Annotated in this window: 48 protein-coding genes (1 of these 48 running past the window's edge); 36 read left to right on the top strand and 12 right to left on the bottom strand. The window is 46.1% G+C overall.

From position 1 onward, the window contains the following. The first annotated feature begins 51 nt into the window (after positions 1-51). Positions 52-1353, top strand: a complete 1302-nt coding sequence (locus A6049_RS06750) for a pyrimidine-nucleoside phosphorylase (protein ID WP_063563893.1) — start codon at positions 52-54, stop codon at positions 1351-1353. Between the two features lie 84 nt (positions 1354-1437). On the opposite strand, the gene A6049_RS06745 is transcribed toward A6049_RS06750, so the two are convergent. Further along, a complete protein-coding gene (locus A6049_RS06745) occupies positions 1438-2421 on the bottom strand; it encodes a TIGR03943 family putative permease subunit (RefSeq protein WP_095205994.1) in 984 nt (327 codons plus the stop codon). Between the two features lie 45 nt (positions 2422-2466). Further along, positions 2467-3501 (bottom strand): permease, encoded by a 1035-nt coding sequence (locus tag A6049_RS06740; RefSeq protein WP_063563892.1) that lies wholly within the window; start codon positions 3499-3501, stop codon positions 2467-2469. A gap of 281 nt (positions 3502-3782) precedes the next feature. Between A6049_RS06740 and A6049_RS06735 the strand changes: the two genes are divergently transcribed. The 7 genes from A6049_RS06735 (at position 3783) to A6049_RS06705 (ending at position 9311) form a co-directional block, all read left to right on the top strand. Beyond that, positions 3783-4985, top strand: a complete 1203-nt coding sequence (locus tag A6049_RS06735; protein ID WP_063563891.1) for a GTP-binding protein — start codon at positions 3783-3785, stop codon at positions 4983-4985. Positions 4986-5059: 74 nt separating this feature from the next. Further along, a complete protein-coding gene (gene rpmG, locus A6049_RS06730) occupies positions 5060-5209 on the top strand; it encodes a 50S ribosomal protein L33 (RefSeq protein ID WP_024631975.1) in 150 nt (49 codons plus the stop codon). Positions 5210-5258: 49 nt separating this feature from the next. Then, positions 5259-5966, top strand: coding sequence for a metal ABC transporter ATP-binding protein (locus tag A6049_RS06725; RefSeq protein ID WP_063563890.1), 708 nt, complete (start codon positions 5259-5261; stop codon positions 5964-5966). Then, positions 5912-6805: a metal ABC transporter permease gene (locus A6049_RS06720; RefSeq protein WP_063563889.1), complete on the top strand. Its 894-nt coding sequence runs from the start codon at positions 5912-5914 to the stop codon at positions 6803-6805. Before A6049_RS06725 ends, A6049_RS06720 begins: the two co-directional genes overlap by 55 nt. After that, the gene (locus A6049_RS06715; protein ID WP_063563888.1) at positions 6792-7877 is read left to right on the top strand and encodes a metal ABC transporter substrate-binding protein; all 1086 of its coding nucleotides are present in this window, start codon (positions 6792-6794) and stop codon (positions 7875-7877) included. Before A6049_RS06720 ends, A6049_RS06715 begins: the two co-directional genes overlap by 14 nt. A gap of 202 nt (positions 7878-8079) precedes the next feature. Further along, positions 8080-8556, top strand: a complete 477-nt coding sequence (locus tag A6049_RS06710; protein WP_063563887.1) for a hypothetical protein — start codon at positions 8080-8082, stop codon at positions 8554-8556. A gap of 47 nt (positions 8557-8603) precedes the next feature. After that, positions 8604-9311, top strand: a complete 708-nt coding sequence (locus A6049_RS06705; protein ID WP_063563886.1) for a M50 family metallopeptidase — start codon at positions 8604-8606, stop codon at positions 9309-9311. Between the two features lie 60 nt (positions 9312-9371). On the opposite strand, the gene A6049_RS06700 is transcribed toward A6049_RS06705, so the two are convergent. The 5 genes from A6049_RS06700 to A6049_RS06680 form a co-directional block, all read right to left on the bottom strand. Next, complete coding sequence (locus A6049_RS06700; protein WP_063563885.1) at positions 9372-9743, bottom strand: DUF4363 family protein; 372 nt, start codon at positions 9741-9743, stop codon at positions 9372-9374. 23 nt (positions 9744-9766) lie between these two features. Further along, positions 9767-10495, bottom strand: a complete 729-nt coding sequence (locus A6049_RS06695) for a DUF421 domain-containing protein (RefSeq protein ID WP_079695960.1) — start codon at positions 10493-10495, stop codon at positions 9767-9769. A 232-nt stretch (positions 10496-10727) separates the two neighbouring features. Then, positions 10728-11591, bottom strand: coding sequence for an SDR family oxidoreductase (locus tag A6049_RS06690; protein ID WP_063563884.1), 864 nt, complete (start codon positions 11589-11591; stop codon positions 10728-10730). After that, complete coding sequence (uxuA, locus tag A6049_RS06685; RefSeq protein WP_063563883.1) at positions 11588-12655, bottom strand: mannonate dehydratase; 1068 nt, start codon at positions 12653-12655, stop codon at positions 11588-11590. The genes A6049_RS06690 and uxuA overlap by 4 nt, the downstream gene beginning before the upstream one ends. A 47-nt stretch (positions 12656-12702) precedes the next feature. Next, the gene (locus A6049_RS06680; protein ID WP_082935071.1) at positions 12703-13434 is read right to left on the bottom strand and encodes a GntR family transcriptional regulator; all 732 of its coding nucleotides are present in this window, start codon (positions 13432-13434) and stop codon (positions 12703-12705) included. Positions 13435-13632: 198 nt separating this feature from the next. Here A6049_RS06680 and A6049_RS06675 point away from each other — a divergent pair, with 198 nt between their 5' ends. Together A6049_RS06675 and A6049_RS06670 are read left to right on the top strand one after the other, a co-directional pair. Next, on the top strand, positions 13633-13935 hold the full coding sequence (locus A6049_RS06675) for an ArsR/SmtB family transcription factor (protein WP_063563882.1): 303 nt from the start codon (positions 13633-13635) through the stop codon (positions 13933-13935). Positions 13936-14032: 97 nt separating this feature from the next. Continuing rightward, entirely contained in the window at positions 14033-15424 is a 1392-nt protein-coding gene (locus A6049_RS06670) for an aldehyde dehydrogenase (RefSeq protein ID WP_063563976.1), read from the top strand. 65 nt (positions 15425-15489) lie between these two features. Here the strand turns inward: A6049_RS06670 and A6049_RS06665 are convergent, their stop codons facing one another. Continuing rightward, positions 15490-16401, bottom strand: a complete 912-nt coding sequence (locus tag A6049_RS06665; RefSeq protein ID WP_063563881.1) for a helix-turn-helix domain-containing protein — start codon at positions 16399-16401, stop codon at positions 15490-15492. 176 nt (positions 16402-16577) lie between these two features. Here A6049_RS06665 and A6049_RS06660 point away from each other — a divergent pair, with 176 nt between their 5' ends. From A6049_RS06660 to A6049_RS06620, 9 genes are all read left to right on the top strand, one after another. Next, positions 16578-18803 carry a glycoside hydrolase family 52 protein gene (locus A6049_RS06660; RefSeq protein WP_063563880.1) on the top strand — a complete coding sequence of 742 codons (2226 nt, stop codon included), beginning with the start codon at positions 16578-16580 and terminating at the stop codon, positions 18801-18803. Further along, complete coding sequence (locus A6049_RS06655; RefSeq protein WP_063563879.1) at positions 18800-20950, top strand: alpha-glucuronidase family glycosyl hydrolase; 2151 nt, start codon at positions 18800-18802, stop codon at positions 20948-20950. Before A6049_RS06660 ends, A6049_RS06655 begins: the two co-directional genes overlap by 4 nt. Positions 20951-21029: 79 nt before the next feature. Further along, a complete protein-coding gene (locus A6049_RS06650; protein ID WP_063563878.1) occupies positions 21030-22097 on the top strand; it encodes an NAD(P)-dependent alcohol dehydrogenase in 1068 nt (355 codons plus the stop codon). Between the two features lie 167 nt (positions 22098-22264). After that, positions 22265-22531: an HPr family phosphocarrier protein gene (locus A6049_RS06645; RefSeq protein ID WP_063563877.1), complete on the top strand. Its 267-nt coding sequence runs from the start codon at positions 22265-22267 to the stop codon at positions 22529-22531. Between the two features lie 144 nt (positions 22532-22675). Further along, on the top strand, positions 22676-22924 hold the full coding sequence (locus A6049_RS06640; RefSeq protein WP_063563876.1) for a type B 50S ribosomal protein L31: 249 nt from the start codon (positions 22676-22678) through the stop codon (positions 22922-22924). 216 nt (positions 22925-23140) lie between these two features. Further along, positions 23141-23446: a Dabb family protein gene (locus A6049_RS06635; RefSeq protein ID WP_063563875.1), complete on the top strand. Its 306-nt coding sequence runs from the start codon at positions 23141-23143 to the stop codon at positions 23444-23446. 155 nt (positions 23447-23601) lie between these two features. Then, complete coding sequence (locus A6049_RS06630; protein ID WP_063563874.1) at positions 23602-24363, top strand: SDR family NAD(P)-dependent oxidoreductase; 762 nt, start codon at positions 23602-23604, stop codon at positions 24361-24363. 225 nt (positions 24364-24588) lie between these two features. After that, positions 24589-26316: a ubiquinone-dependent pyruvate dehydrogenase gene (gene poxB, locus A6049_RS06625; RefSeq protein ID WP_063563873.1), complete on the top strand. Its 1728-nt coding sequence runs from the start codon at positions 24589-24591 to the stop codon at positions 26314-26316. A gap of 338 nt (positions 26317-26654) precedes the next feature. Then, the gene (locus tag A6049_RS06620) at positions 26655-27410 is read left to right on the top strand and encodes an SDR family NAD(P)-dependent oxidoreductase (RefSeq protein ID WP_063563872.1); all 756 of its coding nucleotides are present in this window, start codon (positions 26655-26657) and stop codon (positions 27408-27410) included. Positions 27411-27513: 103 nt separating this feature from the next. On the opposite strand, the gene A6049_RS06615 is transcribed toward A6049_RS06620, so the two are convergent. The 4 genes from A6049_RS06615 to A6049_RS06600 form a co-directional block, all read right to left on the bottom strand. Then, positions 27514-28695: an MFS transporter gene (locus tag A6049_RS06615; RefSeq protein ID WP_063563871.1), complete on the bottom strand. Its 1182-nt coding sequence runs from the start codon at positions 28693-28695 to the stop codon at positions 27514-27516. Between the two features lie 246 nt (positions 28696-28941). Beyond that, positions 28942-29226: an ArsR/SmtB family transcription factor gene (locus A6049_RS06610; RefSeq protein WP_063563870.1), complete on the bottom strand. Its 285-nt coding sequence runs from the start codon at positions 29224-29226 to the stop codon at positions 28942-28944. 180 nt (positions 29227-29406) lie between these two features. Continuing rightward, entirely contained in the window at positions 29407-29751 is a 345-nt protein-coding gene (locus A6049_RS06605) for a ribosomal L7/L12 family protein (protein ID WP_063563869.1), read from the bottom strand. A gap of 39 nt (positions 29752-29790) precedes the next feature. Further along, a complete protein-coding gene (locus tag A6049_RS06600; RefSeq protein ID WP_063563868.1) occupies positions 29791-30981 on the bottom strand; it encodes a cytochrome P450 family protein in 1191 nt (396 codons plus the stop codon). Between the two features lie 571 nt (positions 30982-31552). Between A6049_RS06600 and A6049_RS06595 the strand changes: the two genes are divergently transcribed. The 17 genes from A6049_RS06595 to A6049_RS06515 all read left to right on the top strand — a co-directional run. Further along, a complete protein-coding gene (locus tag A6049_RS06595) occupies positions 31553-32653 on the top strand; it encodes an ATP-binding protein (RefSeq protein WP_063563867.1) in 1101 nt (366 codons plus the stop codon). Further along, entirely contained in the window at positions 32641-35043 is a 2403-nt protein-coding gene (locus A6049_RS06590; protein ID WP_063563866.1) for a DUF5682 family protein, read from the top strand. Before A6049_RS06595 ends, A6049_RS06590 begins: the two co-directional genes overlap by 13 nt. Before the next feature lie 23 nt (positions 35044-35066). Continuing rightward, on the top strand, positions 35067-36218 hold the full coding sequence (locus A6049_RS06585; protein WP_063563975.1) for a VWA domain-containing protein: 1152 nt from the start codon (positions 35067-35069) through the stop codon (positions 36216-36218). Positions 36219-36266: 48 nt separating this feature from the next. After that, positions 36267-39782, top strand: coding sequence for a DUF4132 domain-containing protein (locus A6049_RS06580; protein ID WP_063563865.1), 3516 nt, complete (start codon positions 36267-36269; stop codon positions 39780-39782). A 4-nt stretch (positions 39783-39786) separates the two neighbouring features. Then, positions 39787-41514 (top strand): hypothetical protein, encoded by a 1728-nt coding sequence (locus A6049_RS06575; RefSeq protein WP_063563864.1) that lies wholly within the window; start codon positions 39787-39789, stop codon positions 41512-41514. Then, positions 41501-41779: a hypothetical protein gene (locus A6049_RS06570; protein ID WP_063563863.1), complete on the top strand. Its 279-nt coding sequence runs from the start codon at positions 41501-41503 to the stop codon at positions 41777-41779. Before A6049_RS06575 ends, A6049_RS06570 begins: the two co-directional genes overlap by 14 nt. Before the next feature lie 180 nt (positions 41780-41959). Continuing rightward, positions 41960-44470, top strand: coding sequence for a WG repeat-containing protein (locus A6049_RS06565; protein ID WP_063563862.1), 2511 nt, complete (start codon positions 41960-41962; stop codon positions 44468-44470). Between the two features lie 65 nt (positions 44471-44535). Next, a complete protein-coding gene (locus A6049_RS06560) occupies positions 44536-45009 on the top strand; it encodes a hypothetical protein (RefSeq protein WP_063563861.1) in 474 nt (157 codons plus the stop codon). Between the two features lie 290 nt (positions 45010-45299). Continuing rightward, positions 45300-47099, top strand: coding sequence for an ABC transporter ATP-binding protein (locus A6049_RS06555; protein ID WP_063563860.1), 1800 nt, complete (start codon positions 45300-45302; stop codon positions 47097-47099). Continuing rightward, complete coding sequence (locus A6049_RS06550) at positions 47096-48838, top strand: ABC transporter ATP-binding protein (protein WP_063563859.1); 1743 nt, start codon at positions 47096-47098, stop codon at positions 48836-48838. The genes A6049_RS06555 and A6049_RS06550 overlap by 4 nt, the downstream gene beginning before the upstream one ends. A 59-nt stretch (positions 48839-48897) precedes the next feature. Next, positions 48898-49860 carry an ABC transporter substrate-binding protein gene (locus A6049_RS06545; RefSeq protein WP_240321324.1) on the top strand — a complete coding sequence of 321 codons (963 nt, stop codon included), beginning with the start codon at positions 48898-48900 and terminating at the stop codon, positions 49858-49860. 193 nt (positions 49861-50053) lie between these two features. Further along, the gene (locus A6049_RS06540) at positions 50054-50452 is read left to right on the top strand and encodes an RDD family protein (protein WP_481852303.1); all 399 of its coding nucleotides are present in this window, start codon (positions 50054-50056) and stop codon (positions 50450-50452) included. Between the two features lie 319 nt (positions 50453-50771). Then, positions 50772-52397: an extracellular solute-binding protein gene (locus tag A6049_RS06535; RefSeq protein WP_063563857.1), complete on the top strand. Its 1626-nt coding sequence runs from the start codon at positions 50772-50774 to the stop codon at positions 52395-52397. A gap of 56 nt (positions 52398-52453) precedes the next feature. Then, positions 52454-53377 (top strand): ABC transporter permease, encoded by a 924-nt coding sequence (locus A6049_RS06530; RefSeq protein WP_063563856.1) that lies wholly within the window; start codon positions 52454-52456, stop codon positions 53375-53377. Positions 53378-53387: 10 nt separating this feature from the next. Continuing rightward, complete coding sequence (locus A6049_RS06525; protein WP_063563855.1) at positions 53388-54269, top strand: carbohydrate ABC transporter permease; 882 nt, start codon at positions 53388-53390, stop codon at positions 54267-54269. 102 nt (positions 54270-54371) lie between these two features. Beyond that, complete coding sequence (locus A6049_RS06520) at positions 54372-55430, top strand: glycoside hydrolase family 88 protein (protein ID WP_481852344.1); 1059 nt, start codon at positions 54372-54374, stop codon at positions 55428-55430. A 231-nt stretch (positions 55431-55661) separates the two neighbouring features. After that, positions 55662-57671: the 5' portion of a helix-turn-helix domain-containing protein gene (locus A6049_RS06515; protein ID WP_063563973.1), read on the top strand. 336 nt of this gene lie beyond the right edge of the window; 2010 of the gene's 2346 nt are visible here — the first part of the coding sequence; its start codon is at positions 55662-55664; its stop codon lies beyond the right edge, outside the window.

The following is a 57671-nucleotide window of genomic DNA, read 5'->3' as shown; positions in this document are numbered from 1 at the left end:
CTAACAACAAAGTGTTCTATACAAATCACCCACAACGAAGGAGAGATCATCATGAGAATGGTAGACATTATTGCTAAGAAACGCGACGGAAAAGAACTGACAACAGCTGAGATTGATTTTGTTGTTCAAGGATACACACAAGGCGAAATCCCTGATTATCAAGTCAGCGCTTGGGCGATGGCTGTATTCTTCAAGGATATGACTGATAAGGAACGCGCAGATTTGACCATGTCCATGGTGAATTCGGGCGAGACCATTGATCTGTCCGAAATCGAAGGTATAAAGGTAGACAAGCACTCCACAGGAGGCGTTGGCGATACTACAACGCTGGTACTGGCACCGCTTGTTGCTGCTCTGGATGTTCCAGTTGCCAAAATGTCCGGACGTGGATTGGGTCACACTGGTGGTACAACAGACAAACTGGAATCTGTTGCAGGTTTCCACGTCGAGTTGGAGAAAGAAGAGTTCATCCGCCTCGTTAACGAACATAAAGTTGCCGTTATCGGTCAAAGTGGCAACCTCACGCCGGCAGACAAAAAGCTCTATGCATTGCGTGACGTTACAGCTACCGTTAACTCCATCCCACTGATCGCAAGCTCCATCATGAGTAAGAAAATTGCAGCAGGTGCCGATGCGATCGTATTAGATGTCAAAACGGGTGCTGGTGCATTCATGAAGACAACAGAAGATGCGAAAGAACTGGCACATGCCATGGTAAGCATCGGTAACAATGTAGGACGTAAAACAATGGCTGTCATTTCCGATATGTCCCAACCACTGGGCCTCGCTATCGGTAACGCGCTTGAAGTGAAAGAAGCCATTCTTACGCTGCAAGGTAAAGGACCGAAGGATCTGGAAGAACTCTGTCTGGCGCTTGGACGTCAAATGGTATTCCTTGCTGGTAAAGCAGACTCCCTGGAGCATGCTGAGGAGAAATTGAAAGAAGTGATCCAGAACGGTAAAGCGCTGGAGAAATTCAAGGACTTCCTAGCAAATCAAGGTGGAGACGCTTCAGTTGTAGATCACCCAGATCGCTTGCCACAAGCGAAATATCTGGTTGAAGTACCAGCGGATAAAGACGGATATGTAGCTGGTATCGTCGCTGACGAAATCGGAACTGCAGCAATGCTGCTCGGCGCAGGCCGTGCAACAAAAGAATCCGAGATCGATCTTGCTGTGGGCTTGATGCTCAACAAAAAAGTGGGTGACCAGGTTAAAGCTGGTGAATCACTCGTAACCATCCATGCGAATCGTGAAGACGTAGCAGACGTAATCGCGAAGATCAAAGAGAACATTACTATTGCAGATCATGCGGATGCTCCTGTATTGGTGCATGATATCGTAACTGAATAATATATCAGGTATACAAGGTTAACGTGATGCCGGAATAAAATTTAAAGCCCCGAAGTTATGCATTCCATAGCTTCGGGGCTTTTCTTATTTATTTTGCAATTCATCATACGTCACAACTGAATCTGCACTGGTATAAATGTATGGGGTAGGTGGCTGATCGACCGGAGTTACCTTCGTCGCCCGAATCTCAATGGTGTCCTCACCATTCACTTGAGCAGAACCAATGGTGCCATCGATTTGTACCCAGCTGTCTGTAGGATAGCTGTCTGCATTCGGGACATGAATCATCACACCAAAGGGTGCCGCGTCTGCTGGGCAGCACATCACGAGAAATCGCCCTAATGCAAAATGAGATTCATGCTCCATACTTTTGTCTCGATATACAAACCCGGTAAGGCTGATAGCCTTGCCTGCAAATTGTCGTTGGAACATATCGATCGAACCTAATGTCTCGGAGAAAATTTCAGGATATACCTTTATGACTGATTCCGCATATAACTTCTCTGCCAGTTCGGCAAATTCACGACTGTACTCATCCGGGGGAACGAATTGTACTTTCGTGGCAGGCACAGATGATTCAGCATTTGCAGTTTTTTTGGATAGATCTTTAATGTCCAGTTCTACTGTATCAGGTAAGGGTTCTTTTCGACGAATTTCCGGAGGTCCATAGGTTAGGGACATGCCTTTTTGACTGGCCATAGAACTGCCTAGTGCCTGATCCGGCAAAAGAAAACCAAGTACTAATGGAATGGCAATCAATCCATACATCAGCGAGCTGTGTCCCCATCCTGAAGGAGGCGGATGCTCACAGTCGCAATGGAGCTGGCTATTACCGAATAGTCCGTGCCAGGCCATGATGGCGGCAATGAACAAAAAGGGAACAGGGCAGCAGAGTAGCAATCGCTGCATCGTCGGCGCCAAGTAATAATGAAGAGAATCCGTTGTATTCAAATGAATGATGTATACGGCGAGCCCGCCGATCCACAGCGCACGAATCAGGTTATGCCACTGGATAGGGTGAGATTTGGTAACCGGAGCTTTGGTCACTGTATAACCAGGATGGTTCATGTAATCACCTCTTTTGATCAGATCAGATAATACATTCATACATGCTCATGCCAAAAGGTTAATCAACCACGATCCCGCGAAAACCAACGCAATAATCACCAGGCTCAAGCCAATAACAAACCGGGTGCGGAAGGTGGAGAGCAGCATCAATGTGCTTTTGAAATCAAGCATTGGACCGAGAACGAGAAAGGATAATAGCGGCCCTAACGCAAACGTGTGAGAGAAGGCTGAGGCTACGAACGCATCGGATGTCGAACAGAGAGACAATACATACGCAAAACCCATCATGAAAGCATAGGAGGCAACAGGCCCGTTACCCAGAGAAATGAGATCACTGCGGCTGATAAAGGTTTGAATGCAGGCTGTTATTAGAGCACCAATCACCAAATATTTGCTCATATCAACAAATTCGTCACCCGCATGGATGAAAAAGCTGCGCCAGTTTTTATCGTGCACGTGATCATGATCGGTAGAATGGGAATGAGGCTGTGCCATTTTAAATCCGGGATGTGTCTTGACCTCTGTCACTGTAGTCTTCGGTTTACGCAATGGATTCTGGCGGACGAACATATACACCAGACCACCGATCGCAGCTGCTACAGCAAAGGCCAGTCCCATACGGGCGATCGTAATTTCGGGATGGGAAGGAAAAGCGAGCAGGGTCGCGGTAAAGACAATCGGATTTACTACAGGGCCGCTAAGAATAAAGGTCACCGCGATATAGGGGGGCATGCCTTTATGCATCAACCGTCGAACGACCGGAATCATGCCACATTCGCAGATGGGGAAAACGATTCCCAGCAGAACCGCTACCAGCACACCTCCGACGGGGTTCTTAGGCGTTAGTTTGCGAATCATTTCCTCAGATACAAACCATTGCATTAGCGAAGATAACAGCACCCCTATGAGCAGAAATGGAGCGGCTTCGAGGAAAATGCTGATGAATACTGTTTTCATATTTTGTAAGGCTTCACTGTTCCATGCTCCTTTCAGATTGGGAGCCATCGTGATTAACACGGGAACAAAAAATGCGCAGGGAATCAGGAATGACAGGAGCTTAAGATTGGCTGCCATTTTCATGGGATAAACCTCCAGAACCGGGACTTTGGTAAAATATATGCTTGTACCATCCCCATCATACTCGTTCGTAGTAATTAATCAACATTTTTACGATTTACATATCTGGACCTTGAAAACTTCTAATGTTGACAAAAGAAACGATGTTCAGTTATAGTTTATTTTGATAATCGTAATTATTACTATTAAGTAATGGTTATTTTTCAGCCCATCGGTAGAGTGTAAGCTACATAGCATTCCGATTTTTTTAGTTTTAAGAGGATAAATGGAAGGGAGTAATTAAAATGACAGAACAACAACAAGTACTACCCCGAGTTCCGGTGACGGTTTTAAGTGGATATCTGAGCGCAGGCAAAACGACATTGCTTAACCATGTGCTTCATAATCGAGAGGGTATGCGAGTCGCTGTCATTGTGAATGACCTGAGTGAAGTCAATATTGACGCTGGTTTAATCCGGGATGGTGGTGGATTGTCACGTATTGATGAGAAGCTGGTAGAGATGTCCAATGGCTGCATCTGCTGCACGCTGCGTGAGGATTTGCTGAAAGAGGTGGAACGGCTTGCGCTGGACGGTTCTTTTGACTATATATTGATTGAATCGACAGGTATTGGAGAGCCAGTCCCCGTTGCCCAGACATTTACGTATATTGATGAAGAGCTGGGGATCGATTTAACGAAATTTACGCGGCTCGATACGATGGTGACAGTAGTGGATGCTGCCCAGTTCTGGCGCGACTTCTATTCCAAAGAAACGTTGAAGGATCGGGGCCAGGAAGCCGGAGAGGACGATGTACGAGGGATCGTTCATCTGCTGACGGATCAGGTTGAATTCTGTGATGTGCTGATTTTGAACAAGTGTGATCTGGTATCGGAAGATGAATTACTCAAACTTGAGAAAGCACTACACGCGATGCAGCCGGAAGCCCGACTTATTCGCACCACACATGGACAGATTGACCCAAGGGAGATATTGAATACCGGACGGTTTGATTTTGAAAAAGCAAGCCAGTCTGCGGGCTGGATCCGCGAATTAATGAAGGAAGAGCACACACCTGAGACAGAGGAGTATGGCATTCACTCATTTGTGTACCACCGGAAACGTCCGTTTCATCCGGAGCGTTTGCTGCGTTGGATTGCGAAATGGCCTGATAGTATTGTGCGTTCCAAAGGTTTAATGTGGCTGGCTACACGTAACCATATGGCGATATCGTTCAGTCATGCGGGAACATCCAAGCAGTTGGGACCAGCCGGGTTGTGGGTAGGCGCGATTAGTGACGAAGAGCGACAAATGCATTTTGGTGATACTCTTCCACCTATTCCGGATTGGGATGAGCAGTGGGGCGATCGGGTTACGAAACTGGTGTTTATCGGGATAGACATGGACCGAGCGGAGATCAAACGGACGCTAGATGAGACGCTCCTTACAGAAGAAGAGATGCAAATGAACTGGCGAGAACTGAAAGATCCATTTCCAGCGTGGAGTTGACAAACATAAAAGCATGGGCTAAACTCATTAAATAGTAATTATTACGATTAAATAGATCAAAGGAGGCCATATCCATGAGAGTCATTGTAACCTTAGCCTGCACCGAGTGCGGAGATCGCAACTATACAACAACCAAGAACAAGCGTAACCATCCGGAACGGATCGAATTGAAGAAGTATTCACCACGATTAAAGAAAATGACCATTCACCGGGAAACAAGATAATTTTTTTTGTCGTTTTTAAATCGTAATATTTACGAAAAGAGGAAAAGCCATGATTCTATCTTCCATGCGTGATGTGGTATTCGGATACGGCAAAGAGCCAGTCATTGACCAACTGTCGCTGGATATCCATGTGGGGGAGTTTGTCGGCATTACAGGACCGAATGGTTCTGCGAAGACAACCATGCTGAAATTGCTGCTGGGGCTGTTACAGCCCTGGAGCGGCACGGTACATATGAATGTGCAGTCCGTACGTGGCAGTAAGCTGAACATCGGATATGTACCTCAACAGGTAGCATCATTCAACAGTGGATTTCCCAGTACGGTGATCGAACTGGTGCGATCCGGATGTTACCGCAAACTCGGCTTGTTCCGCAGATTCACATCCGAGCAGGAAGCCATTGTGGAACGCAGCTTGCGGGAAGTCGGCATGTGGGAATATCGCAACGCCCGGGTTGGAGAACTATCTGGTGGACAAAAGCAGCGAATCTGCATTGCCAGAGCCTTGGCAGGCCAGCCGCAGGTACTCGTGCTGGATGAGCCGACTACAGGCATGGACCGGCGCAGCCGTGAAGGATTCTATGATCTGATGCGCCATTATGCAGACGTTCATGCACTGACCATTATTATGGTCACCCACGGATTAGAAGAGATGGGCAACCGGTTGGACCGGACGATTACCCTGGAGCGGCAAGAAAGTGAGGAATGGCAGTGTTTGAATACGAATTCATGCAGCGTGCTTTCTGGGCAGGCGGACTGATCGGAGTCATTGCTCCAATTTTAGGAGTCTATCTGATGCTGCGACGGCAGGTGCTAATGGCGGATACGTTGTCCCATGTTTCATTGGCAGGGGTTGCCCTGGGTTCTGTGATGAACCTAGATCCGGTGATCTGTGGATTTGCGATTGCGATTATCGGCGCATTGCTGGTGGAACAACTCCGGCGAAATTACCTGACATATAGCGAGGTGCCTGTAGCGATCATTATGACGTCGGGTCTGGCCCTTGCTGTGGTGCTCATGAGTCTGAAAACCAATCTGTCCAAGACATTCAGCTCTTACCTGTTCGGTTCCATCGTTGCCGTTAGTGATATGCAGTTATGGATTATGGCGGCTGTGTGCGTCATCGGACTGATTTTTTTCATCGTGCTCAGAAGGCCACTGTACAATTTGACGTTTGATGAAGAGACAGCTTCCATTGGAGGCATTCAGGTTAAAGGTTTATCCTTTGCATTTGCCATTCTGACAGGAATGACTGTTGCTTCAGCCATGCCGATTGTCGGCGTATTGCTTGTGTCTGCTTTAATTGTACTGCCCGCTGCCCTGGCACTGAGATTGTCACGCAGCTTTGCGGCAGCGATCCTTATTGCTGTCGTCACTGGATTAATTGGTATTTTTAGCGGACTGACAACCTCTTACCATCTAAACACACCACCGGGAGGAACGATTGCTCTCATCCTGTTGGTCTTTCTATTGATTGGCATATCAGCACAAAAGCTGATTGGACGATATAACCGTAAACGTCATCGTAAAGAGAGAAAACAACAACTTGCAACTCTATTCATACATTCAAGGGAGAATACGCCACATGAAATTCAATAAAAAATCAGCTCTTGCACTATTATTCAGTCTTACACTTATCGTAGCCGGTTGTGGACAAAATCAGTCCGCTTCCGATTCCAGTACCAGCTCGGCTAACACGCCAGCACCTGCAGAGACCGAAGAGGCCAAACTGAACGTTGAAGTCAGCTTTTATCCAATGTATGAATTCACCAAAAATGTAGCGGGTGATCTGGCTAATGTTCATACACTCGTTCCTACGGGTATGGAGCCACATGATTGGGAGCCGACACCACAGGATATTGCGAGCATCGAAAAAGCGGATGTGCTTGTTTATAATGGGGCGGGAATGGAATCCTGGATCGATCAAGTTACGGGTAGTCTGAGCAATGCCAAACTCATTCAAGTGGAAGCGAGTCATGGGATCGATCTGCTGGAAGGATCGGAAGAAGAGGAGCATGATCACGAACATGCCGATACAACCGACACGCATGACCATGCGGATGAAGCGACAACAGAGGAGCATAATCACGATCATGACGCCGAAGCAGAAGAAGGACATACACATACACATGATCATGATCACGGTGGACTTGATCCCCACGTTTGGCTGTCACCTGCACTTGCCGTGAAGGAAGTACGGAATATCGAGGCTGGACTCGCACAGGCTTCGCCTGAACATGCGGAGCAATTCAAGCAAAATGCCGACGCCTATGTTGCCAAACTTGAGGCACTGGATCAGGATTTCAAGGCAGCTGTAGCAGACAGCAAACGTAAAGATTTCATCACACAGCATGCTGCGTTCGGTTATCTTGCAAAGGAATACGGTCTGCAGCAAGTACCGATTGCCGGTCTGTCTCCTGAACAAGAGCCTTCCGCAGCTCAAATGGCATCCGTTATTGATTTTGCCAAGGAGCATCAGGTGAAGACGATTTTCTTCGAAACGTTGGTTTCATCCAAAGTATCAGAGACTATCGCCAACGAAGTAGGAGCCAAAACAGCTGTATTGAACCCGATTGAAGGGTTGACGGAAGAGGAAATCGCAGCTGGAATGGATTACATCGGCGTAATGCGGCAGAATTTGGAGGCACTGAAACTGGCACTGAATGAATAGCGGTTTTGCTACTTTAACAAGTTGAATTTACGAAAAAAGAGAACCCATTTGATGCCTGTCATCGAAAAAGGTACAATAATACAACATGCTGAGGAATGGCACAGCCATTCCTTTGCCTTTGGCCACGCAGAGAGCACAGGGATGTGCTCTTTTCGTTGTTCAAGGTGACGGAGATCATGCGGGGAACGGGAGGAAACGCCTTATGGATTCAGATGAAGAACAGGAAGTACTATTAAGCCAGCAGCCTGCCCATCTATGGAGAAGACGCAAGCTGGAGTTAATGCAGTGGACGGAACGCGAGAAGCAGACCGTGGCAGCGAAGAGAACGGAGATTTGGAACGATGTCGAAGTGGATGTTGAGTTAGTTGATGCCTTGACTTTGCTTCACAGAGCGGGCGTACGTACCGAGTTTTCTTGTGCTGGTGTGAGCCCGCTCGATGAGCCGATAGATCATTCCCTTTATGCCTATGTTACACTTATACAAAATGAGGCAGCCGATCGATTTGTGACTTATGCGCTGTCGCAGATGCGCAATAGATTGCTTGCCACACTGGAGACAGGAACGGGTCGATATGATCTGTCTTCTTTTTTCATAGGTCATAACCGGAGTTTCTGCTGGTGGATGCAATATTGCGCCGCACATTTCATGGATCGAAACGATTACAGTGTAGCCACGTAGTATAGTGATAGGTATTTTTACTCGGAGGCAAGGGAGGTAGGACCGGATTGAATAAATGGCTCAAAACCATACTGTTTCTGGTGGGTTCAGCGCTACTGACCCGCTTTATCCCATTTTCTTCATTGTTCCGTAACCTGGATACGATGATACACGAATTTGGCCATGCACTGGTAACACTGTTGTTATCCGGCAAAGTATTGCGCATTGAGTTATACGCTGATCACAGTGGCGTTACATATTCATCCATGCTGACACCAGGCAGATCTATATTGGTTTCCTTAGCGGGGTATGTCACGGCGTCTCTCTTTGCCTGGCTGTTATTCTATCTTTACCGGAAAGGACGGCACATGTGGGGGATCGGCATTATGACGGGTGTAGCTCTTGTGTCGCTTCTCTTTTATGTAAGGGGAGAATTCGGCATGCTCTGGCTTACAGGCTTTAGTGCGCTGAATGTTGTGATTATGATCTTTGGTGCCAAAATCGCGAAATTCTATTATTTGTTGCTGGCTTTCCTCACACTGGAAGAGTCCGTAGTTAGTGCCATGTATGTTGGGCTAATGTCCTGGACACAGCCTTCCCGGGCAGGGGATGCAGCCAATCTGGCTCAGCAGACATTTCTCCCGGCACTGTTCTGGGGAACGTTATTTGCACTGTTTGCACTGTGGTGTGCGAAGGGAGCACTGACGCTCTTTTTCCGAAAAGAAAGCACAGTCCGCACGTCAAAATCCCGTGGATTACGCGGGCGTAATGTTTAGAAAACAGAGAAGGCACTTCCTTTTTTATTAAAGGAGAGTGCCTTTTTGCGTGTCTTCGTGTCAATCTCCAAGATTGTCCCATAACACATAAAAGTAATAAATTTCTTCCATGATCGCCTTATCATCCTCTGCGGCAATACCGCCCTTCATCCGTGCAAGGGTACCCAGAATATCGTAAATCGTCTCACGCTCCACACTGAACTGTATGCGATTGACGATCTTGTCCCAGGCTTTCATCGCGTAATCGATTTGGGACTTGGCTTCAGTCCATTTTTTGCCCTCAACCTGTTTCTGCAATGTTTGTACAGATTCAAGCAAGCGATCATCAGCACCAAAGGGCTTTTTGAGAAGGGCTCCGCTTGCCATTATCGCAACGAACACAAGAATGAGGCAGATCGGAAGCACATACAGCAACCAGAAACGCGATTTCATTCAATCGCCTCCTTCATGTAAATTTAGAAAGGCCCCTCATAATCGCCCATATCGATTTTTTCGGTGATCTTATCTTTAAATAGATCAATATACAATTTATCGTTAGGCAATATGGCGGCAAAAGCAATATCCTGTATCGTCACTTTTTGCTTTTTAAGCTGCTCGCTGAGCCAGTTCGTATCTTTGTTTCGTTCCTCCAGATTTTGCTTAATCAGCACGCCATCAATGATAATCTCGGTCATCAGCTTGCTCTTGGCAGGATGCATATGCATGTCCTTCGCGGTTACCGGTTGATTCTCTGGTTTCAACACAACAGAGAGACTGCCGTCCGGTTCAAGAATGGCATAATCCAGCGTAGTGATGTCAAATACATCCTTTTGCCGCAGCATCATGGTCAATTCGTCAAATTTCACACGCATTTTACTCAGGTTTTGTTCGAGAATTTTACCATTCTGGATGATCAGTGTGGGGTCAGAGTCCATCAGTTTGGAGATGGTACGATTTTTCAGCGTAATATACTGAAAAATAATCGTGATAATGGTGAAAATGGTCAAGGCCACAAAATGAATCCACGCCTTGGAAGATAGATCGGTCGCAAATGTACCTGCGATGGAACCGATCGTAATACCGTTAATGTAATCAAAATACGTCAAGTTGCCCATTTGTTGTTTGCCCAGCACCCGGGTATAGATGATCAGGGTCAGAAAGGCGATAATCGATCGCACAGCAACAACCCATGTTTCTTCCATCATGTATGTATCACCTTCCTTCGCTTCATCTTACAGATTGAAAATGTGAATGCTTGAAGCCATTCTTTAATTCCACCCAGCATATTTGTGGGCTATAACAAGCTTTTCCTAGGCTGGATAATCTTATTCTTGAACGCAAAAAACCGAAACCTGGCTAAGTGCTCCAGGCTTCGGTTAATCATTCGTTACATATCTTTAATTCGGTAAATCCATGGAATAGTAAATAGAATAGAGGTCATACACCCGAGTAAGCCATAAACCCACCATCTACAGGAATAACCGTACCTGTAACAAAACCGGACTGACGTTCATCTGCCAGCCACATCAGCGTGCCTAGAAGATCTTCCGGTTTGCCGAAGCGGCGCATTGGCGTGTGCGCAATGATTTTACTTGAACGTTCGGTCGGCGAGCCATCCGGCTTAAGCAGCAGATTACGGTTTTGTTCAGTCAGGAAGAATCCTGGTGCAATGGCGTTTACTCGGATTCCCGATTCGGCCAGATGTACCGCAAGCCATTGCGTGAAATTGTTAATCGCCGCTTTGGCTGCACTGTACGCAGGAACTTTGGTCATGGGCGAAGGGGCACTCATGGACGAAATATTAATGACGGTAGCTGGAACATCACGTTCTATCATTTGTCTTGCGAAGATTTGGGTAGGGATGAGGGACCCAACAAAGTTCAGATCCATCACCTGACGGAATCCCTCGACACTTACATCAAAAAAAGTAGTGATATCCGGCTGCTCCAAATCTTCCTGTCTGAAAATTTCATTCGTGGTATTGGCGCTGGCATGGTTGCCACCCGCTCCGTTAATAAGGATATCGCAAGGTCCAAGCTTCTCCTGAACAACAGCTGCTGCCGCTATTACACTATCGGTCTGGGTCACATCACAAGCTACAGCGATCGCTTTTCCACCCGCAGACTCAATTGCTGCAACAACTTCTTCCCCTTTGGATACGGTACGGTTCAGAATGGCTACACTTGCGCCATGTCGCGCGAGCTCTTCAGCCATAGAACGACATAGAACACCTGCCCCGCCAGTAATTACAGCTGTTCTGCCTTCCAGACGAGTTGATCTTTCTTTGGTAAATTCACTCATGCTTTTGACCTCCTTTGCAGGGAGTCCCAAACGCCCCACAGATACATAATTCCCAGAGCCCGATCATAGAGTCCATATCCCGGTCTACATTGTTCTCCCCAGAGATGACGTCCATGATCCGGTCGTGCATAACCTTCAAATCCAATATCGTGATAGGCTTCCACAACACCGGCAATATCGACATTTCCATCCTGACTGCGGTGGGATGTCTCGATAAAGTCTCCATTATCATAGATTTTTACATTACGGATATGAGCAAAAGGAATACGGTCCTTGAACTCGTGGATCATACCGATAATATCATTGTTTGGATTAGCTCCAAGAGAGCCACTGCACAACGTTACACTATTGTAAGGGCTATCATACAAGTTCAGATATCTGCGAACATTGTCTTGACTCGTAATAATTTTCGGCAGACCAAAGATCGGCCAAGGCGGATCATCCGGATGAATGGCCATTCGAATACCTAACCGTTCAGCAGTAGGAATGATCTCCTGCAGGAAATAACGAGCGTGTTCCCACATATCTTCCTCTGTTACATCCTTATAGGCTTCGAACAGACCTGTTAAATACTGCAATCGTTCCGGTTCCCAGCCGGGCATCGTCAATGCGGAATTTTCGGTAATGCGTCGAACCAATTCCAGCGGTTCAATATCGGCGATTTTGCTATTCTCGTAGAAGAGGGCGGTAGAGCCATCTTCCATCTCCTTATGCAAATCGGTACGCAGCCAATCAAAGATCGGCATGAAGTTGTAACAGATCACTTTAACGCCTACCTGGGCGAGTTTTTCCATCGTTTTTTTGTAATTCTCAATATATTGATCACGTGTAGGCAGACCGAGCTTGATGTCTTCATGAATGTTAACACTCTCAACGACATCCAGATGTAACCCGGCCTGATCTGCAGCAGCTTTGACTGCCAGAATTTTGTCCATGGGCCATTCCTCACCTGCCGGAACATCATGCAGCGCCCATACAATGCCTTCGACTCCGGGAATCTGCCGGATGTGGTCAAGTGTTACGGTATCATTGCCTTCTCCAAACCAGCGAAAAACCATTCTCATCACATTCACCTCATCAAGATTAGTTTAAAGAACAGGTAGATCCATCATCATTGAAAATAGGAAGGGTATGTATCCCGCAGGACAGCCAGATCCGTTACGGTCAAATGCAGATGTTCCTGCATAATGTGCTCTGCCGTTTGGGCATCATGCTGTTGTATCGCCTGTACCATGGATCGATGCTGTTCGAGCAAATGATCCCAATGATGATCCGAAGACAGACGGAGCATTCGGCTCCGGTTCAGATGCACGTTCATATGCTGGATCACGGACCAGGTGTTTTTTTTGTTACAGCCTGCAAAGAGAGTACTATGGAATTCCTCATCCAATCCGAACATTCGTTCATCATCCGGTTCAAGTATGCATTCCTGCTGCTGCGCAAGGTTCTGCTCCAATATTTTCATGTGTTCATCTGGAAATTGGACACACGCGAGCCGTATGACGGCACGCTCAAGCTGCTCACGCATGAAACGTGCTTCCTCCACGAGATCAACCTGAATCAGAGATACATAGGTACCTCGCTGCGGATAGACTTCCAGCAGACCTTCCTGCGCTAATCGGACAAAGCTTTCTCGAACAGGGGTCCGACTTACATTGAACTCAAGCGAGATCTCTTTCTCCGAGATGGCGGTACCGGGAGGCAGCTTCAAACTCAGAATCAACTGCTTCAACGTCGTATAGACCGCCTCACGAGAAGAGAATGCCTGTTTGTTCAGAGAAGACGGGTTAATTAAGGATGACAATAATTCGGCTTTGGACGAAGACCTAGGGGGATATTCCATAATCTCAACTCCTTCAAGAACATACTACCATACTTGTATGGTAGTATGGAAGCGCTTTATATAAGTTAGTCTAAAATTTATCGCACAAGGCTTGCTGTTAGCGGGATGCTGGAGTAAACTATAGTCATTAGGTTCAAATGTTTAAACCAACAGACATGAAAATTGTGATATCTGTAGACATATAATAGAGGTGAAACCATGGGACAAAAAGCAATATCTATTTTTCAAACCTGCATCCCCTTATTCCAGGTACTTAGCGACAATCATCGTCAGGCGATATTACTTGCTCTTAGTGAGAAGGGCAGCATGACAGTGAATGAAATTACAGAGCAGTTCAGCCTATCCCGGCCTGCTATATCTCATCATCTCAAGTTATTGCTTGAAAAAGGGCTCATCTCCGTAGAACAGAAGGGCACACAACGATATTATTCCGCTTCATTAAGGTCCTCGGTAGAGCTGTTGAAGGAACTGGTTGGCGCGTTGGAAGAAGAGTGTTTATAAGCAAGAGTTGTTAACATGCCTAGGCATGTGGGCTAAATGTTCGTATGTTTAAACGAATCATCATTAACTCGAAGAGGAGTTGTATTATATGAGTGTCATGCAGGAATTAAGCGCACATGAAGTCGAAGAAATTTTACAGCAGCAACGGCAGTTTTTTCGCTCAGGGGCTACTCGTTCGGCCGAGTCTCGCATTACACATTTAACCCGGTTGAAACAGGCGATTCAGAAGTATGAGTCCCGTCTTACTGAGGCGCTCTATCAGGATTTGGGCAAGAGTGAGTTCGAATCTTATACTACAGAGATTGGATTCATGCTGGATAGTATCACGCACACCATTCGGCAAGTGAAGAAATGGGTCAAGCCGGTCAAAGTCAAAACCCAATTCACGCTGATCGGGTCGAAAAGTTATATCATTCCTGAGCCTTATGGTGCGGTATTGATTATTGGACCTTTTAACTATCCATTCCAGCTGTTAATTGAACCCCTGGTTGGTGCGTTGGCAGCAGGCAATACGGCAGTCCTCAAAGCATCAGAGAACACACCAGCCGTCTCAGCTGTTATTCGCGAGATGATTAGCTCGGTATTCGAACCAGCATACGTTCACGTGGTCGAAGGAGCCAAAGACACCACCACGGCGCTTATTAATTCGCCTTTTGACTATATCTTTTTTACAGGAAGTGTACCCGTTGGCAAAATTGTCATGGAGGCCGCTGCCAAAAATCTCGTTCCAGTGACGCTGGAGCTTGGCGGTAAAAGTCCAGTCATCGTAGATAAGCATGCAGATATCAAAGTGGCTGCACAGCGTATTATATGGGGAAAGCTGCTCAATACGGGTCAGACCTGCATCGCTCCGGATTATCTGCTTGTGCATGAACAGGTGAAAGATTCGTTGATCTCCGAAATGAAAGAAGCAGTGGAAATGTTCTTTGGCACAGATATTCAGCATAATCGAGATTATGGGCGAATCGTCAACAAGGCGCATTTCAAACGTCTCACTACCCTTATTGAACGCGATCAAGCCCTCGTCATCTATGGTGGTCAATCCGATGAGGAAGACCGCTTTATTGAACCGACATTTATTGATGCTGAATCGTGGGAAGCGGCAACGATGGAAGACGAAATTTTTGGTCCGATTCTGCCGATTATCAGTTATTCCCATATTGATGAGGCGATTGCAGGAATTGAGAAGCGGCCGAAACCGCTGGCGCTATATCTCTTTACATCAGATACACAACTACAAGATAAAGTGATGCGCGAGGTTTCTTTTGGGGGAGGATGCATTAACGATACGATTACCCATGTAGCCAACCCACGTCTGCCTTTTGGAGGGGTAGGACATTCTGGTCTTGGTTCATATCACGGGCGTTATAGCCTGGAGACCTTCTCTCATATGAAAAGTGTGCTCAAAAAGAGCACCAGATTGAACTTGTCGATTTTATATCCGCCATACGATAACAAGCTGAAGACGATTAAACGTCTTTTGAAATAAAAGAACCGGCGTTTAATCATATACAACGTAGAGGCCATACTGGAATGATCTTCAATGGATGAAGCTCATTCCGGAACAGGCTGTTCCTGTCTGTAGCGTGTGGGTGAAATCCCTGACCAGCGCTTGAATTGACGACTGAAATGGGCAATATCCTTGTAACCTAGCATGGCAGCGATGTTCTGAACCGACAACTTAGGGTTGCCCAGCAGAACTTTGGATTCATGCAGAACCATTTCAGATAAATATACACGCGGAGACTGACCATATACCTGCCGAAATACACGGTTACAATGTGAGGAACTGATGCCCAGCTCTGCTGCAATATCATCAATGCCATAATGGCTGTCGGACTCACGTCCCTGCTTGAATTGCTGACTCACCAGTCCTTGCAGCCGATTACGAATTTGATGGGCCAGTTCGATCTTTTCATATCCGTCCGTAAACATTTGAGCTGCTTCCTGAGAGACAGCCTCCCATAAATGGCCGAACAACTCAAATACCGCCGATTGCAGCTGCATGCGCTGCACCATCGTACTCGCCGCCCGGTTATCCGCAGAAGACATTAATTTGCGAAGTACAGGCTCGATCTGGTGGGTAACCGGACTGTCTGCATCGAACAAAACCTGCTTGATTCGTGCAAGCAAAGAGAGAAATAACTGATCATCAATATCAAAATGCATGCAAAAATACGTAAACCCCTTGCCGTTATGGCTCAGGCTGGAATGAGTGCTTCCTGGAGGAATCAGGAGCAATTCGCCAGCCTTTTGAATATACAGTTTGCCGTTCACGGTCATATATTGTTCGCCTTCTGTTACATAATTCAGCTCATATTGTGGATGTTCGTGAGCTGGATAATCCCAATCCGCGCCGACACTTCGCAAATGTATAGCGAACAAATTCACCGTTGTTTGTACATCTGGGTAAAACACCTCATGCATACTCTCTCCCAGAGCGGGAGGCAAATAGGTGGAAGACATGGAAGACCCCCTTAATAAAAATAGAAACAGATGTAACCGCTTTATTTATATTATAGTCTATTAGCTTGATTTGGGTAAATATCCGATTGATTTGACCATGGTCTACGGTGGAATGCCCATGGTAGGATGGGGCTAATGAAAACGTATGCAAACCATTTTGAGAGGGGTCATCGTTCATGAGCACATCCAAGTCCATCTTTTATAATGCCCATCACTCACCGATCGGGGCTTTTGCCAGCTTTACGCTTGGATACAAAGGAGCCAAAGGCGGACTAGGCCTGGAGCTTGGCAAGCCAGCAGATCAGAATATATATATCGGTTTACAATCTCGCGACAGTGAGAACTACGAAGCTTTACCATTTTTCGAAGCCGTTGAAGATGCAAGTGTTCGATATGATGTAGAGAAAGTGGACAATTCGGATTCAGATCAGGTGTCTTCGGCCTCGACAGAAAAAGGATTGAGCACACCAGCGGCAGCACAGGGAACACGCCCGCTAATTTCAGCGTTCCGCGATGAAGAGATTACGCGCGAGTTTACTTCGGGAACAGATACGTGGACGGCGGGTGATCTGACTTTCCGTATTTACTCACCTGTGCGTCCTGTACCCGAACCGCTGAGTGGTGATCGTGAAGCAATAATGGATGCGCTTGTGCCTGTGGTGCTGGTGGAGATAACAATTGATAACACGCAAGGACGCCAGTCGCGTAAAGCATATTTTGGCTACCAGGGAAATGATCCTTACTCAGCCATGCGTATCATCGGAGGACCTGAGGGTGGGGCATTAACCGGGGTTGGACAAGGTCGCCTAACTGCCATTTTATCTGCGGATGAGGGTCTATGGCCTGCTCGAGGATTTACATTGGAGAAGATATTGCAGGAGAAACATCGTGAGAATCTGGCCTTCGGTCTAGGTGAAACAGCTGCGTTGTTGATGGACGTTCCCGCCGGAGAGAAGCGTACGTACCAATTTGCCGTCTGTTTTTATCGCGGCGGGATCGTTACTTCGGGTATGGACACGACCTATTGGTATACACGTTATTTTGCAGATATCCAGGAAGCCGGGAAATATGCGCTTAACCGTTTCAACGAGCTGACTGCTTCCTGTAAGGAAATTGAGCAACGTCTCGGAGTAGCTGCTTTGAGTGAAGATCAGTCATTTATGCTTGCCCATTCCATTCACAGCTATTATGCAAGTACACAACTGCTGGATGCGGATGGAGAGCCGTTCTGGATCGTAAATGAAGGCGAATACCGGATGATGAACACACTTGATCTGACCGCAGATCAGTTGTATTTTGAACTTGCCTTAAACCCTTGGACCGTGCGTAACGAGTTAGAGTGGTTTGTGAAACGCTACAGTTATACAGATCAAGTGCTGTTCCCGGGCGAAGAGAAAGAATATCCGGGCGGCATTACTTTCACGCATGATATCGGCGTAGCCAATGTATTCTCACGTCCAGGGCACTCGGCGTATGAACTCGTGGGCATTGATGACTGCTTCTCGCAAATGAGCCACGAGGAACTGGTCAACTGGCTCTGCTGTGCAACTGTATATATTGAACAGACGCAGGATCGGGAATTTGTTAAGGAGATGCTGCCCGTCATTCGGGATTGCTTCGAAAGCATGTTAAACCGGGATCATCCGGATGAACACCAACGCAATGGTCTAATGGGGCTGGATAGCAGTCGTACCAAGGGCGGAGCCGAGATTACCACTTACGACAGCCTGGATGTGTCACTTGGACAATCCCGCAACAACATCTATCTGGCAGGAAAATGCTGGGCCGTCTATGTTGCACTGGAGAAGCTGTTCGCTGCAGAGAAGCTGGCTGAACTGTCTCATCATGCAGGACGTCAGGCGGATCGCTGTGCAGCCAGTATAGCAGCCCAGTTAACCGACGGTGGCTACATTCCGGCAGTGATCGCCGAAAATAATGATTCCCGCATCATTCCAGCCATTGAAGGCTTGGTGTTCCCATACTTCACCGGCTGTGAAGGCGCGCTGGATGTAAATGGCCGTTTCGGGCCTTACCTGCAAGCGCTTCGGACCCATTTTAAAACAGTTCTTGTCCCTGGTACTTGTCTGTTTGAAGATGGAGGCTGGAAGCTATCCTCTACGAGCAATAACTCATGGCTCAGCAAAATATATCTATCCCAATTCATCGCACGAGAACTGCTGGGCGTGGAATGGGATGAAATAGGGCAGGCTTCTGACGCTGCTCATGTAAACTGGCTGTTGCATCCAGAGGAATCCTACTGGTGTTGGAGTGACCAGATCCTGGCCGGTGTGGCGGTCGGAAGCAAGTATTACCCGCGCGGTGTAACATCGATTCTATGGCTGCTCGAAGGCAAAGGTAATCGTCTGGAACAGATCTATGCCAGCAAGGAGGCTGTACAATGAGCAACACAACCGTTCAATCCAATATCTCCGGCCCGCAATATGATGCGTGGCTTGGATATCTTCAAAGTCAAACCGCAGTAAAAGAAGCGGTCAAAAAATCAGCCCCTATCTGGAGTCATATCGTGACTGTAGCGGAAGATCAGGAAATTATATCAACAGCATCAGCCGAGCTGACTCAGGGACTGGATAAGCTGTTTGGCATCAAACCGAAAGTTAATCAGGAAACTGTCAGTCAAGTGAGCAAGTCGGATTCAGCCCACCAGGAGGCACAAGGGATCTGGCTTGGCACATGGACGGGTTCAGAAGCCGTGGCTCAGGCCTTCAGCGACACGGAACGCTCTACCGTGCAGGGAGAAGGTTATATTATCCGCGAAGATAAAGAGCAGGGTAGGCTGTTTATTGGTTCTGAAACCCCTCAAGGTGTTCTATATGGTACTTTTCATTTGTTGAGAGAGCTTGTTCTGGAGCAAGGAAACTCAAACGAAGTGCATCCTGCTGAGGTAAGATTAAGCTACATTTCAGAGCAGCCTGTTAATGCATTACGCATGATCAATCAGTGGGATAATGTGGACGGAAGCATTGAGCGTGGTTATGCTGGAAAATCCATTTTCTATGACAATGGAGAATTCACTCGTGACCTCGGGCGTATTCGAGATTATGCCAGATTGCTCGCTTCTACAGGCCTTAACGCCATTTCAATCAATAACGTTAACGTTCATCAGGTTGAGAGCCTGTTCCTGACAGAACGTTTCCTCGGCGATGTTGCGAAGGTTGCTGCCCAATTCAGAGCGTACGGTATCCGATTGTTCCTTAGCGCCAACTACGCTAGTCCGATCGAGATTGGTGGATTGCTTACGGCAGATCCGCTGGATGAACAGGTCCGTGAATGGTGGAACATTCAGACAGCCAAGGTGTATGCGGCAATCCCGGATTTTGGCGGCTATCTGATCAAAGCGGATTCCGAAAATCGGCCAGGACCCTTCACATATAACCGTGATCATGCCGATGGAGCGAACATGCTGGCCGAGGCACTTCGCCCGTTTGGTGGACTGGTAATATGGCGCTGCTTCGTCTATAACTGTAAACAAGACTGGCGTGACCGCTCCACGGATCGTGCACGGGCGGCATATGACCACTTCAAACCACTGGATGGCCGATTTGCGGATAACGTCATTTTGCAGATCAAGAATGGGCCAATGGACTTTCAGGTTCGCGAGGCCGTATCTCCACTGTTCGGAGCAATGGAGAACACAAATCAGGTATTGGAGTTCCAGATTACGCAAGAGTATACGGGTCAGCAGCGGCATCTGTGTTATCTGATTCCACAGTGGAAAGAAGTATTGGATTTTGATACGTTCGCCAAGGGGCCGGGTTCTGAAATCAAACGCATTGCTGACGGTTCTCTGTACAACAGGCCCTACAGCGGCTTTGCCGCAGTATCCAATATCGGTGCAGATGCTTGCTGGACAGGACATCCGCTCGCTCAGGCGAATCTATATGGATATGGAAGACTTGCTTGGAATCCAGAGCTGTCATCGGAAGAGATTGCGGAGGAGTGGGTCAGACTTACATTCGGACATGACGAAGAGGTCGTTCGTCTAATCTCTGGCATGCTTTTGAATTCGCTCGATATCTACGAAAGTTATACGGCACCACTCGGTGTAGGCTGGATGGTTAATCCGGAGCACCATTATGGGCCTAATGTGGATGGCTATGAATATTCCAAGTGGGGCACGTATCATTTTGCCGATTGTGATGGCATTGGTGTGGACCGGACAGTGAGCTGTGGAACGGGATATACATCGCAATACCACCGCGAAAATGCCGAAAGATATGAATTCGTAGAGTCCTGTCCGGACGAGCTGCTATTATTTTTCCACCATGTCCCGTATACGCATGTTCTGAATTCTGGCAAAACGGTCATTCAGCACATTTATGATACACATTTTGATGGAGCAGAGCAGGCGAAAGCATTAGCACAGACCTGGAGACAGCTGGAAGGCAAGATTGATCCAAATGTATTTGATAAGGTGTCTGCGTTACAGGCAGGGCAGGCGGAGCACGCCAAGGAATGGCGAGACATGATCAATACGTACTTCTATCGTAAAAGTGGTATTGCCGATGAACAAGGAAGAACGATATATTAATCTGGATACGAAAACTAGAACAGTCGAATCTTCTTCAGAGGAAAGAACAACGTTGACATACACGAGAAGGAGGGAACATATGGGAGATCATCAATTACCCGTAACCATGAAGGCTGCTGTCATGACAGAGCCTGGGCACATCATCATTGAGGAACAGGCTGTACCACAGCCGGCTGAAGACGAGGTGCTCATTCAGGTGATGGCCGTTGGCGTCTGCGGATCGGATGTGCATTATTTTGAACATGGTAGAATTGGCCGATTTGTAGTTGAGAAACCGATTATACTTGGACATGAATGTGCAGGTATTGTAGCGGCTGTAGGCTCAAGAGTTTCACGGTTGAAAGAAGGAGATCGGGTAGCCATTGAGCCCGGGGTAACCTGCGGACGATGCACGGCATGTAAAGAAGGTCGTTATAATCTGTGTCCCGATGTGCAATTTCTGGCGACGCCTCCGGTGGATGGGGCATTTGTACAGTACATGACCATTCGTGAAGATATGGTTTTCCCGATCCCGGATCATCTGTCTTTTGAAGAAGCAGCCATGAATGAACCTTTCTCGGTTGGCATTCATGCTGCAAGACGCAGTAAACTGGCTCCGGGCACTACACTTGCCATTATGGGCATGGGGCCTGTTGGATTGATGGCCGTTGCAGCTGCCAAATCGTTTGGCGTAGAACGCATCATCGTCACCGATCTGGAGGAAGTTCGGTTAGAGGCTGCTCGTCGTATGGGCGCAACCCATACCATTAATGTACGGAACGAGGATGCACAGGCGGTGATCCGTGAGTTAACGAACGGCGTCGGTGTAGATACGGCTTGGGAAACTGCGGGGAATCCGAAGGCGCTTCAGTCGGCATTATATTCGCTCCGGCGAGGAGGCAAGCTTGCTATTGTAGGACTGCCTGCACAGGACGAAATTGCCTTGAATGTTCCTTTTATCGCGGACAACGAGGTGGATATATACGGAATCTTCCGTTACGCCAATACGTATCCGGCGGGAATTGAATTTCTGAGTTCAGGCCAGCATGATGTAATGTCCCTGATTACTGACCGTTATTCGCTTGAGGAGACGCAGCAGGCCATGGAACGGGCATTGCACAACAAAAGTGGCAGTCTGAAAGTGATGGTGTATCCGAACGGCAAATGAATCTAGTTCAAAGGAGCCCTGATATTTAGGGCTTCTTTTTTTGTATTTTTCGCCATAAAAGGATTAAACAAGCTTCCATAACGTGGTATAATGCTTGAAGATTTTAATATATAAAATGATACACACCAAATGGGTTAATCAGCATCTAGCGAAAGGAACTGAAGGTTGTGAGAACACATGAATTTATGATTCACTCTGATTTCCACCGAGATGATCTGATGTCTGTATCTTCGCAAGCGTCGCGTTTTGCCTCGGATATTTCATTGTCATTTATGGATGCGAATCATGAGCATCGTGTAGATGTCAAAAGCCTGCTCGGAATGGCGCTTCTCCCCATTCGACATGGCAGTGTGGTGAGATTGCAGACACGGGGAAGAGATGAACTTGAAGCTTTGGAATATATGCTAAATGTGCTGGAGAAGGGCTTAACTTGAACTCTGAAACCTGTGCAAATCATAGTGAATTATAAAATATTTATCGTTTCTTCAATTCCGACTGGTACTTCGTCCAAAAAAAGAGTATAATAAAATTTAGTTCTATTCTAAGAAGTACCCATATTAAAGGAGTGTAAATAGATTATGCCAAAAGCTGATATCCATCCAAAGACACAAACAGTAATTTTCTTCGATGCAAGTGCTGATTACAAATTCCTGAGTTCTTCGACTAAATTCTCGAACGAAACAATGGAATGGGAAGATGGTAACTCTTACCCAGTAATCCGTGTGGACACTAGCTCCGCATCCCACCCATTCTTCACTGGTAAACAAAGAAACGTGGACATCGGTGGTCGTGTTGATAAATTTAACCGTAAATACAACATCAAATAGGTTGTCCAAACCATTACAAGAAAACCTCGGGATTAATCCTGAGGTTTTTTTGTATACATGCCGATAGGTAAACCCATGTAATTCCGACTTAAAAGTAATTCTAATACCCATATATATTCAATTCCTCTAAAATTAATTCAACCAATTATTGCGCTTACAATAGTTTCGGATGTACACTAGGAAACAGAGTCAGACATATTGGAGGAGGAAATAGAGATGAGCAACATCAATCATATGGTAACGTTTACACTTTACGCAGGTAAAGATACACCAGAAGCAGAGGCATTTTTGAAAGAAAGTGCGGATGCACTGGCGAATATTCCCGGTGTAGAGCAATTCCAGGTCCTGCGTCAGGTGAGCGAAAAGAACGAGTTTGATTACAGTTTTTCGATGGTATTCGCCAATCAGGCTGCATATGATGCATATAATGATCACCCGGTTCACCGCAAATATGTGGAAGAACGGTGGGAAAAAGAAGTTAGTCGCTTCCAGGAAATCGATCTCATTCAGCACGGAAATTAATAAAATGATGAGTCTCATTGAACCAAACCGAAAATAGCATGAACTTCGAAAGCGTTTTCCAGTTTGATTAATGATGGTTACATCATTTTAAAATCCTTCTTTCTTCATCGCAAGATTTCATAATTACACGTTGCTCAAAGGAGGGGACTGTCCCTATGAAATTGGATCTTACAGGTAAAACGGCACTGGTGACAGGCGCAACCGGTCAATTGGGAAGGGTTATCGCTCGTACGTTAGCAGACTGTGGTGCTGATCTCGCGCTGCATTACATAAATAATGATACGAAGGCTAAAGAGCTTCAAGCTGAGATTGAAGCCATCGGTCGAAAAACGGTCATTGTTCAGGGCGATATCACGAAGCAGGATACGGCATTTCGGTTGCGGGATGAAATTCAGTCCAGCCTCGGCGATGTCGATATCGTTGTTGCCAATGCAGTCATCCAATATGCCTGGACAACGGTGCTGGAACAATCACCGGATGATTATATAAGCCAGTTCGAATCATGTGTGATGCAGAGTGTGTATCTTGCCAAAGCATTCATCCCATATATGAAAGAAGCCAGAGCTGGTCGATTCATTGGTATCAATACGGAATGTGCGATGCAAAATTTTGCTACTCAATCTGCATATACAGCAGGAAAACGCGGCATGGACGGTTTGTACCGTGTGTTGGCGAAAGAGGTAGGCGAATATCAGATTACGGTCAACCAGGTTGCACCTGGATGGACGATCAGTGAGCGTGATCGCAACAATGAGTCGGGACATGATGAGGGTTATATTCAAACTGTTCCGTTGAAACGTAGGGGAGAAGATCAGGAAATTGCCAATGCGGTAGCATTTCTGGCTTCCGACCTGTCCTCTTTTATTACAGGAGCTTATATCCCAGTCAGTGGCGGCAATGTGATGCCTGCCATTTAATATTGATTTATAGATGTGAATGAATTACTAAACATGCCATGAACCGGTTTTTAAACCATAACAACCCATGATCCGTTTGTCAGTCCATGACAAGCGGATTTTTGTATATATCCATAAATACATATGATTTTGTTTCTAATTTCAAAAGATTGGGGTAAAAGAATAGGTAGTTTAACGCGGTGGAAACATAACTCAAAATAAGCGAATAAAGGAGACCGACCTGTCATGAAAAAAACAATTGCAGACGTTCTGGTCGAAGCACTATTGAACGCAGGCGTCAAACGCATCTATGGTATCGTTGGAGACTCCTTGAATGCGGTACTCGATTCCATCCGTCGTTCGGGTAAAATTGAATGGATTCATGTCCGCCATGAGGAAGTTGCTGCTTTTGCGGCCGGGGCAGATGCCCAAGTGAGCGGAAGTATCGCCGTATGTGCAGGCAGTAGCGGACCGGGAAACATGCACTTGATTAACGGTCTGTACGACTGTCATCGGAACCGTGTACCGGTACTTGCCATCGCTGCTCATATTCCGAGTGATGAGATTGGGAGTGAGTATTTTCAGGCGACTCATCCAGAGTATTTGTTTCAGGAATGCAGTCATTATTGCGAAGTCATCACAACAGCCAAGCAGATGCCACGTTCCTTTACGATGGCAATGCAGACCGCAGTAGCGCGTTCAGGCGTTTCCGTCATTATACTGCCGGGGGATGTAGCAGCTTTAGAAGCGGCTGACCTGCCTGTGCCGGAGCATGTATATCATGCGACACAGCCTGTTGTACACCCTTCCGAACCTGAACTGCGGAAACTGGCGGAATTCCTGAATCAAGGCAAAAAAATTACGTTGCTCTGTGGTGCAGGCTGCGCCGGTGCACGTGAACCTCTGATGCAGCTCTGTGATCGCTTGAAATCCCCTATGGTTATTGCTTTGCGAGGCAAGGAATACCTGGAATACGATAACCCGTATTCGGTGGGCCTCACAGGATTAATCGGATATTCGTCTGGTTATCATGCCATGATGGACTGTGATGTGCTACTGATGCTGGGAACTGATTTTCCGTACCGTCAATTCTTCCCGGAAGATGCGGTTGTACTCCAAGTGGATATTCAGTCTTCACACCTTGGCCGCCGTACAAAGCTCGATTATGGAGTGTGCGGAGACATAAAGGCAACCATTGAAACATTATTACCTTTTCTGACGGAAGAGCATAGCGACAAACATTTGCATAAAAGTGTGGAACGTTACGAGAAAGTGCGTAAAGAATTGGATGAGCTTGCCGTAGGTAAACCTGGAAAAACGCCAATTCATCCACAGTATCTAACCAAGGTTATCAGCGATGCTGCAGCGGAAAATGCGATCTTCACCTGCGATGTAGGTACACCTACGGTATGGGCGGCTCGCTATATTGAAATGAGCCGTAATCGTCGATTGTTAGGTTCATTCAGTCATGGCACTATGGCGAATGCTCTTCCACAGGCAATTGGAGCACAGGTGTCTGATCCGGGAAGACAAGTGATTTCTTTGTCCGGTGATGGCGGCATTGCCATGCTGATGGGTGACCTTCTGACGCTTAAACAGCATAATCTCCCGATTAAAGTTGTCGTGTTTAACAACGGTGCACTCAGTTTTGTTGAACTGGAAATGAAAGCTGCCGGATTGCTTGAATCCGGAACCGAGCTCGTAAATCCCAACTTTGCCATGGTAGCTCAAGCGATGGGTCTCGAGGGGATACGGGTTGAAGATCCGGCTGATCTGGAAGAGGCTGTAGAGCGTGCATTGCAGCATGATGGCCCTGTTCTGATTGATGTTGTGGTGAACCGTCAGGAGCTGTCCCTGCCTCCGAAGATTAATATAAAACAGGCCGAAGGCTTCACCTTATGGATGATGAAGGCGGTGCTGAATGGGCGTGGCGATGAGCTGATTGAGCTGGCCAAAACCAATTTGTTAAGATAAGTATTAGGTTTTCCTTAGCATTATCGCAACATGTTCAACCGTCGATCTGACAATGTAAATGCATGAAATTAAACTGTACATCTCACCAAAAAGAAGGGGAACGTTACACGCTTTTATTAAGGAATTCCCCTTCTTGAGATGTCTACTATGTGATAGATATTATAGTATGCACTCATATTATATGATTTGTTTTTAAATTGTAACTCCTTTAAAATAGGTAAAGTCAGGCAGGATTCAAGGCTTTTCACCCTACATATGTTGCATTCCGATGCAAGACCGCTTCATATCGAATTAACCGATCCGATGACAGATGACGAACACACATGGAGGAGATCAAAATGAGTCACAAAGGAAAAGTAGCAATTATCACTGGAGCAGGAAGTGGATTGGGCCAAGCGACTGCACTGAAGCTGGCAGAGAAGGGCGCATCTATTGTGGTCGTTGATCTCGTGGCAGAGACGGGTCAGGAAACTGTAAAACAGATTGAGAAGCTGGGCGGTAAAGCCATTTTTGTACAAACGGATGTAAGCAAGGCGAACGAGGTAGAGAATTATGTTAACAAAACGATCGAGGAATTCGGCCGAATCGACATGTTCTTCAATAATGCCGGGATCGCTGGTCCTGGTATCAAACTAATTGAGCATACTATCGAGCAGTTTGACCAAATCATTGATATTAACCTGAGAAGTGTATTTTACGGATTGAAGTATGTGATTACCGAAATGCTCAAAACAGGCGGTGGTTCCATCGTCAATACGGCATCTACAGCAGGTATTGTGGGTGTTCAAGCAGTTGCACCTTATGCAGCGACAAAGCATGGCGTAGTTGGACTAACACGTACAGCGGCCATTGAGTATGGCAAAGAAAACATTCGCGTGAATGCCATTGCCCCAGGTACGATTGAAACTCCAATGGTGGTTCAGTTCGGGAAGGATAATCCTGAAGTATTTAAAGCAACCCTTGACAGCATTCCGTCCGGTCGTCTCGGTAAGCCTGAAGAGATTGCCAATCTGGTATCCTTCCTGCTAGGAGACGAAGCTCCGTATATTAATGGCGCTGTTTATCCGATTGATGGTGCTGTAACTGCACAATAAGTCTTCAATTAGACTGAACAAGAAAGAGAGGCAACTGTAATGTTACAGCGCCTCTCTTTTTGCGTGTTATCATTTTTATTCTTGAGCTTAAGCTTAAGCTCCATCATGCCACATTGGAAGATTCGCTCTGTGCTGTTGTGGCCATTGCCGGACGATAGGCAAGAATGATGATGATCATTGCAATTAGCACCCCTGCAGCTCCAATCCAGGTGATGGATGACAATGATACTGAGCTGACGGCGATTCCCCCAATACCTGCACCAGCAGCCATGGCTAGTTGCATAACTGAACTGTTCAGACTTAACATAATCCCGGACGATTCTGGAGCCATTGTAACCAGATTATATTGCTGTGTTGGGCCGGAAGACCAGGCGGAGAAGGACCATAGAATCAACACAATGAAGATGACCACACCTGAATGAGCCGTGATGTTCAGCATCAGCATACTTACGACATGCAAGGCCATTCCCAGGATAAGTGTTCGCTTTACTCCCATACGATCGGCGCTGTATCCTCCAGATTTGGAACCAATCAGACTTGCGATTCCAAAAGCCAGCAAAGCGGAACTTAACAACGTTTCGCTCATGCCTGCAACAGATACCAAGTAGGGTGAAATGTAGGTATACGCAATAGAATAGCCTCCTAACCAGAAAAAGCTGACAAGTAGCGCAAATCCAATACGAGGTTGTTTTAGGAGCGCTAATTGTTTTTTCAAAGGAACGGGTGCTTCGCCTTCAGATGGCGGGATCGTAGATGCAATAACAATCATGGCAATCACACCCAAAATCGCGATACCTGCAAAAATAAGTTTCCAATCCCAAGCTGCAGCAACCATTCTTCCCAGTGGAACTCCCACAATCAGGGATGCGGTAAACCCCGTAATGACCGTTGCGATAGAGCTGGCCTGTTTGCCTGCAGGCGCTATTTTGGCAGCGACTGTCAAGGCTGTTACAACGACGACTCCGGCTCCCAGCGCCATGAGGACACGTGCAGCGATAAAGAGTCCATAACCAGGTAACAGGTAGGCCAAGACATTACCAACGACAAAAAGTCCCAGAAAGTAGAGCAGCAGCTTTCGTCGATCCATGCGGGATGTTAAAGCGATAATGATGGGCGTACCGAGTGCATAAATGAGCGAAAAGATTGTGATCAGCTGTCCCGCAGCAATCAACGATATATTCATGGTGTCCGAGATCCGATCTAGAATGCCTGCAATGACATATTCGGAGGTCCCTACAAGAAAGCTGACCAAGGCTAGGACATAGATTTTCCATGTGTTAGACATGAGTATATAACCTCTTTCTGATTATAATTATTATATTTTTAGAAATATAGAAATAAAGACGAGAGAACAGGATTAAGAAAAAACTAATCTACCAATGAGGCAAAGCGAGTACTTAATCTATCAAATGTACCGGGTGTTAAGGCAAAAGGGTATTTATACGACTACGATGAGGCTCAGCGGACCAGGTAGCATTACCAATATAATGATTTTATATTTCTAGTATTATGGAAATATAAAACAAAAATTTTACTTCTCCAACAGATATGGAACGAATCTCTGTACAGTGTCCGTATTCAGACTGTAGTAAATATACGTACCTTTCTTTTGTGAGGTCAACAAACCACAATCGGAAAGTTGTTTCAGGTGATGAGATAAAGTGGAGAGCGCCACGGTTACAAGCCGATTCTCTAAATCAGCTGGGCAGAGATTGCTTTCACCCGAAAGGATCTGAATGATTTTATATCGCGTTTGTTCTCCAAGAGCTTTGTGAATTTTCACAGCCTGTTCAGTATCAATCGGATTGGATTGCATCAAAATCGGTCCTTTCGTCTTTATTTCTTATTTCTATAAATATTGAAATATTGAAATAACTTTATCATGTCTTTTGAAAAAAGTAAACTCCCCGCAAAGATCGTTGTTTCCAGTTGAACATGAATCAACTGAAAGCAAAAACCTTTGCGGGGAGTTGGGAAGCCCATCTAAACTCACTTATTACAGGCGTTCAAGAGACTCAACATAATCTTTGGCATCTTTCAATGACAGGTTTCTCGCCTCACGAGCCTTTTTGATTGCAATTATTTTCTTGCCCTGTTGTGCAAGTGCCTGCAATTCTTTATCAAGTTCAGTCAGGTCAGCCTGTGCCGGTGGAAGTGGAGATACGTTCATTGCAGAATCGTTATAACTGAGAGGGGAGTGTGCGGTACTGCCTGAACCATTTTCCAGACGTTCAACATCCCTTTTCAATTCATTCAACTGGGTCTGCAAGCTGATGACGCGAACTAATAAGATAAGAATAAGAAATAAAAAAACGACTAAAACAATGGTGTTTATTTCCATGCAGTCAGGTGCCTCGCTTTCCTTGCTTCAAATACATAACTATTTAAGCTGTACGGGGATCTCCTTAACACCTCGAACAATCATGCCGGGTCTCCATTCAAGTTCATTAACATCCGTCTGCAGCTGCATATCAGGAAAGCGGCGAAGCAGCGTATTAATGGCAATCTCGCCTTCCAGTCGCGCGAGAGGGGCTCCCAGACAGAGGTGAATGCCTTTGCCAAAGGCCAAATGTGCGCTCTTCTCGCGAGTGATATCAAAAACATCGGCATCCTTAAATTTCGCTTCATCCCGATTGGCTGAATCCAGCGCTACAATAACAATTTCGCCTTCAGCGATGTGATGTCCATGAAATTCAATGTCCTCGGATGCCCAGCGGGATGTGCTGAACTCAACCGGTCCGTTATAACGCAGCATTTCTTCTACAGCATTATGGATTAACTCAGGCTGCTTGATCAGCAGGTCGCGTTGTTCCGGATGCTCCAAAAGGGCAAGTACACCATTACCGATCAGATTGACAGTTGTTTCGTGCCCGGCGATGATCAGCAGAGCGACAACACCAAGCAGTTCCTTTTCAGTGAGTTGTTCTCCTGATTCTTCTGCTACAACGAGCTGACTGATCAGATCGTCACCCGGCTGCTCACGTACTTTGGCAAACCAATTATTCAGGTAATCAATGAACTCCTGGGCATGCTTCTCAAACACTTCGGAATGCTCCGCACTTGTCGCATCGATAATGGAATTGGACCATAAACGGAATTTGTCCTGATCTTCAAGAGGTACGCCCAGGATCTCGCTGATCACAATGATCGGTAATGGAAAAGCAAACTCATCAATCAGATTCATCTTATCCTGAGAATTGAGATTATCCAGAAGATCGTCAGCAATATCTTGAATATGGCTTCTCATGCCCTCAATCAATCTGGGAGTAAAAGCCTTCTGTACGAGTCCACGTAACCGGCGATGATCAGGTGGATCGGAAAAAAGCATGTTATGCACGAATATATTTTGTTGATCGGGTCCATAACGTTTGACTACATCCTTACTGAAACGGTTGTCTTTTAATACTTCGACTGCATCCTCATATCGGCTAATAATCCAACCGAAATCACCATGAGGGAACAGGATTCTGTAAATGGGATCATTCTGTCTCAACTTTTCATATACGGGGTAAGGGTTCTGTGTAAATTCTCGGGTGAAGAACTCAGGCTGTGAAGTTTCATTAGTACTCAAATGGTTAATCTCCTCTCATCAAAAGCTCGTAATGTTACGCATCTTATCTAAGGGATCATATGTTAATTTCGGTGGCTTCATACGAAAAGCCTGCACCATCTATATATTCAATATTGGAGCGATTGAAACCTTGTTTTTGACTAACAATTGTGGTATAGAAGGCCTACTTATTTTAGATAGAATATCACATGGAATAAGGAATAAAATCAAAAAGAAATGAAGTATAGACACAGACTACTTGGCTGTGTTTTTTTTGTGCGATTGGACTTAAGCTGCTTGAACCATATTACGAGGTGTTTAATGAACTATAGGGACGTATGGCCTATAATATGAAGTTTTCTACTACAACAACGTGGATTCAACTTAGTTTTGAATGCAGTCGCCATAATGCAGCGATATAAGTAATTCACAATTATGCTACGAACTATGTCCATTGGCTCAGGAAGAATGCCGATAAGAAGGACGTTTCAACCATTTTTGGCGTTTTCTACGTTCGTTCAAAGGCTGCTGTGATAAGATAAAGCTTAATAAGAACATACGATCTGTTTATGCGAGAGGAGAAACCTTGACGATGGAGATGCTTAAGCCGCCCGCCGAGACACTATATGAGACAGAATTAAGGGCACTGCGAGAAGAAGATACGGGAAAACGCCCTCCAAACTGGCTGTTGTCCCCTACATATGTGCGTGATTTTATTATTGGCAGGGATAAGCCAGCCATATTGGATGGAGAAGAGATCACGATTACGAGAAAATTTTATGGCAACGATGTGCTCATTGAACGTGCAGTAGTGACACTGGCAGGCAATCGTGGCTTGATGCTGGTAGGGGAGCCTGGGACAGCCAAGACTATGCTCAGTGAATTGCTAACCGCAGCCATTTCAGGTACCAGCCTAAACACAATTCAGGGTACGGCAGGTACAACCGAAGACATGATTAAATATTCCTGGAATTATGCCATGCTGCTGGATAAAGGCCCGTCCGAAGCTGCACTTGTACCCTCGCCTTTGTATAACGGAATGAAGAAAGGAATTCTTACTCGTTTTGAGGAGATTACACGTTGCCCCGCTGAAGCACAGGACAGCCTGATCAGTATTCTGAGTGACAAGGTAATGAGTATACCTGAGCTGGATGGTGGTGTGCTGTTTGCCAAACCAGGGTTTAACGTGATTGCTACGGCGAACATTCGCGATAAAGGTGTCAATGAAATGAGTGGTGCGCTGAAGCGCCGTTTCAATTTTGAGACGATCAAACCGATCAGCAGTGTGAAAATGGAAGCCAAGATTATTGAATCCCAGGCGCGAAGCCTATTATTACATAGCGGAATAGACACCGAGATTAATTCGGATGTGGTTGAATTGCTGGCCACGACATTTATGGAGCTTCGCACAGGAATGACGCGGGAAGGTTACAAGTTGAATACGCCCCAAGCGTCCATGAGTACGGCTGAAGCCGTATCTGTTTATGTACAGAGTGCAATGACTTCCTATTATTACGAAGACAAGGGAATCGCATTGGATCGGCTGGTGCAAAACATGTTGGGGACGATAGCGAAAGAAAGTGACAAGGATCTGTCCATCCTCAAAACCTACTTCTCTAAGGTCGTGAAGGAGCGGTCCAGAGAAGAGGGAATTTGGAAGGATTACTACGAGGAAAAGAAATGGATCGGTTAAGAGGAAAAGCGGATCTGGATGTTGCCCAGTTAAAGACGCTATTTGAGTCCCAGGTGTATAACCTGAACAACGGAACGCTTTATTTTCCCATACGCCATCATAGTCCAGCCTGTTCCTATCATTTGCTGCGATTGATTGAAGAATACAAGCCGAGCATCATTCTTATCGAAGGACCTGAGAGCGGCAATCCATTACTTCAAGTTCTGGCTGATGAGGCGACCATACCTCCTGTTAGTCTTTACTACACCTATGAGAGTGAAGAGGAGAGAGCGGCCTGTTATTATCCGATGCTTCGTTACTCTCCTGAATATGTAGCGCTCAAAGAAGCAGCTCGGCTGAGCATCCCTGCAACTTTTATTGACCTGGATTATCATCATTTCTCTAAGCCCAACAAGGCAGAACAGCGGGAGAGGTCCATTCAAGACGAGACTTTGCTCGCAGGGTCTGAGTTTATCCACCGTTTATGTCAGAAAACAAACTGCCGAAGTTTCGATGAATTGTGGGAGAACGTATTTGAGATTGGTGGTCTGGAGAAGTCAACACAGGCATTTGTACAGGATGTATTCACGTACTGTACCTTATCCCGGATGTGTTATTCAGCGGAGCGCTTGCACAGTACAGGTGATTTGGCAAGAGAAGCTCATATGAGAAGTCGTATTAAACAGGCTGGGCAAGAGCATGAACGTGTGCTTGTTATCACTGGCGGATTTCATACGTATGGACTGCTGATACCCGAGAATCATGGGACGGACTCAGAAGAGATGACGTTGCAAAAGCATACGAAGGCTCAGAATTCGGTGCATCAGCAGATGTATCCCATGGTCTACACGTTTGCCGAAGCGGATCGGCTGAATGGGTATGCAAGCGGCATGCCTTACGTGAATTATTACGAACAGATCTGGATCCAGCTGCTCCGGCAAAAGAGCTCCGTGTATAATTTGACCGCTTTGGACTTGTTATCACGACTAACCCGCAAGCTGAGGGAAGGACATGAACATGTATCAACCAGCGATGCTATTGAGGCGTACAGTATGGTTCAGGGCCTCGCAGGACTGAGAGGAAAAAGGGAAGGCGGAGTCTATGAGCTGATGGATGCAACACTTTCTTCCTTTGTTAAGGGTGAACTTACGTTAGCTTCAGACAAACCTCTGCAAGAACTACACAGATTGCTAACCGGAGATGTCATCGGAAAAGTAGCTCCCAACCCATTCAGTATTCCGATCGTTGAGGATTTCAAAGAACGTTGTACAGAATCAAAACTTCAAATTCGCACTACTGGCCAACATAAGAAAATACTTGATTTATATGCCAAACCAGATCATCGTCGGCAAAGTCAATTGTTTCAATGTATGGTCTATCTCGTTCCGGATTTCGCGAAGCGACAATCGGGCCCGGATTGGATTGCACAGCGCGACATGAACCTTGTTCGGGAGACGTGGGTATATACCTATTCATCCAGAATTGAGGCTCGATTAATCGAAAACTCGCTCTATGGAGGCACAATTCGGGAAGCCGCTACGCGCAAGATGGAAGAGGAAATGCAGGGAATACCGGATCATCACAGCGGTGACCTCACCAAATCCATGCTTCTGGCTCTGCTCATGGGCCTGCAGGATACCGCAATGAAGCTGTATGAACAAGTGAAGTCAGCGCTCCGAAAGGATGGGAATTTCTTGTCGTTGTGCGGAAGTCTGCATATTTTGAATCGAATTCAGCAGCATCGCAGACTTCTTGGGTTGACTAAGGAACAGCAGCTCCTTAATCTCGTGTCCGAAGCCTATAACAATGCCGTGGACAAACTGATGCAGCTCTCAAGAACGAATCCGGATGAACATGAAGCGATTGTCCAGGGACTGAAGCTGCTTGCCATGCTGGCAGAATCGTCCGAAGAGCATTTTCGGGATGACCCATTCAGAGCACACCTGGATGAACTTCTGTCAGACAGCCAGCTTCCGGCACAGCTGGAGGGGGTGTGTATTGCCATATCTTCAGGACTTGGCGACAGGCATAGAGAAGAGATCGTGGATCGAGCACGTGCATATATCCGGGGATCGCAGGAACAGACTCGCCAGACTGCACTTTATCTACAGGGCGTGTTCTCTGTAGCACGGGACGCTTTTTTGTATGAAGATCAGCTTTTATCGGAGTTGAACTATATGATTGAGCAACTTGATTATGAAGAGTTTATTCGCATGATCCCTGAACTTCGTTTGGCGTTTACTTACTTCACACCAATGGAGACAGGCCTGATTGCGGATCGGGTTGCGAGCTTGCATCAGGTAGAGAACGAAGAGATGTCATGGCCTTCCGTTGACGAGCGATTGCTGATCCAGACGAAAACATGGGATGAAGCCCTTCGGAAGGAGTTTGACGCATGGAAGCTGATCTGAATGAGCTCAATACAACCAAGGAAATGGTGAAAGACAATGCAGAGCTGAACCGGGCAGAAACCTTAAACCGTTGGCGCCTTATTCTAGGTGAATCCTCCGAAGAAGGACTGTCCAATGCAGATGACTACTCCCCTGATGATTTTAAATATACCGAAGTCGATGAGATTCTCGGATATCTGTATAATCGCGAATACGGTGAAGAGCAGGGTTACAGAAAAGGAGGAGGAAGGGGCCCCTCGGATCTAACCGTTCCCAAATGGTTGCATAAGGTCAGGGAACTGTTCCCGAAATCAACGATAGAAATTCTGGAGAAACAGGCGCTTGACCGTTATGGCCTAACGGAATTGTTAACGGACAAAAAGCTGCTGGAATCCCTCGAACCCAATATGAACCTACTCAAGAACATTATGCAATTTAAAGGACGAATGAAAGGCGACGTATTAAAGAGCGCCAAGGAAATCGTACGAGTCGTGGTTGAAGATCTGCGACGCAAACTGGAATCTCAGACCAGAGCAAGCATTATGGGGAAACGCAGCCGTTATGCATCCAGTTCGGTGCGTTCCTTGCGCAATTTGAATTTCAAGCAGACGATTACCAAGAACTTGAAGAACTATGATAAAAACAATCGAAGATTTGTAATTGATCGTCTATATTTTGACGGGAATATCCAGTCTCACAACAAGTGGGACATCATCATTGGTGTGGATGAGAGCGGAAGCATGTTGGATTCAGTGATATACAGTTCGGTGATGGCCAGCATTTTCTATCGCCTGAATGCACTGCGAACGAAATTGTTCATTTTTGACACACAGGTTGTCGATTTGAGTGACAGGCTGGAAGATCCGGTAGATGTGCTTATGAATGTGCAGCTTGGCGGGGGAACGCATATTACGAAGGCACTCCGTTATGGTGAAACGTTAATCGAAAATCCTGGGAAAACGATATACATTCTCGTTAGTGATTTAGAGGAAGGTTACCCGATCCAGCACATGTATAAAGCATGTAAGGATATTCTGGATACGGGCTGCAAATTGCTTGTGCTGACCGCACTCGATTTTAACGGAGATACCGTGTACAACAAACATGCTGCGCAGACGTTATCCAATATGGGTGCACATGTAGCTGCGATTACGCCCAATGAATTGGCAGACTGGATTGGCGAAATTATTACTTAATGGTTATATACAAGATCATTTATAAACTTATTCAAGGAGGATTGTGTAATGTTAACCGCAGACCGTGCAGTAGAAGCTTTGGTGGAGAAGTTTGCAGAGGTGTGTTCCAATGAATATTCGTTGAAAACGGACCGGAGTTCGGAAATCATTGATTATGTGATGGGAACGACGGATAAGTTTCCTGATATGATGGGAGGTTCCAGCCATTATGCGTACCAGACGATAGAAGTACTCATGAAAATTGCCAAAAAAGATGACGGAGACATCTTTTTTCGAGCGGGAGCCATTGTAATTCATATGGAATCCAATTATTCCAGAAGAAATTCGTGGAGAACCGATGGTTTTACGCTCTGCCTTGGAAACGACTCGGAAGCTTATGGACTGAGTGGAAAGAGCAAAACCAATGATCGGATGGGCGGTTTGCTGTCCCGTTTGGAGAAAATCAATCGCTATGCTGGAGAGAAGGAAATTTTGGATGAATTAAAGAGCAGACTGAAGGGGAATTTCCATGATGTAATCAATGGAATGATACTCCTTCGACTCTATTCATATCTCAATGATAGCCCTTCTCATCTTGCCCAGGTACAACAGTTCACTCAATCTCTGCCTGCATTATTTCAACACGTGATGACCCATGATACAAGTAAGCTGCGGAACGAATTGCGTACATTGATTGAGCCACTGGTGGTTTGCAATTTTCAAACAAAACATAACAAATCTGCATATGAATTAAATGATGAATTTCTCCGGGAGAAGCATAATCAGGTTATAGCTGAGAACTATTCGAACACTTCTCTTTCCAAAAAGGAGCAACTGTCTTACAGTGAGTTCGACAAGACGATGATCCTTTTGAGCAATGCTTTGTTATATTTGGTTAACATCAGTGGCGGCAAACAACGTTTCCTTGAAGACAAAAGTGAGACCGGTCTTATTTTGCTCGAAGCCATAAACCAATTACATGAGATCTATCCACTTGAAGTTCGGCGCTATTTGTTAAGTATGGATACAAGAACGAAAAATGCCAACGAATTGCTGTCAGGGCTGGTGCCCCTGGACGAGCCATATCAGCTCATCGAAATGTTGCGTAATGAACTCGAATCGTACACCATACCATGGCAATTTCTGCAATCAACGATTGTTAATGATCCGCAACAAGCAATTCGTGCATACCACATATTAAAACCCCCATTCCTCAAATTGTGTATTCAAAAAGTGCTGGAGGACCATGGAATCGCAGTGCCAGATGTGGATGAAACGGTTGAACAAGCCGTGTTTAGTGCGCTTCGACATCCATTAGATGGAGGCAGACAGGGACTTGCGATTGCACGATATTTGAACAGTGAAAGCTCCTTTGAAGAATACTGGGAAGATCCGAATAGTCGAGGACTGTTTAATAACCTGAATCGTGACAAAAGGCGTGTTCATAACTTGATCAGCATTAGTTTCCTGCCTTTGGATTCGGAGGCGATGCGTCGGTTCGTGATTCTGACCACGTATCCCGAGTGGACACTGGATATCGTTTCTGATATGTATCAATCTTACGCGTTTAGCGGTGAGAAGCTGTTGGAACTTTACGGCCAAGATCCAGAGGTAAAACAAGAGAAATTGCTGTCCAGTCTGATTTCTCTCAACGGTATGACAGATTATAAGTACAAATCGATGCCTCAGGATGAATATCGCCGGATCATTCAGCAAAATCTGGACTTTGCTCTCGGACAGTACAAGAAACTACCCACGGACACGCGCATCTTAATTTTGGAAATCACCTTTGAACAACGTCAAGAGCTATCAACTAAACAGGTAGCCGAAGCGATTCGTGCCGGATTGCAGGATTCATCCAAAAAGGCAAATGGCGTGGCATTATCTGAATTCAATCGGATTCCTGACCAGGAGTTATATACGGCAATATACCGTTCGGAGAAAAAAACGGGTGTGAAAGAAATGGCTCTGAGCGCTATCCGCAGTTTGGATCATAGCAAGGATATATACCTTGAGCTACTGAAGGGTGAGAAGTCTGCCGAATGGAAGAACCTGATTCAAATTCTGCTGGATACCGCGGATCAAAGCCCAGAGTATGCTCATGCGGCACTTGCAGATCAGGCAGATGCCAAAAAGCTGACCAGACTAAGCTGGTTGTCCTTGAACGATCTTCCTTCTCTGATACGTTCAGAGGACAATCAACCATTAGATGATCGAATCAAGCAATATATCTTGGTCCAATCAATAGATCATACATCTGCACCGAACGAAAGACTGAATGAACTACGTGAGTATGTAAGCGAGGAATCGCTCGCACGGTTTGCTAGCGAGCTGCTGCAGTTGTGGATTCAGGAGAGCGCTTCTGCGAAGGAGAAGTGGGTAATGTACCTCTCGGCACTCTTTGGCGATACTCAAATTGTGAATATATTGGCTCCCCAAATTAAGGAATGGACAGAAAACAGCCGAGGCGCCATTGCGGCTGATGCTGTAAAAGTACTGGCCTATCTTAAGGAACCTTCTGCTCTCATGGCGATTGACAAGATTAAACGCACTGTGAAGAACCGCCAGGTTAAGGGTGCGGCTGAAGAAGCGTTGCAGCTGGCAGCGGAAAATTTGGGACTCACCTCGGAACAACTGGAAGATCGACTCGTCACCACACTTGGTTTTGATAAGAATGGAACGATGCAGCTGAGCTACGGGGAGCGTTCATTCCTGATTAAAGTGAATGGAGATATGCAGGTCGTTGTTGTAAATGAAGAAACGGGTAAATCTGTGAAGAGTCTACCTGCTCCTGCACAGAAAGACGATGCTGAACTTGCAGCACAATCTAAGGCGCGTTTCACACAATTGAAGAAGGATCTCAAAACAATGGTTAACATCCAGGCGCAACGTCTGGAAGAATCTTTGTCTAAACAACGTCTGTGGTCTGCTGAGGAGTGGGCAGCATTGTTTGTACAGAATGTAATTATGCGGAAATTTGCTGTAGGTCTGATATGGGGCACATATGAAGATGGTCAGTTGGTCACCACATTCCGTTATATGGAGGATGGCACGTTTAATACCGTCGATGAGGATGAATATGAGCTGCCTTCGGGATCGCTGGTGGGATTGATTCATCCACTCGAACTTGACCAATCTACGCTCGAAGGATGGAAAACGCAGCTGGAGGATTATGAGATCAAGCAGCCGTTTGAGCAGCTGAATCGTCAAATTCATGTGCCTGAGGATGAAGACAAAAACAAGGTTGAATATGACCGCTTGCCGGAGTCTGATTTCTCTCCCACCGCATTCCCCAAAGCATTGGAGAAATACGGATGGATCAAAGGTCCAGCACAGGATGGCGGCTGGTATCATGAATTTTACAAAGAGTATGGAGATCTTATCGCAGAACTGCGCTTCAGTGGTACCAGCATTTCATATTATGAAGGATTGGAAGATATCACGCTGGAATCTCTGCACTTCTTTAAACCTGGCAGTCAGAAACACTATTATTATAGTGATCACAAGTCCATTGCTTTGGGTGAAATCGCAGGTCGTGTGTTCAGTGAGACAATCTATGATATTTTAAGAGCGTCAGGACGTTGATCACGTGAGTGGATTTGAACAGAAATTCCGGATATTTTCGAAGCTATGTACAGAGGATTATTTGATTCGACATGCCAACAAAGGGTTGTACAAACGGTCTCTGAAAGAGTTGGATAATGGTTTGACTGTGCAATACACTTGGAACGAAGCCTCTGTGGGTTGTCAGTTGAGTGATGGTACACATTGTACGCTTGAAAATACGCTGGATCATTGGCAGTGCTCCTGTCCGGCAGACAACATTTGCAAACATATACTGATTTCAATGTTATATTATCAACAGGAACATCAGACAGAAGATACACTAAATCAGGGTGAAGCGTCATCAGCAGAATTGGAACCTGAGTCTGGTCTGGTAACGGAGTCCCGCTTCCGCTGGATGGTGGAATCGGATCTTGCTCCTTTGATTAAATCGTATAGCTCTTCCTTGATTGAGGAGGTTCTGTTCCGATTAAGATATCCGGAGCAGATTGAAGTATTGGAAGATACTCTTCTAACGGTGCGTCTAGTGAAACAAGAAATAGAGGTTTCGTTTACAGAAGAAGCTAGTCTGGCTAAGGCCCTGTGCAAAGTAAAACAAACTGCCGGCAATATGGCCAAGCTTGAAGCATTATTACGGTATCGGATGCAACAAGGTTTGAATGATACGGAAGCCATAAGTGGAAGAGTCCAAGATGCCACGTTTTCACTTCAAACGGTGCGGGAATGTCGTTCCATGCTGGCAGGCCTGCTAAAGACGGGACTTGCTCGTCTACCACAATCGTATATGGCTCAATTGGAGACACTGGCGATTGCGGCTCATAGTGGTCATCTTCCTGACGTTGAGCGGAGTTTACGCGGGATTCAGGGAGAAATGCAATTGTTTTTTAACCGACACGTACGGTTTTCCATGCAATCGATGCTTGATCGGGTAAGCAAGTTGTATCTTGCATTACAGGTGCTTGAACAAGAGAAGGTATCTGCATTCAAACAAAGTCAGCTCATTGGCAGTTTCCGAAGTAAATACTATACGGTTCCAGAGCTGCATCTGTATGGATTGGGTGCTGATGCATGGGAGACACGCTCCGGTTACCGTGGAATCACTTATTATTTCTATTGCTTTGATGATGCGGAGATCTATACGTACAGCGATGTGCGGGCGGTATACTATGAAGATAATCAGTTCTCATATACAGAGCATTATGGTTCCTTCACTCCATGGCTGCCCAATCTGACTTTTCGTCAATTTGCCGGGGAAGAGGTGCAGTTTCGCTCGGTGAAAGTAAATGAAGAGCATAGGCTCTCCTCCGGGGAAGGGGCAAAACTTACACTGTTGCCCCGAACAGGAGTGGAAGAGGTGAATCTGGGCAAGTACATGCAAGATGTATCCTCCGTACTCGCTGAGGATGCACGCTCATTTGAGTTGTTTTCCGTTCCGAAAGAACGACTGGCGATGATCAAGGTTGCCCGGGTTGTAGAGCATCGCTTCGATAAGCAATCACAGGACTTTATTCTAACGATGGAGAGTGACCATGGGGAGACGTTGGATCTGACTCTTCCTTATTCAACGGAATGGGAGACCATGATCAAAAGGTTGGAGTCGGGTTATGGAACAGGAACACTCGAAAACTTTTATGCTTTCGTGCGTATAGAGCAACAACGGATATACCCGATCAGCTTCCTGAAGGGTCCAACAGTGATCAGTCTGAAACTGGATACGGGTTATGGAAGGACGGGGAGAATTGGAAGACTATAGTCAGTTGATGCAGAAGATCAGCAGCTGGTCAGAAGAGCTGTTGCTTCGCGGGTTATCCCAATTCACACTGAAAGATATTGAAGTATTGGAACAGCTAATCGTGAAGACCTCGAGGTTCCAAATGACTTTCCTTCGTGAAATATTGGAATACATGATCGAAGAGGGACGAAAAACTGCTCTGGGGAGCGGTGATGAGGAGCTTATGTTGCTTCATTATTGCCGCCTCACACAGTATGTACAGCTCAGCACTCAGGAATCATCCTGAACGGATTGACACATAAAGAATTGCAGAAGCATGAGCCTCTGCAATTCTTTTTATTTCATTTGAGTAAATTAGGTTTTTGAACCTCCAAAGTTAACGGTTATATTCGCTCAGATGTCATATCCCCGCTTATGATGCATACCCATACCATTAGGCGAATGCTGTCTTAAGGAGGAAACAGGCATGTCCATGAGCGAACCTCTGTTAACGCAAATTGTCAATCAACATATCCCGGCTGACGCAACTGTCGTCACCATTGATAAACCGGTCAAACATCCGGCCATTTATGCTTCAGATTTAACCGGAGACGGAATGCCGGAAATTGCTGCTGTATATGAGCAGGGCGGAGAATTGATGCTGCTAGTTCTGAAATTTTACCAGGGTCACTGGATCAAGATGTCTTTGACGAAAGGCTTGGGTTATGGTGTTACCTTGCTGACAGCGGCATCGGTGACATCCACGGCGCGGAACAATCTCATTGTCGGCTGGCAGGTCGGTGCGATCTGGTCGAAGCTTGCTGTATACGATTGGACGGAATCAGGATTGACAGATCAGGCGCCAGAAGATTTGTATTACAGCCATGCGGAAATCATCGATATGCCAGGTCACCACGGCAGAGATGGCAAAGTAGAAATTGCACTCTGGATTCATGATACAGGTGAAGCTTATCGGGTCGAAATCATCCGCTGGCAGAATGGGAAATGGGTTCCCGCAACAGATGTATATCCGTATTACTTCACTAAGGTAGTAAAGTATTACGAACAATTGGCAGAACAACATCCAGATTATATTTTCTATTGGTATTATCTTGCGGACGCTCAGTATAAAGCCGGATTATTTCCTGCTGCACTCGTTTCGGTCCAAAAAGCGCTAAGTTTCAGTGACCCCTACCCTTCACGGGAAGTTCTGCTTGAGCTGGAAAAGAAGATTAGGCAAGCCATAGGCACAGAGGTTCCGCGTGAAACGACGTGGTTATTTCCGATATCGGTCAGAACAACAACTGGAACCCGGTGGGGTTATATGGACGCCCAAGGTCGTATTCGTCTTGAACCGATACTTGACGATGCCCAAGACTTTCAACGAAATGGCCTGGCTGTCGTCGTAAAAGACGGGAAGACTGGCATCATCAATCTTAACGGGCAATTTGTCGTTCAACCTGTATACGATTCCATTAATTCTTTCACAGAAGGTCGGGCCATAGTCATTGATTCCCAAGGGTTCAAGATGATTGATGAACAAGGCGCAGTATTGACCAAACGGGCATATCCGTTTATTGCCGATGTGAAGGACGGCCGAGCGCTATTTTACCTTTCAGACAGCAGTCAGGCAGGCGGGGAAGTCAGTCGTTACGGTTATTTGGATACCTCTGGAAATGAGGTCATTCGGGCGCAGTTCGCTTCAGCGAACGATTTTCAGGATGGCAAGGCCGTTGTGCAGATCAAAGAAAATGAATATGCGTTAATTAACCGAAATGGTCAGCGGCTGGCGACGTATCCATATGCCTATGTAGGAACTCTGGGTGACGGATTACTTCCTTTTCAGAAAGAGGCATCGGGTAAATACGGTTATATCGACGAAAGTGGTCATGTCCGAATTCAGCCTAGCTTCACTTCGGCATTTCCGTTCAGTGGTGGATACGCTATTGTGAATACAGCGGAGGATTACAACTCCATCTATGGCGTTATTAATACACAGGGCATATTTACCATCCAACCCGCCTACAATGACATTCGAGACCTGGGTGAACATCGGCTGGCCCTAGGGCAAGCGATTGATCCCAAACAGTCTTTTATCGGTTCGGTCTATGCAATTGCAGATGTCAATGGTAGGAAACTTTCGGATTTTGTATATACGGATGTATCGAATTACAAGGGAGGGCTGGCTTCAGCCACCAATGGAACACAAACGTTCTTTCTGGATCTAAATGGCCGACCTGCATCAGGATACCCCCGTGTTGAAGGCTCGGGCACACTCGAATTGGTAGCTCCCGATCTGATCAAGGCGTATGTGGACCAGCGCGTATCCTATGTAAACCGAAACGGGCAGATCATTTGGCGGCAAAATACAATCGTTCCGCTTCACCCGCCATATCGTGTACGGGAAGAGAAATATAAGCCAAACCCCGATTACCTCGTGTATTATCCGCAGGTGGAAGGGTTAACCGATCAAGCCGTTCAGCTTGCAGTAAACGCCAAGTTAAAGGCACTTTCCCAAGTGAAGCCAATCCCCGCGGATCAGAAGCTGGATTACACGTATACAGGGGATTTTGATATTACGTTCTACCAACAGCAATTGCTTCAACTCAAGCTAACGGGTTATAACTACCCGGCTGGTGCAGCACACGGCATGCCAACGATGATCTATGCGATGATTAATCTGAGCAGTGGTCAGATGTATGAACTCAAGGATTTGTTTAAACCGAACAGTGATTATGTGAAGGTACTTAGCAAAATCGTAGGAGATCAGATCAAGAATGATCCGCAGTACTCTTATGTTTTTCCGGACACGTATGAGGGAATCAGCCCGGATCAGCCTTTTTTTGTCACAGCGGATGCACTGCATCTATATTTTAGCCCTTATGAAATCGCTCCTTATGTCGCGGGATTTCCGACATTTACAATTCCTTTTACGCAGATCAAGGATATCATTAATACAGAGGGTTCATTCTGGAAAGCTTTTCACGAGCAGCCGTAACCAATCCATGTCACCCCGTAACCTAATGCCTACGAATGGTGTTTAGATAGGGGAGGGGATTTGGATTGTTGCTGAATGCGGTTCAACGTTTTCTGGTTTTAGGGATTGAGTTTGTTATCGTGATGCTGAGTGCTGTGGTCGCACTTGAATTTCTGGAAGGGTTCAAAATTGGAACGAGCGAGTATTATGGTTTGCGGAATGCGGGTCACATCTTTTTTTTACTGATTTTTATCACCTTTAGTCCATATGTATTCGCATTTTATACTGTAGTTGTAAGTCCAATTTCATGGCTTCTGCGTAAATATGTTCCTTTTGTTATTGCCAGGGTGTTTGTATATAGTGCTGGTTGCGGGTTATTAGGTTCATGGGTATTTGAGCAGATGTTCAGTGACTACATGATCGAGTCGTATTATCTGAACCGAGCGACTTCCATCTGGCTATTTGCGCTTGCGGGGGTGATTTACGCAATAGTAGAAAATAGGGTTTTGCAAAGGAATAAGGTGCGAGCAGAGAACATTGAAATTTCGAATAAAGTATGAGAACTATAAGGGTGGTTAGGATCTTTCAAAGAGATCAATTTTCTGCCCCGGATTATTCCTCACGAAGTTAGCCATTCTTCATCGGTAAGAGGCCATATGTTCCATATGGTCTTTTTATGTTTGCCTGAATTTTCATTTGAAATAAATCAGAATGATCCATTTATTATCCGTATAGAGGTATTTTTGCTCCGTTTTGAGGTAGTAGCTGATCACTGTGCTGTGAGATATTAATTGGGCGTATATAATACTGCGCGATATTGAGAATGATTATTAATGTCAGGAGGAGCGGGATGAACACCACATCTGAAGTATCCGGTTTAATGGAAGTAACCAAAGAGCGTAAAGGTTTGCTGATTACAGCAAGTATCTTCTCGATTTTATCGAGTCTGCTGCAAATAGTTCCATTTATCGGAGTGTATAAAATAGTCGAAGAACTGTTAATCCATGCTAGGGAGCCATCTGGCCTGGACAGGGATTTGCTGATGTATTGGGGATTCGTCTCTTTTGGAGCGCTAATCGCGGGTCTTATTGCGCTCTATATCGGAGGCATGTGCTCGCATATCGCTGCGTTCAACATCCTGTATCAGCTCAGAGTAAAGGTTGCCGACCATGTGGCAAAAGTGCCGATGGGGTATCACACTCGAACTGCGACAGGTGAGCTGAAAAAAATCATTGAAGTTAGCGTTGAGAAAATAGAGAAGTTTATCGCGCATCAGCTTCCCGATCTCGTAAGTGCGATTGTCATTCCACTGGTGCTGCTTTGCTATTTGTTCTGGCTAGATTACCGTATGGCACTGGTCTTGCTAGTTCCCATGATTATCGGGTTCTGGCTGCAAAGTAGCATCTTCCGAAATGAGCGGGGGCGTCAGGCATATCGTGATTTTCAGCATGCGATTGAAGAAATGAACTCAACAGGGGTTGAATACGTAAGAGGAATGCCGGCGGTAAAAGTATTCGGTATTACAGCGGACTCGTTTCTCACCTTTAAACAGGCAGCAACGAGATATCGGGATATCTCGTTGAGAATAACCGATTTATGCAAGACGTCGTATGGCATGTTTTTCATCATCATTATTTCGCTGGTTACCTTTATTGTTCCGATCGGCATTTTACTTTCAAGCGAAAACGCAGGCAATCAGTCTTTCGCGATCACCTTTATTCTATTTCTAATCATTACACCAAGTTTGTCCGCACCACTCTTGAAACTGATGTATCTGGGCAGTGGCATGCGTGAGATCGTGGAAGGTCAGAATCGAATCGAGGCTGTATTTGCCGAGTCGGTTGTACAGGAACCTCTCTCTCCGCAAGTGCCCGATACATATGAGGTGGCTTTTCGGCAGGTATCCTTTGCTTATGAACAAAAGGATAGCGAAGCGTTCAAACCTGTACTTCAAGAAGTTGATTTTGTAGCTAAAGCAGGAGAAATGACCGCATTGGTTGGACCTTCGGGTGGCGGAAAATCTACCATTGCCAATCTGCTTCTGCGTTTCTGGGACGTGCAGCAAGGCGAAATTACAATTGGCGGGGTTCCTATTCAGGAAATGGGGACAGAGAAGTTAATGGAGACGGTTTCGTTTGTATTCCAGGACGTACATCTGTTCTACGATACGATTGAGGAAAATATCCGCATGGGCAATACAGCTGCATCGCGGGATGATGTCATTGCTGCGGCTCGAACAGCTTGTTGTCATGAGTTTATTGAGAAGCTGGATGAGGGATATGACACCAAAATTGGAGAAGGTGGTACGTACCTGTCTGGTGGTGAAGCTCAACGGATTGCCATTGCGAGAGCTTTACTCAAGGATGCTCCCATTCTCGTATTGGATGAAGCAACAGCATATGCGGATGCAGAAAATGAACATAAGATCCAGCAAGGACTGGCCCAACTGGTTCAAGGTAAAACGGTCCTGATTATTGCTCATCGTCTAACAACGATTCGGTCAGCTGAACAGATCCTGGTCATTCGCCAGGGTACCATTGTTGAGCGAGGTACACATGATCAATTACGCGAGGCCAACGGTTTGTATGAGAAGATGTGGCAGGCTCATATTCATGCAGCTTCGTGGAAGCTTGGAGGTGCGAAGCAATGAGGAACTATTTATACAATATATCGGGTGGAAACCCCCGCAGTCTGCTTCCCTCCATCATAGCCGCCATTCTGGACGGGATTGCCAAGATCGTTCCGGCTGCGCTGCTCGTTGATATTTTCAATACGATATACAAATCCTTCGCTGAACCGGATAAAGGACTGGACATCCAGCGAATGTGGGTGGTGTGCTGCATTCTGTTTGCATGGCTTTTGGTGGAATATGCGGCTTACTCTTCTCTCTATGATAAAACTTATCGGGCAGCATACAGCCTCGCCGCAACGGGACGTTTGAAGCTGGCTGAACATATTCGTCATCTGTCATTGGGTTTCTTCGGCAAAAGGGACCCGGGAGATCTGACCAATCTGATTCTGAGTGATTATGGACAGGTAGAGCATACGATCTCTCACAATCTGTCACAGCTCATCAGCGCAATTGTGCTGCCGGTGTTGGCTTTTGCTGGACTGCTGTTTGTAGATTGGCGAATGGCAGTGGCGATGTTCATCGCTGTTCCACTGGGGGTGGCCTTGTTATGGATGACAGACTCCATTCAGGCTCGCTTAAGCGAGAATCATGTGAGAGCCAAGAACGAAGCGGCCAGTCGGCTGCAAGAGTATTTAACGGGGATTCGTGAGATCAAAGCCCACAATATGGGCGGAGAACGATTTGAACGACTGCGTCGTTCTTTTGACGAGTTGAAGTCGGCATCCATTCGGTTGGAAGGCATTATGGGTCCGATGATTATGGGCGCGATGTTGCTTGCGCGTTCCGGCATGACGTGGATGATTTTGGCGGGGAGTTATTTGCTTGCTGGCGGGGAATTGACATTGCCGATATTTCTGCTGTTTTTGCTAGTCGGTACCAAAGTGTTTGAACCTCTGACCGTTGCGCTGATGAGTTATGGCGAGATGCGGTACTCCGCATATAGTGCACGGCGCATTATGGAAGTGCAGCAGGAGGCGCCGATGACAGGAACAGGAAGCGTACAACCTAATCAGGCCATTTCGTTTGACCGCGTAACCTTTGGTTATGATGATGAGCTGCCTGTGCTGAAGAATTTGTCGTTTACCATCCCTCCGCATACGATTACTGCACTTGTAGGGCCTTCCGGCAGTGGTAAAAGTACGGTTACCCGTCTCATTGCGCGTTTCTGGGATGTGCAGTCAGGTTCCATTACGATTGGCGGTCAGCCAATTAACCGTATGGACCCGGAGAAACTGTTGGAGGATATCTCTGTTGTCTTCCAGGACGTGTATCTGTTCCAAGATACGATTGGTAACAACATACGTGTAGGGAAGAAAGAGGCTACCCAGGCAGAGATCGAAGAAGCAGCACGCTGGGCTTGCTGTCATGAGTTTATCGCAAGTCTGCCTCAAGGATATGACACGTTAGTGGGAGAAGGAGGCTCGACGTTATCTGGTGGGGAAAAACAGCGTATATCGATTGCACGTGCCTTGTTGAAAAATGCATCCATCGTATTGCTGGACGAAGCTACGGCGTCACTCGACCCAGAAAATGAAGCCGCAGTTCAGCAAGCGATTAATGAGCTGGTCGCGAACAAAACGGTAATTCTAATCGCTCATCGTTTGAAAACGATCCAAAATGCGGATCAGATCCTTGTCCTGGATCAGGGCCAGCTTGTCGAACAAGGAACGCATGAGCAATTATTGCTAACATCAGGTATCTATTCGCGTCTGTGGCAATTACAGCATGATGCCGAGGGATGGCAGGTAAAGGTATAGCGATGAACGCAGTCGTCCAAACCAGATAGATGAATTGACTCAAAAGGAGAATAATTTAAATGTTAAAACGAATTTATATATGGATTGCACTATGCTCCATGCTGATGCTTGCGGCTTGCGGAACTGAACAGACAAGCAGTCAGGAGGTTAGTTCGTCAGAGGGAACGACGCAAGCGACAACGAAAGTCATCACCAATCCAAATGGAGAAGAAGTCACAATCCCCCTTAATCCGGAGCGGATTGTGGATCTGTCCGGCTCAACAGAGGAATTACTAATCGTTGGCAAAACGCCTGTCGCAACAACCAGCGCCGATTATGGGCAGCAAGATCAGATCACTCCACCCCTTAAAGACAAGTTGGATGCAAGTACCTTGGTTCTGGGGTGGTTGGGCAGCAAATTCAGTATAGAAGCGGTGACTGCATCTAACCCGGATCTGATCATTCTGGGAAAGGATTTTAATACAGATCAGTATGAAACCTTATCCTTGATTGCACCGACAATTGTTTTGCCATACTCGTATTATGATTGGAGAGAACGTCTGACGTTCCTAGCAGATACGTTCGGAGAAGAAACCAAAAAGGATGAGTTCCTGGCTAAATATGATGCAAAGTCGGCTGAGTGGAAGCAAAAACTCGAATCGGCTGTGAACGGTGAATCTTTTGCGGTCATTGAAACCTATCCTAACAATCTGGTGATCTATTCGAATAAAGGTGCGGCAGAGATGTTGTACGGCGAGTGGGGCCTAAAACGTACAGAAGGTATTCCTGAGCCCGAAGGCTGGGGAGGCAAACAGATTAGTATAGAGGCGCTAATCTCCGTCAATCCGGACCAGCTGGTGCTGATGGAGAATAGCGAGAACAAAATGGAAGACAGCAAGGTGTGGAATAACATGAATGCCGTCAAGGATGGGAAGATTTATAAAATCTCCAGCGTAGATAACTACAATTATTCTTATACGGCTATGGGACGGATGGAACTCATGGATCGTTTGGGTAATATGATTTTGGAAGGACAAAAGTAATTCTGAAAAGAAAATAACGAAAGATTTAAAAGCTAAACGGTTCGCCATGAAAAGGCTTCTCAACAAAAGTTGAGGGGCCTATCTTCATTCCTTGAAAAGGATGATTATGAACTTAATGGAATATTTTCCGTTATACTACATGGATATGTGTCTACATACATTCAACTAAATCCATATGAAAGGAGGCATTCATTTGAGAGAAGCAGGTTTTTGGGTTAGATTAGGAGCAAACTTGTTAGATGGAATTATCGTTTCAATCCCTTTAGCCATTATTGTAGGTGTACTGACTGGAAATTTTGATAATGACGAGCCTTTAGCTAAACTACTGTGTGGATTATATTCCATTTTATTACCTGTATTATGGAGTGGCCGAACGATAGGAAAACGTATTTGCGGAATTCGAATTCGAAAATACGATACACATGAGCCCCCTGGAATTGGAACCATGCTCATGCGAGTTGTTGTTGCAGGACTGGTATATGGAATCACATTTGGCATTGGTTTCATTGCGAGTGTCATCATGGTTGCTGTACGAGAAGACAAACGTGCAATACATGATTTTATCGCAGGTACCGAAGTCGTCTGGGACTAAAAATGAGAAATCGATCCCTGGCGTAATATATTCGTTATATCCAATCCACTCATATTCACCCACGTTACAGACGATGAACCTTGTTCATGGTCTGTTTTTTTGTGATGTCAGAAGTACACTCACAAACCCGCGCCAACACTGCAAAATCAAGGCATTGCAGATAATTATATAGAGAATTCGTCTATCGTTTTGGCTAAATGATCATTTGGTTCTGACGAAATCAACATGTCATTTCATCTTTTGCGAATATCGCTACAATGCGCTCTCCCTTACTCTGAGGTAGAGCACAGACATTCCCAAAAGGTGGAGGATAAGGTCCATGAGAAGAAAAGTGTTATCTACGAGTTTGATGATCCTGTTATTAGGTACAACGATCCTGGGGTGTTCGTCCGGAGACAGTAAAACGGGCGAAGCTGAAAAAGGGACACCAAGCGGATCAACGGAAGCAACAACCTATCCGATTCAAACGGATAAGACGCTTACGTACTGGGGTGAAATTAACGGAAACTTGATCGGGGTCAAAAATTCGCACAGCGAAATTCCATTCTTTCAAAAATGGCAGGAAAAAACCGGTGTGCCACTCAAATTCACGGCACCACCGACAGGTCAGGTCAGAGAATCCTTTAACGTGATGCTGGCATCCGGGGATTTGCCAGACATGCTGGAGTACAATTTCATCGGAGATTTCCCCGGTGGACCGGAGAAAGCCATCAATGATGGTTACATCCTCAAGTTGAACGATCTGATTGACCAGTATGCTCCGAATCTGAAGAAATACCTGCAGGACAATCCGGACATCGACAAGATGGTCAAAACGGACAGTGGCAGCTACTATGTATTCCCTTTCGTTCGGGGAGATGAGTATCTTCGTGTCTTCCAGGGACCCATCATTCGTCAGGATTGGCTGGATGAGTTGGGACTGCCTGTTCCGGAAACGATTGATGAGTGGACAACAACTCTAAGAGCCTTCAAAGAGAAAAAAGGCGCAGCCGCTCCGTTCTCTGTAGTAAGTAAGCCACGATTCTTTAACGATTCCGGTAATGGTGCTTTCCTTGGCGCCTTCGGTGTAAACCGCGGATTCTATCAGGAAGACGGACAGGTCAAATTTGGTCCTGCGGAAGAAGGTTTCAAAGAATACTTGACGTTATTCCAGGAATGGTACAAAGAAGGTTTGATTGATAAAAACATCTCGACTGCAGATACCAAATCCGTTGACGGTAACCTCGCTTCGGGTGCTACTGGCGCTAGTGTTGGTAACGCAGGCGGAGGTATCGGCAAATGGCAGCCGCTCGTAGAAGCAAATGATCCGGATGCCGTTCTGGTCGCTGCACCATATCCGGTACTTAACAAAGGGGATATTCCTAAATTCGGCCAGCTTAATCAAGGTTATGCCTCGGAAGGTACGGTTGCCGTCACGACGGCAGCCAAGGACCCGGAACTTGCCGTTCGCATGCTGGATTATGGTTACAGTGAGGAAGGGCACATGTTCTTCAACTTCGGTGAAGAGGGTGTCAGCTATAACATGGAAGGCGATTATCCGAAATTCACGGACTTGCTGCTGAAGAATCCGGATAAACTCGCTCCTGCACAAGCGATTTCACTATATGCCCGCAGCAGCTATAACGGTCCGTTTGTTCAAGACAAACGTTATGCCGAGCAGTTCTTTGCATTACAGACTCAGCGCGATGCCATTGATGTATGGAAGAATACACAGGCCGCCAAATATAATCTGCCTTCAATCACACCTACACCTGAAGAGAGCTCCGAATACGCGACCATCATGAATGATATCAACACGCTCGTCGATGAGATGACCATCAAGATCATTCTGGGTAACGAACCAGTGGATCAATTCGAGAGCTATGTTGCGAAAATGAAATCGTTACATCTGGATCGAGCTATTGAAATCCAAACAGCAGCACTCGAACGCTACAACAACCGGTAATTGTAAAAGGGGAGGGCACTAGCCCTCCCGATTGAAAAGAGGTGAAAAGGTACATCATGAGCAATCGTCAATCCTTTAGAAGCCGGTTCGTGCGGGACTTCATGATGAACAAGTATTTATATATCATGATGATTCCCGTTATTGGATATTATTTAATATTTCATTACGGTCCGATGTACGGCGCAATTATTGCCTTTAAAGATTATTCTCCGATGAAGGGTATTTTGGGGAGTGATTGGGTTGGGCTGAAGCACTTTGAAGAGTTTTTCAACAGTTATTATTTCTTGCGTGTTCTGAAGAACACCCTTCTTATCAGTTTGTACACGCTGGTCTTTGAATTCCCCGCACCGATTATTTTGGCGCTGCTCATCAATGAAGTACGCAAGCGCGCGTTCAAGCGGGTCGTTCAGACGATAACGTATATGCCTTATTTCATCTCTCTCGTCGTCATATGTGGTATTATTACGGACTTCACGAACGCGGATGGTTTAATCAACCGCCTTATCATGATGCTTGGATATGACGGTCAGGCGATGCTGCAAAAGCCGGAGCTGTTCCGTCCGATCTATGTTCTGTCTGAAATATGGCAGCGGATCGGTTGGGAATCCATTATCTATATCGCTGCGTTGATGAGCATCGACCTGGAGCAGTATGAAGCGGCGAAGATAGACGGAGCGAGCCGTCTCAAGCAAATGTTTCACATTACGCTACCCGGATTGCTGCCTATTATTACGATCATGTTCATTCTCCGGATGGGTAATATGCTGAATGTCGGGTTCGAGAAAATCATTCTCCTTTATAATCCGGTGACCTATGAAACAGCAGACGTAATCTCCTCCTTCGTATATCGAAAGGGATTGTTGGAGTTCGGATGGAGTTACAGCTCGGCAGTCGGTCTATTTAACTCGGTGATCAATCTCGTTCTTCTGATTTCGGCGAACTATATCAGCCGCAGAGTGAGTCAAAACAGCTTATGGTGAGGTGGTAACTTTGATTAAGGAAAGCGGTTGGTTTGACCGAATCTTTACGATCTTCAATTATACGTTTCTAATCCTGCTCGTCATCGTCACATTGTATCCACTGCTCTACGTGTTATTCGCGTCCTTAAGTGATTCGGCGCAGCTGTTAGCAAACAAAGGTCTCCTGTGGAAGCCGGTCGGCTTTAGTCTGGAAGCTTACAAGAGTGTACTTGCCAACCCAGGTATAGCCACAGGTTTCCGTAATACATTGTTTATTCTTGTGTTCGGCGTTATCGTCAACCTGTTCATGACTGCGCTTGGTGCGTATGTGCTATCCCGTAAAAACGTGATGTGGAACAAGGTGTTCATGTTCTTTATCGTTTTCACGATGTTCTTTGGCGGCGGGTTGATTCCACTGTACCTGGTTGTAAAAGGCGTTGGCCTGTTAGATACATTGTGGTCGACCATTCTGCCTTTTGCCATCAGCACGTTTAACCTGATTATCATGCGAACGTCATTTATGGGCATACCGGACAGCCTGGAAGAGTCGGCCAAGATTGATGGAGCGAATCACTTCACCATTTTGTTCCGGATCATTATTCCGTTGTCCATGCCAGTCATTGCCGTGATGATTCTGTATTACGCAGTCGATAAGTGGAACGGATGGTTCTATGCGTCTGTATTTATCAAAAGTCGAGAACTGTTCCCATTGCAATTGGTGCTGCGTGAGATTCTGATCGCCAATTCCACGGAGAGTATGTCGGCCGGTGCTTCGGCTGGGGATCGTTTCCAGATCGGGGAAACCATCAAGTATGCGACGATTATGGTAGCGACGATACCAATCCTTTGCATCTATCCGTTTTTGCAGCGCTTTTTCGTGAAAGGTGTCATGGTTGGTTCATTGAAAGGTTAATCCAGAGAATTTAATAACGGTAAGGAGGTATGAGGGTACATGAGCGTATTAAATGAAGTGAACAAAGACGTGTGGGATCAGATTAAAAGTAAAGCCGATCAGATGCTTGCAGCCATAGGTGAAAAGTCTCCGCATGTCGCTGGAGCAAATGGCATCTATGACGACATGAGAATCGATTGGTGGACCTCGGGATTCTGGCCGGGTATGTTATGGATTGTGTACGATATGACGGGTGATGAGAAATATAAAGAGGCTGCATGGAATTGGGATGAACGGCTATCGGAACAGTTTCTCGAAAATAACTACTTTGATCACGACGTGGGCTTTCATTTCCTGCCTACGGCCGTCATCAAATACAAACTCACCGGAGATGCTGATGCCGCAAGGCGTGCCTTATTTGCCGCCAACTTTCTGGCTGGCCGTTTCAATACCAAAGGCGGCTTCATCCGGGCTTGGAATGGAGACATGCTGGGCTGGTCGATCATCGACACCATGATGAACCTGTCATTGCTCTTCTGGGCGTCTGAGGAAAGTGGAGATCCTCGTTTCAGCCATATCGCCAAAGCTCATGCGGATATGGTCATGAAGCAATTTGTGCGGGAAGATGGTTCTGTGCATCATATCATTCGATTTGATCCCGAGACAGGTGAACGGGCAGAAGCGATAGGTGGACAGGGAGCGGCGCCGGATTCGGCATGGAGTCGGGGAGCGGCGTGGGCTTTATATGGATTAACGAATACGTATCGTTATATAGAGGACCCGTCATATCTGGATGCTGCACAGCGTGTGGCGAACTTCTTCATTTCCAGCCTGCCTGAGGATAGCGTTCCGCATTGGGATTTCCGTGCTGAGCCCGAAGAAGGGGAGGAGGTTCCACGAGACAGCTCCGCTGGTGCCATTGCTGCTTCCGGATTGCTTGAGCTTGCAGATGTACTTCCTGATCCGGAGGGCCGACTCTATGCCACCGTTGCCAAACGTATCCTGAGTTCCCTGCGGGATCATTATGGAACCTGGGATCTTCCTGAGCACGAAGGTATGCTTCTCGAGGGAACCGGTCATAAACCGGCAGGTCAGAACGTAAACGTCTCGCTCATTTACGGTGACTATTTCTACGTCGAGGCGAGTGCCAAATTAAACGGTTGGAAGCATCGCATTTTCTAAAAAAATTCTAAGAATATTTAAAAAACTTTCTCAACTTGATACCGAATGCCCGATAGACGAAATTAGTCTATTCGGGCTATTTGTGCTTGATTTGACGGGGAAAATCGGTGGTGGCTACCCTTTTTGTCAATCGAATTGAACTTTTTATCTATATCCCAATCGCGCTCTTACCGTTATAATAAATTCCTGATCCAAACATAGATAATCTACGAAGAGTTGGGTGATGAGTTGTTGCTAAACATTCGATATTTGTGGCAAAAACGAGAAAGCATAATTGTAACCTGGCTTGTCTCTTACAGTGCTGTTTTGATTGTGCCGATTCTGATCAGTTTGGTTATTTACATGCAAGCAAATGAGACATTGAAGAGTGAAATACATCGGGCCAACGATTCTTTATTAAAGCAGATGCGATATACGATCGATACACAAGTTGATCTGATGAAGCGGTTAAACATGGAGATGACGTGGAGCCCGAATCTGCAAACGCTGATGTATTCCAATCAGCCTGCCAAAGAGGCGCCGTACACGGCTTACCAACTGGTAAAGGAACTCCGTCTCTATAAAACATCCTACGCATCCATCGATGAATTCTACGTCGTGTGGAAAAAAGACCAATCCATTCTCCGTTCAGGTAATATTCGGGATATGCGAACGGCATTTCATACCATACATAACACAGGTGCAATGTCTTTCGAAGCGTGGCGGGATCAGATCCTGGGTACAGAGACGAATCAGTTCGTCATACTGCCACATCAGAATGCCGCTCCGGCGGAGTCTTCCATTGCGTACATTACACGTCTGCCTGATGATTTGAATGGTCAGGAGACGGGTACGGTTGTCGTCATGGCGGATACGCGAAGATTCCAGGAAGCGATTGAGAGCATTTCGGGTTTTAGTGATGCCACGCTGCTGATTCTGAACCAGAATAACGAGATTCTGATGAGCAATCATCCGGGGTCAGAGGAATTGAAGCCATTCATGAATGGCAATCAGGTTCAATTGGATAACGCCAAGGTAGGCAAGTCGGAGATGTTCTACATGGACTCTGCGGTGTCCGATCTCAAGTACGCATTGATTATTCCCAGCAGCCTATATTGGGAAAAGGCAGTGTATGTCCGCAATTTTACCTATATCAGCATCGTGGTGAGTCTCATTAGTGCGGGTGTACTGACCTGGTTCTTCATGCGCCGGAATTACTCCCCAATCCAACAGCTCGTGGAATCACTAAAAGACAAAAATAGTCAGAACGAACCTGCTGATCGGAACGAACTTCGGTTTATTCAGAAGGTCATCATGAACACACGTTCAGAAAAGAATGAGATTGCCCAGCAGTTGCAGAAACATCAGCAGGTGCTGCGCTCCAATATGATTAATCGGCTTCTCAAAGGCAAACAGGATACGCTTGTGCCTTATGAAGATGCATTCCGTTCCTTCCATATGCCGCTGTATTCAAGTGAATTTGCTGTTATCCTATTTGTTATCGAGAATGAAGAGAATCTCTATGGAAAGCTGCCAGGTATTGATATCAACGAACGAAACAAGCTAATCCATCTCATTATTTCCAATGTGGTTGAAGAGCTGGCTTCAGAGCGTCAGCACGTCGGATATGTGGCTGAAGTTGATGATATGATGGTCTGCCTTGTAAATATGAAAGCGGATTCTTCGGATTGGAACCAGGATCTTCATCACATTGCGGCAGAAGCGCAGCGATTCCTGGAACGTTATGATATGGAATTGACAATCTCCATCAGTGGACGCCATACGTCGTGGATTGGTATCGCCGAAGCATACCAGGAAGCAGTAGACGCAATGGAATACAAAATGGTGCTTGGCAAAAAAGGTATCATTACCTATGGCGATGTCCGCAGCGATGCGATGGCGGATGACCCGTTTGGCTACTACTATCCGCTTCAGGTCGAACAGCAGCTTCTTAATTTCATCAAAGCGGGAGATACCGACCAAGCCAGCGCTTATATGAACGAGATTACAGAGCGGAATTTTGATAAACCGATTATGTCGCTCACACTTGCACGTTGCCTGATTTTTAACCTGGTAGGTACAATGATCAAGGCTATCAATGATCTAGGGGACAGGGATAACCATACGCTAACCCAATACCCGCATCGGATTGAGGACATTATTGCCGGGGATACCATTCAGGAGATGCAGGAGGCATTGCAGAACTTGCTTGAGGAGGTATGTTCATATGCCGCTGACAAGCGCGCAACGAATGTATCACAA

The sequence above is a fragment of the Paenibacillus sp. O199 genome (assembly GCF_001636635.1).
Lineage (GTDB): Bacteria > Bacillota > Bacilli > Paenibacillales > Paenibacillaceae > Paenibacillus > Paenibacillus marchantiae.
This window is presented reverse-complemented; position numbering and strand designations above follow the sequence as displayed.

Excerpts from the sequence above, each read along its gene's own strand:
- A6049_RS06650 (WP_063563878.1), top strand. The coding sequence starts at position 21,030 with ATGGGAGATCATCAATTACCCGTAACCATGAAGGCTGCTGTCATGACA.
- A6049_RS06565 (WP_063563862.1), top strand. The coding sequence starts at position 41,960 with ATGTCCATGAGCGAACCTCTGTTAACGCAAATTGTCAATCAACATATC.
- A6049_RS06660 (WP_063563880.1), top strand. The coding sequence starts at position 16,578 with ATGAGCACATCCAAGTCCATCTTTTATAATGCCCATCACTCACCGATC.
- A6049_RS06530 (WP_063563856.1), top strand. The coding sequence starts at position 52,454 with ATGAGCAATCGTCAATCCTTTAGAAGCCGGTTCGTGCGGGACTTCATG.
- A6049_RS06595 (WP_063563867.1), top strand. The coding sequence starts at position 31,553 with ATGGAGATGCTTAAGCCGCCCGCCGAGACACTATATGAGACAGAATTA.
- A6049_RS06695 (WP_079695960.1), bottom strand. The coding sequence starts at position 10,495 with ATGATGGAAGAAACATGGGTTGTTGCTGTGCGATCGATTATCGCCTTT.
- A6049_RS06580 (WP_063563865.1), top strand. The coding sequence starts at position 36,267 with ATGTTAACCGCAGACCGTGCAGTAGAAGCTTTGGTGGAGAAGTTTGCA.
- rpmG (WP_024631975.1), top strand. The coding sequence starts at position 5,060 with ATGAGAGTCATTGTAACCTTAGCCTGCACCGAGTGCGGAGATCGCAAC.
- A6049_RS06630 (WP_063563874.1), top strand. The coding sequence starts at position 23,602 with ATGAAATTGGATCTTACAGGTAAAACGGCACTGGTGACAGGCGCAACC.
- A6049_RS06690 (WP_063563884.1), bottom strand. The coding sequence starts at position 11,591 with ATGAGTGAATTTACCAAAGAAAGATCAACTCGTCTGGAAGGCAGAACA.
- A6049_RS06610 (WP_063563870.1), bottom strand. The coding sequence starts at position 29,226 with ATGCAATCCAATCCGATTGATACTGAACAGGCTGTGAAAATTCACAAA.
- A6049_RS06735 (WP_063563891.1), top strand. The coding sequence starts at position 3,783 with ATGACAGAACAACAACAAGTACTACCCCGAGTTCCGGTGACGGTTTTA.
- A6049_RS06715 (WP_063563888.1), top strand. The coding sequence starts at position 6,792 with ATGAAATTCAATAAAAAATCAGCTCTTGCACTATTATTCAGTCTTACA.
- uxuA (WP_063563883.1), bottom strand. The coding sequence starts at position 12,655 with ATGAGAATGGTTTTTCGCTGGTTTGGAGAAGGCAATGATACCGTAACA.
- A6049_RS06700 (WP_063563885.1), bottom strand. The coding sequence starts at position 9,743 with ATGAAATCGCGTTTCTGGTTGCTGTATGTGCTTCCGATCTGCCTCATT.
- A6049_RS06665 (WP_063563881.1), bottom strand. The coding sequence starts at position 16,401 with ATGTCTTCCACCTATTTGCCTCCCGCTCTGGGAGAGAGTATGCATGAG.
- A6049_RS06545 (WP_240321324.1), top strand. The coding sequence starts at position 48,898 with ATGTTAAAACGAATTTATATATGGATTGCACTATGCTCCATGCTGATG.
- A6049_RS06605 (WP_063563869.1), bottom strand. The coding sequence starts at position 29,751 with ATGGAAATAAACACCATTGTTTTAGTCGTTTTTTTATTTCTTATTCTT.
- poxB (WP_063563873.1), top strand. The coding sequence starts at position 24,589 with ATGAAAAAAACAATTGCAGACGTTCTGGTCGAAGCACTATTGAACGCA.
- A6049_RS06520 (WP_481852344.1), top strand. The coding sequence starts at position 54,372 with ATGCTTGCAGCCATAGGTGAAAAGTCTCCGCATGTCGCTGGAGCAAAT.
- A6049_RS06670 (WP_063563976.1), top strand. The coding sequence starts at position 14,033 with ATGCAGGAATTAAGCGCACATGAAGTCGAAGAAATTTTACAGCAGCAA.
- A6049_RS06745 (WP_095205994.1), bottom strand. The coding sequence starts at position 2,421 with ATGAACCATCCTGGTTATACAGTGACCAAAGCTCCGGTTACCAAATCT.
- A6049_RS06590 (WP_063563866.1), top strand. The coding sequence starts at position 32,641 with ATGGATCGGTTAAGAGGAAAAGCGGATCTGGATGTTGCCCAGTTAAAG.
- A6049_RS06725 (WP_063563890.1), top strand. The coding sequence starts at position 5,259 with ATGATTCTATCTTCCATGCGTGATGTGGTATTCGGATACGGCAAAGAG.
- A6049_RS06635 (WP_063563875.1), top strand. The coding sequence starts at position 23,141 with ATGAGCAACATCAATCATATGGTAACGTTTACACTTTACGCAGGTAAA.
- A6049_RS06535 (WP_063563857.1), top strand. The coding sequence starts at position 50,772 with ATGAGAAGAAAAGTGTTATCTACGAGTTTGATGATCCTGTTATTAGGT.
- A6049_RS06640 (WP_063563876.1), top strand. The coding sequence starts at position 22,676 with ATGCCAAAAGCTGATATCCATCCAAAGACACAAACAGTAATTTTCTTC.
- A6049_RS06675 (WP_063563882.1), top strand. The coding sequence starts at position 13,633 with ATGGGACAAAAAGCAATATCTATTTTTCAAACCTGCATCCCCTTATTC.
- A6049_RS06655 (WP_063563879.1), top strand. The coding sequence starts at position 18,800 with ATGAGCAACACAACCGTTCAATCCAATATCTCCGGCCCGCAATATGAT.
- A6049_RS06620 (WP_063563872.1), top strand. The coding sequence starts at position 26,655 with ATGAGTCACAAAGGAAAAGTAGCAATTATCACTGGAGCAGGAAGTGGA.
- A6049_RS06740 (WP_063563892.1), bottom strand. The coding sequence starts at position 3,501 with ATGAAAATGGCAGCCAATCTTAAGCTCCTGTCATTCCTGATTCCCTGC.
- A6049_RS06585 (WP_063563975.1), top strand. The coding sequence starts at position 35,067 with ATGGTGAAAGACAATGCAGAGCTGAACCGGGCAGAAACCTTAAACCGT.
- A6049_RS06750 (WP_063563893.1), top strand. The coding sequence starts at position 52 with ATGAGAATGGTAGACATTATTGCTAAGAAACGCGACGGAAAAGAACTG.
- A6049_RS06720 (WP_063563889.1), top strand. The coding sequence starts at position 5,912 with ATGGCAGTGTTTGAATACGAATTCATGCAGCGTGCTTTCTGGGCAGGC.
- A6049_RS06680 (WP_082935071.1), bottom strand. The coding sequence starts at position 13,434 with ATGGAATATCCCCCTAGGTCTTCGTCCAAAGCCGAATTATTGTCATCC.
- A6049_RS06615 (WP_063563871.1), bottom strand. The coding sequence starts at position 28,695 with ATGTCTAACACATGGAAAATCTATGTCCTAGCCTTGGTCAGCTTTCTT.
- A6049_RS06555 (WP_063563860.1), top strand. The coding sequence starts at position 45,300 with ATGAACACCACATCTGAAGTATCCGGTTTAATGGAAGTAACCAAAGAG.
- A6049_RS06550 (WP_063563859.1), top strand. The coding sequence starts at position 47,096 with ATGAGGAACTATTTATACAATATATCGGGTGGAAACCCCCGCAGTCTG.
- A6049_RS06710 (WP_063563887.1), top strand. The coding sequence starts at position 8,080 with ATGGATTCAGATGAAGAACAGGAAGTACTATTAAGCCAGCAGCCTGCC.